At 67.3% G+C, this 48,606-nt stretch carries 47 protein-coding genes and 1 pseudogene; 27 read left to right on the top strand and 21 right to left on the bottom strand.

Going from position 1 to position 48,606, the window contains the following annotated elements:
* The first annotated feature begins 112 nt into the window (after positions 1–112).
* Entirely contained in the window at positions 113–748 is a 636-nt protein-coding gene (locus ACP7A5_RS14825) for an RHS repeat-associated core domain-containing protein (protein WP_426042632.1), read from the top strand.
* 1,358 nt (positions 749–2,106) lie between these two features.
* On the opposite strand, the pseudogene ACP7A5_RS14820 reads toward ACP7A5_RS14825, so the two are convergent.
* A pseudogene (locus tag ACP7A5_RS14820) lies at positions 2,107–2,323 on the bottom strand (transposase); the annotation flags it as partial.
* A 266-nt stretch (positions 2,324–2,589) separates the two neighbouring features.
* Between ACP7A5_RS14820 and ACP7A5_RS14815 the strand changes: the two are divergent.
* Complete coding sequence (locus ACP7A5_RS14815; RefSeq protein ID WP_426042631.1) at positions 2,590–3,843, top strand: UbiH/UbiF/VisC/COQ6 family ubiquinone biosynthesis hydroxylase; 1,254 nt, start codon at positions 2,590–2,592, stop codon at positions 3,841–3,843.
* A 171-nt stretch (positions 3,844–4,014) separates the two neighbouring features.
* Here ACP7A5_RS14815 and ACP7A5_RS14810 read toward each other — a convergent pair whose 3' ends face one another.
* From ACP7A5_RS14810 to ACP7A5_RS14795, 4 genes are all read right to left on the bottom strand, one after another.
* On the bottom strand, positions 4,015–4,209 hold the full coding sequence (locus ACP7A5_RS14810; RefSeq protein ID WP_426042630.1) for a Trm112 family protein: 195 nt from the start codon (positions 4,207–4,209) through the stop codon (positions 4,015–4,017).
* 79 nt (positions 4,210–4,288) lie between these two features.
* Positions 4,289–4,948 (bottom strand): LON peptidase substrate-binding domain-containing protein, encoded by a 660-nt coding sequence (locus tag ACP7A5_RS14805; RefSeq protein WP_303694768.1) that lies wholly within the window; start codon positions 4,946–4,948, stop codon positions 4,289–4,291.
* Between the two features lie 10 nt (positions 4,949–4,958).
* Positions 4,959–5,858: a thioredoxin gene (gene trxA / locus ACP7A5_RS14800; protein ID WP_426042629.1), complete on the bottom strand. Its 900-nt coding sequence runs from the start codon at positions 5,856–5,858 to the stop codon at positions 4,959–4,961.
* Positions 5,859–5,897: 39 nt separating this feature from the next.
* Entirely contained in the window at positions 5,898–6,446 is a 549-nt protein-coding gene (locus ACP7A5_RS14795; protein ID WP_426042628.1) for a prolyl-tRNA synthetase associated domain-containing protein, read from the bottom strand.
* A gap of 50 nt (positions 6,447–6,496) precedes the next feature.
* Here ACP7A5_RS14795 and ACP7A5_RS14790 point away from each other — a divergent pair, with 50 nt between their 5' ends.
* On the top strand, positions 6,497–7,237 hold the full coding sequence (locus ACP7A5_RS14790) for a DUF6065 family protein (RefSeq protein WP_425990487.1): 741 nt from the start codon (positions 6,497–6,499) through the stop codon (positions 7,235–7,237).
* A 162-nt stretch (positions 7,238–7,399) separates the two neighbouring features.
* Here ACP7A5_RS14790 and ACP7A5_RS14785 read toward each other — a convergent pair whose 3' ends face one another.
* The 4 genes from ACP7A5_RS14785 to glmS form a co-directional block, all read right to left on the bottom strand.
* Positions 7,400–8,263, bottom strand: a complete 864-nt coding sequence (locus tag ACP7A5_RS14785; protein ID WP_426042627.1) for an NAD-dependent epimerase/dehydratase family protein — start codon at positions 8,261–8,263, stop codon at positions 7,400–7,402.
* Between the two features lie 8 nt (positions 8,264–8,271).
* Positions 8,272–9,510, bottom strand: coding sequence for an NAD-dependent epimerase/dehydratase family protein (locus ACP7A5_RS14780; protein ID WP_426042626.1), 1,239 nt, complete (start codon positions 9,508–9,510; stop codon positions 8,272–8,274).
* A gap of 68 nt (positions 9,511–9,578) precedes the next feature.
* Positions 9,579–10,457 (bottom strand): UTP--glucose-1-phosphate uridylyltransferase, encoded by an 879-nt coding sequence (locus ACP7A5_RS14775; protein WP_426042625.1) that lies wholly within the window; start codon positions 10,455–10,457, stop codon positions 9,579–9,581.
* 72 nt (positions 10,458–10,529) lie between these two features.
* Positions 10,530–12,350 carry a glutamine--fructose-6-phosphate transaminase (isomerizing) gene (glmS, locus tag ACP7A5_RS14770; RefSeq protein ID WP_426042624.1) on the bottom strand — a complete coding sequence of 607 codons (1,821 nt, stop codon included), beginning with the start codon at positions 12,348–12,350 and terminating at the stop codon, positions 10,530–10,532.
* 127 nt (positions 12,351–12,477) lie between these two features.
* On the opposite strand from glmS, the gene glmM reads away from it, so the two are divergent.
* Positions 12,478–13,827 (top strand): phosphoglucosamine mutase, encoded by a 1,350-nt coding sequence (gene glmM / locus ACP7A5_RS14765; RefSeq protein ID WP_426042623.1) that lies wholly within the window; start codon positions 12,478–12,480, stop codon positions 13,825–13,827.
* A gap of 44 nt (positions 13,828–13,871) precedes the next feature.
* The gene (locus ACP7A5_RS14760) at positions 13,872–15,335 is read left to right on the top strand and encodes a response regulator (RefSeq protein WP_426042622.1); all 1,464 of its coding nucleotides are present in this window, start codon (positions 13,872–13,874) and stop codon (positions 15,333–15,335) included.
* Positions 15,336–15,463: 128 nt separating this feature from the next.
* Here the strand turns inward: ACP7A5_RS14760 and ACP7A5_RS14755 are convergent, their stop codons facing one another.
* Both ACP7A5_RS14755 and ACP7A5_RS14750 read right to left on the bottom strand, forming a co-directional pair.
* On the bottom strand, positions 15,464–16,765 hold the full coding sequence (locus tag ACP7A5_RS14755; RefSeq protein WP_426042621.1) for an FAD/NAD(P)-binding protein: 1,302 nt from the start codon (positions 16,763–16,765) through the stop codon (positions 15,464–15,466).
* A 221-nt stretch (positions 16,766–16,986) separates the two neighbouring features.
* Entirely contained in the window at positions 16,987–18,486 is a 1,500-nt protein-coding gene (locus ACP7A5_RS14750; RefSeq protein ID WP_426042620.1) for a phosphomannomutase/phosphoglucomutase, read from the bottom strand.
* A gap of 131 nt (positions 18,487–18,617) precedes the next feature.
* Between ACP7A5_RS14750 and ACP7A5_RS14745 the strand changes: the two genes are divergently transcribed.
* From ACP7A5_RS14745 to ACP7A5_RS14725, 5 genes are all read left to right on the top strand, one after another.
* The gene (locus ACP7A5_RS14745; RefSeq protein ID WP_426042619.1) at positions 18,618–19,661 is read left to right on the top strand and encodes a serine hydrolase domain-containing protein; all 1,044 of its coding nucleotides are present in this window, start codon (positions 18,618–18,620) and stop codon (positions 19,659–19,661) included.
* Between the two features lie 47 nt (positions 19,662–19,708).
* Entirely contained in the window at positions 19,709–20,422 is a 714-nt protein-coding gene (gene gpmA, locus ACP7A5_RS14740) for a 2,3-diphosphoglycerate-dependent phosphoglycerate mutase (protein WP_426042618.1), read from the top strand.
* On the top strand, positions 20,419–21,066 hold the full coding sequence (locus tag ACP7A5_RS14735; RefSeq protein ID WP_426042617.1) for a bifunctional diaminohydroxyphosphoribosylaminopyrimidine deaminase/5-amino-6-(5-phosphoribosylamino)uracil reductase RibD: 648 nt from the start codon (positions 20,419–20,421) through the stop codon (positions 21,064–21,066). Before gpmA ends, ACP7A5_RS14735 begins: the two co-directional genes overlap by 4 nt.
* Positions 21,067–21,468: 402 nt before the next feature.
* Positions 21,469–22,740: a pentapeptide repeat-containing protein gene (locus ACP7A5_RS14730; RefSeq protein ID WP_426042616.1), complete on the top strand. Its 1,272-nt coding sequence runs from the start codon at positions 21,469–21,471 to the stop codon at positions 22,738–22,740.
* Positions 22,737–23,990: a pentapeptide repeat-containing protein gene (locus ACP7A5_RS14725; RefSeq protein ID WP_426042615.1), complete on the top strand. Its 1,254-nt coding sequence runs from the start codon at positions 22,737–22,739 to the stop codon at positions 23,988–23,990. The genes ACP7A5_RS14730 and ACP7A5_RS14725 overlap by 4 nt, the downstream gene beginning before the upstream one ends.
* Positions 23,991–24,045: 55 nt before the next feature.
* Here ACP7A5_RS14725 and ACP7A5_RS14720 read toward each other — a convergent pair whose 3' ends face one another.
* Positions 24,046–24,513 carry an Hsp20 family protein gene (locus ACP7A5_RS14720; protein WP_426042614.1) on the bottom strand — a complete coding sequence of 156 codons (468 nt, stop codon included), beginning with the start codon at positions 24,511–24,513 and terminating at the stop codon, positions 24,046–24,048.
* A 247-nt stretch (positions 24,514–24,760) separates the two neighbouring features.
* Here ACP7A5_RS14720 and ACP7A5_RS14715 point away from each other — a divergent pair, with 247 nt between their 5' ends.
* From ACP7A5_RS14715 to ACP7A5_RS14705, 3 genes are all read left to right on the top strand, one after another.
* Entirely contained in the window at positions 24,761–25,591 is an 831-nt protein-coding gene (locus ACP7A5_RS14715; RefSeq protein WP_426042613.1) for a class I SAM-dependent methyltransferase, read from the top strand.
* Positions 25,592–25,733: 142 nt separating this feature from the next.
* A complete protein-coding gene (locus ACP7A5_RS14710; RefSeq protein WP_426042612.1) occupies positions 25,734–26,597 on the top strand; it encodes a class I SAM-dependent methyltransferase in 864 nt (287 codons plus the stop codon).
* The gene (locus ACP7A5_RS14705; RefSeq protein WP_426042611.1) at positions 26,594–27,619 is read left to right on the top strand and encodes an alpha/beta hydrolase; all 1,026 of its coding nucleotides are present in this window, start codon (positions 26,594–26,596) and stop codon (positions 27,617–27,619) included. The genes ACP7A5_RS14710 and ACP7A5_RS14705 overlap by 4 nt, the downstream gene beginning before the upstream one ends.
* Before the next feature lie 22 nt (positions 27,620–27,641).
* Here ACP7A5_RS14705 and ACP7A5_RS14700 read toward each other — a convergent pair whose 3' ends face one another.
* The 4 genes from ACP7A5_RS14700 to ACP7A5_RS14685 form a co-directional block, all read right to left on the bottom strand.
* Positions 27,642–28,193 carry a CC0125/CC1285 family lipoprotein gene (locus ACP7A5_RS14700; protein ID WP_426042610.1) on the bottom strand — a complete coding sequence of 184 codons (552 nt, stop codon included), beginning with the start codon at positions 28,191–28,193 and terminating at the stop codon, positions 27,642–27,644.
* A gap of 85 nt (positions 28,194–28,278) precedes the next feature.
* The gene (locus tag ACP7A5_RS14695; protein ID WP_426042609.1) at positions 28,279–28,917 is read right to left on the bottom strand and encodes a LysE family translocator; all 639 of its coding nucleotides are present in this window, start codon (positions 28,915–28,917) and stop codon (positions 28,279–28,281) included.
* Entirely contained in the window at positions 28,914–29,744 is an 831-nt protein-coding gene (locus ACP7A5_RS14690) for a S1 family peptidase (RefSeq protein ID WP_426042608.1), read from the bottom strand. The genes ACP7A5_RS14695 and ACP7A5_RS14690 overlap by 4 nt, the downstream gene beginning before the upstream one ends.
* Before the next feature lie 10 nt (positions 29,745–29,754).
* Positions 29,755–30,198 carry a DUF350 domain-containing protein gene (locus ACP7A5_RS14685; protein ID WP_426042607.1) on the bottom strand — a complete coding sequence of 148 codons (444 nt, stop codon included), beginning with the start codon at positions 30,196–30,198 and terminating at the stop codon, positions 29,755–29,757.
* Positions 30,199–30,353: 155 nt separating this feature from the next.
* Here ACP7A5_RS14685 and ACP7A5_RS14680 point away from each other — a divergent pair, with 155 nt between their 5' ends.
* From ACP7A5_RS14680 to ACP7A5_RS14665, 4 genes are all read left to right on the top strand, one after another.
* On the top strand, positions 30,354–30,779 hold the full coding sequence (locus tag ACP7A5_RS14680; RefSeq protein ID WP_426042634.1) for a (deoxy)nucleoside triphosphate pyrophosphohydrolase: 426 nt from the start codon (positions 30,354–30,356) through the stop codon (positions 30,777–30,779).
* Between the two features lie 23 nt (positions 30,780–30,802).
* Positions 30,803–30,979, top strand: a complete 177-nt coding sequence (locus ACP7A5_RS14675) for a Flp family type IVb pilin (protein WP_425990280.1) — start codon at positions 30,803–30,805, stop codon at positions 30,977–30,979.
* A gap of 67 nt (positions 30,980–31,046) precedes the next feature.
* Entirely contained in the window at positions 31,047–33,224 is a 2,178-nt protein-coding gene (locus ACP7A5_RS14670; protein WP_426042606.1) for a protein-disulfide reductase DsbD family protein, read from the top strand.
* Positions 33,225–33,248: 24 nt separating this feature from the next.
* Positions 33,249–33,908, top strand: coding sequence for a redoxin domain-containing protein (locus ACP7A5_RS14665; protein ID WP_426042605.1), 660 nt, complete (start codon positions 33,249–33,251; stop codon positions 33,906–33,908).
* 242 nt (positions 33,909–34,150) lie between these two features.
* Here ACP7A5_RS14665 and ACP7A5_RS14660 read toward each other — a convergent pair whose 3' ends face one another.
* Complete coding sequence (locus ACP7A5_RS14660; RefSeq protein WP_426042604.1) at positions 34,151–34,618, bottom strand: hypothetical protein; 468 nt, start codon at positions 34,616–34,618, stop codon at positions 34,151–34,153.
* 85 nt (positions 34,619–34,703) lie between these two features.
* Between ACP7A5_RS14660 and pgi the strand changes: the two genes are divergently transcribed.
* Positions 34,704–36,299 (top strand): glucose-6-phosphate isomerase, encoded by a 1,596-nt coding sequence (pgi, locus tag ACP7A5_RS14655; RefSeq protein WP_426042603.1) that lies wholly within the window; start codon positions 34,704–34,706, stop codon positions 36,297–36,299.
* Positions 36,300–36,329: 30 nt separating this feature from the next.
* Here the strand turns inward: pgi and ACP7A5_RS14650 are convergent, their stop codons facing one another.
* Positions 36,330–36,899, bottom strand: a complete 570-nt coding sequence (locus ACP7A5_RS14650) for a hypothetical protein (protein ID WP_426042602.1) — start codon at positions 36,897–36,899, stop codon at positions 36,330–36,332.
* Between the two features lie 263 nt (positions 36,900–37,162).
* Here ACP7A5_RS14650 and groES point away from each other — a divergent pair, with 263 nt between their 5' ends.
* The 3 genes from groES to ACP7A5_RS14635 all read left to right on the top strand — a co-directional run bounded on the left by groES (position 37,163) and on the right by ACP7A5_RS14635 (position 40,036).
* On the top strand, positions 37,163–37,447 hold the full coding sequence (groES, locus tag ACP7A5_RS14645) for a co-chaperone GroES (protein WP_309627137.1): 285 nt from the start codon (positions 37,163–37,165) through the stop codon (positions 37,445–37,447).
* Between the two features lie 55 nt (positions 37,448–37,502).
* The gene (groL, locus tag ACP7A5_RS14640) at positions 37,503–39,155 is read left to right on the top strand and encodes a chaperonin GroEL (protein ID WP_426042601.1); all 1,653 of its coding nucleotides are present in this window, start codon (positions 37,503–37,505) and stop codon (positions 39,153–39,155) included.
* Positions 39,156–39,451: 296 nt separating this feature from the next.
* Positions 39,452–40,036, top strand: a complete 585-nt coding sequence (locus ACP7A5_RS14635) for a hypothetical protein (RefSeq protein WP_426042600.1) — start codon at positions 39,452–39,454, stop codon at positions 40,034–40,036.
* 22 nt (positions 40,037–40,058) lie between these two features.
* Here the strand turns inward: ACP7A5_RS14635 and ACP7A5_RS14630 are convergent, their stop codons facing one another.
* A complete protein-coding gene (locus ACP7A5_RS14630; protein WP_426042599.1) occupies positions 40,059–41,066 on the bottom strand; it encodes a DUF4209 domain-containing protein in 1,008 nt (335 codons plus the stop codon).
* A gap of 445 nt (positions 41,067–41,511) precedes the next feature.
* On the opposite strand from ACP7A5_RS14630, the gene ACP7A5_RS14625 reads away from it, so the two are divergent.
* The 6 genes from ACP7A5_RS14625 to ACP7A5_RS14600 all read left to right on the top strand — a co-directional run bounded on the left by ACP7A5_RS14625 (position 41,512) and on the right by ACP7A5_RS14600 (position 47,984).
* Positions 41,512–42,669 carry a terminase large subunit domain-containing protein gene (locus tag ACP7A5_RS14625; RefSeq protein ID WP_426042598.1) on the top strand — a complete coding sequence of 386 codons (1,158 nt, stop codon included), beginning with the start codon at positions 41,512–41,514 and terminating at the stop codon, positions 42,667–42,669.
* Positions 42,653–42,841: a hypothetical protein gene (locus tag ACP7A5_RS14620; RefSeq protein ID WP_426042597.1), complete on the top strand. Its 189-nt coding sequence runs from the start codon at positions 42,653–42,655 to the stop codon at positions 42,839–42,841. Before ACP7A5_RS14625 ends, ACP7A5_RS14620 begins: the two co-directional genes overlap by 17 nt.
* Positions 42,842–42,929: 88 nt before the next feature.
* The gene (locus tag ACP7A5_RS14615; RefSeq protein WP_426042596.1) at positions 42,930–45,770 is read left to right on the top strand and encodes a M16 family metallopeptidase; all 2,841 of its coding nucleotides are present in this window, start codon (positions 42,930–42,932) and stop codon (positions 45,768–45,770) included.
* A gap of 533 nt (positions 45,771–46,303) precedes the next feature.
* Positions 46,304–46,546, top strand: a complete 243-nt coding sequence (locus ACP7A5_RS14610) for a hypothetical protein (RefSeq protein WP_426042595.1) — start codon at positions 46,304–46,306, stop codon at positions 46,544–46,546.
* A gap of 12 nt (positions 46,547–46,558) precedes the next feature.
* A complete protein-coding gene (locus ACP7A5_RS14605) occupies positions 46,559–46,729 on the top strand; it encodes a hypothetical protein (protein ID WP_426042594.1) in 171 nt (56 codons plus the stop codon).
* A 241-nt stretch (positions 46,730–46,970) separates the two neighbouring features.
* Positions 46,971–47,984, top strand: coding sequence for a sensor histidine kinase (locus ACP7A5_RS14600; protein ID WP_426042593.1), 1,014 nt, complete (start codon positions 46,971–46,973; stop codon positions 47,982–47,984).
* Positions 47,985–48,080: 96 nt separating this feature from the next.
* Here the strand turns inward: ACP7A5_RS14600 and ACP7A5_RS14595 are convergent, their stop codons facing one another.
* Together ACP7A5_RS14595 and ACP7A5_RS14590 are read right to left on the bottom strand one after the other, a co-directional pair.
* Complete coding sequence (locus ACP7A5_RS14595; RefSeq protein ID WP_426042592.1) at positions 48,081–48,377, bottom strand: hypothetical protein; 297 nt, start codon at positions 48,375–48,377, stop codon at positions 48,081–48,083.
* A gap of 50 nt (positions 48,378–48,427) precedes the next feature.
* Positions 48,428–48,606: transposase (locus ACP7A5_RS14590; RefSeq protein ID WP_426042633.1), on the bottom strand; the 179-nt coding region annotated here is incomplete at its 5' end.

The following is a 48,606-nucleotide window of genomic DNA, read 5'->3' as shown; positions in this document are numbered from 1 at the left end:
CCCCGAAACCAACTTCAACGGTTTTCCAGCGCCGTCTCCCCAGCGGTGTCGTCGGATCGACTGCTAAACCTCAGCGCCGTCTAGAGAAAAGCTGTGTGGGCGTGTCGGCTGTGTGTCGGGGGTCCTGTTCCTGCAGACCGACCCGGTGGGGTATGCGCAGGGGCTGAACCTGTATGCGTATGTCGCAAACGATCCGGTCAACCGGACGGACCCCACGGGCAAGCAGAGCGTGTCGGACCTAATCATAGGCACCCTTCATGGATTGCGTGCCACGGCTCAGGTGCAGGCGACTGGGAACTCAGCGCTCGCTGAAGTCGGTGTCGGAGCATATATTGGTCGAGGACCGGAAGCTGATCTTCGGGTTGGCGTGAACCTTACGTCCGGTCCCCAAGTGGGCAATGACATTTCAGCTAATGCCGGTGTTACGGTCTACGCAGGCGACACCAGCAGTGTCCGTGGGTACGCGACGGAAGCGAGCGCTGGCACGACGGTTGGGGGCGTCACGGCGGGATACACCACTTCTCGCTTCGATCAGGCGGGGCCGGACAGTTCGAGTGTCCCGTTTGCGGGCGTCGCGGTCGGCCCCAGCCTGGCGCCGGTTTCGGGCCACGTCTCCAAGCAGGTCACCGTCGCGAATGATATGCGAGTCCCGATGTCGCCTGGTGCACAAGTGGTATCAGCGACCGTCAGCGCAGGCCGGGTCGTGGTGCAGTCATGGGTCGATAATCTGTTCGGGCGACGTGAGTGAGGTTAGATTGAATGTATAGAACTCTCCCTTATGTCGCTGTTGCCATGGTCTCGGTCTTGGTTGGTGTTGCGACGATCGAGTCTAATCTAAGCGTTGCAATTCCTGCGTTTGTTGTTGCGACTGTCTTCGCTTTGACGGCGCTGAAATTCAAATGCCCAAGGTGCAGGCTGGGCATAGACAGCAAACAGAGGCCCGGCTACCGCGTGGGATATATCCCTGGCGCGGACTGCCCTCGTTGCGGCCGTACCAGAAAAGGCGTTTGGCCATTCCAATACCTGCTGAGACCGGAACCGTGGGATGGACGGGCGGACGCGGAATAGGTCGGAGGGCAAGATAAAAGGGGTGTCGTAACCTCTTGCTTATACGACCCGCGCCTTGAGCCTCCGCCATGATCAGGGCTCTGATCCGAACAGCGAAAGGCCCGCCCGCTCCCTTTTAGGGAGCGGGCGGGCCGGTTCATTCGTTGGCACGTTTGAACAGCGTCGGCGTCGCCGATCACTGTCGGGTTAACCAAGGCATCGGGCAACTGTTCCTGTGTGCGGTGGCAGACATCGACCCGGAAGCGACGAAAGCCCGCCCCGGCGAACCGGAGCGGGCTTCATAGCCGAACGTGTCTACAGGTCAGTCGATCGGCGTGAAGTCGACGTAGTAGCTCTTGCCCGGCTCGAACTGACCGATCAGCGCCGGGTTCCCTCCCACGCCGTGTCCATGTGGCCCGCAGCGCGCTGGATGATCCACTGGGGGAAGCTGTCGTCGATGCAGACGCGGTGCACCTCCTGACGCTGTTCGGCGGTCATTGCGGCATTCGCGGACTGCCATAGCCGGGTCGCGTCCTTCGCCCGCTCGTCGGCAGAGGCCTTGCGCTGGCCGTCGTCATCGAAGACCGCATCCCAGAGGGCAGCGACCTCAGCGTGAGGCAGCCCAGCGAAGAATGATTTCGCGTCCGTGGTTACGCGGAGGGAACGGCGCTCCTTCGAAAGCCCGGTTAACGACGTCATGCAGCAGACGGTAAGAAACTCTTGGGCGACGGACTTTTGGCCTGCGGGATCAGACCCATGCCTTCAGGTCGCCGACTACTGTGCGTGGGCGATCCAGAGAAAATGGGAACTCGGGGACACTCGGTCATATGATCTGATCAAAGACCGGATCACATATGAGTACGACCTGTGGGGCCGGGGTCAGAAACACTACTATTGAAAGTTAGGCACGGCCCGCGAAATCCGCAATCTTGGCTATCCGAAGAAGCGCCCGGGGGCACTTATCACCAAGCAAGGGCCGTGCTCGACGCAAGGTAGGCGCCGTTCGGATAAACGTCCAGTTAAGATTTTGCGTTCCATTTGCGGCGGCGGTGCCGACCGTTAGGCTGCGGCTTGGGGCCTGAGACCAGTTCCCCCTCGGTAGCTCAGGCGCTTGCCGTTGACGCCGACCAGCGCGCTCCTGATCCTCGCAACCCAGAGCCGACCGGTTCGAATAGCGGAAATCGAACTCGGCCAGATAGCGATGCAGGTGCTTCTTGGCGCAGTGCTGATAGGTGCCCTTCATGGCGCGCTTGAAGACGGAGAAGTAGTTCTCGACAGGTGGTCGTGAGGACCGGATCCGCATGTGCAGCTTTGAACAGACCGCGAACCCAAGTCGGACGTCCGACTTCGAAAAAGTCGGATGAGGCAGCGAAAGTCGGACGGGCCTTAGTGGTGGCCTGCGTTTGCAAGCGTCTGGTAAAGTTCCATGCATATGGGGCTGTTTACCTCGACAGATCGCCTCCTCCCCCTTCGCCAAGCGGCGAACAGGGAGGAGACATTACGCCCACTGGACGCGCCCGCCGGACGGGGCGACAAGCGGCCATGGCCTCACCCCACACTCACGATGTCATCGTCGCCGGCGCAGGCATGGCAGGGGCGACGTTCGCCCTGGCCGCGTCGCGGGGCGGGCTGAAGGTCGTCCTGATCGATCCTCAACCCTTCCCGGCCCAGCTGGCCCCGACCTTCGACGGCCGATCGACGGCGATTGCGTTCTCGACGTTCCGCATGCTGGACGCGCTGGGTCTCGGCGACGGTCTCCGGCCCCATGCCTGTCGCATGGACCGGATTCTCGTGACCGACGGACGCCGTCCGGGCGCGGCGTCAAAGGCCGCGTCGCCGGCCTTCCTGCGCTTTGATGCCGACGAGATCGGCGACGCCAACGGCGGCGAGCCCCTGGGCTATATGGTCGAGAACCGCCGTATCCGTGCGGCCCTGGCCGAGGCGGTGACGGCGAGCGACATCGATCTGCGCACGCCCGGTTCCGTGGTCGGGGGCGAACAGACGAACCCTGCCGCGCGCGTGACGCTCGCCGACGGCTCGGTCGTCAGCGCCCCGGTCGTGGTCGGCGCCGAGGGGCGAGGGTCGAAGGTGCGCAAGGCGGCCGGGATCGAGACGGTCGGCTGGGGCTATGGCCAGTCCGGGGTGGTGGCGACGGTCCGGCTGGGCCGCGACCACGGCAATGTCGCCCACGAATATTTCCTGCCCGGCGGCCCGTTCGCCATCCTGCCCCTGACCGAACAGCGCGCCAGCCTGGTCTGGACCGAAGGCACCCGCGCCGCCGAGGCGCTGAAGGCCTGTTCGGACGAGGCCTTCCAGGCGCATCTGATCCGGCGGTTCGGCGATTTCCTCGACGGCGCGATGCCGGAGGGTCCGCGCTTCGTTTATCCGCTGGGGCTGGAGCTGGCGACGACACTGACCGCGCCGCGCACGGCGATCATCGGCGACGCGGCCCACGGGGTTCACCCGGTCGCGGGTCAGGGCCTCAACATGGGGCTGAAGGACGCCGCCGCCCTCGCCGAGGTGCTGATCGAGGCGATGCGGCTGGGCGAGGACATCGGCTCGCCAGTGACGCTGGACCGCTACGCCCGCTGGCGCCGGTTCGACAATGTGGCGCTGGCCGCCGGTTTCGACGGCTTCGTGCGGCTGTTCTCCAACGATCTGCCGCCGGTGCGCCTGGCGCGAGATCTCGGCATGGCGGCGGTGAACCGTATCGGTCCCCTCCGCCGCGCCTTCATGCGCGAGGCCGGCGGTGCGACGGGGGATCTGCCGAAGCTGCTCAGGGGCGAGCTGGTCTGAGGAACACGTCTCCTCCCTGTCGCGCAGCGATGGGGAGGTGGCTCGGAGCGGAGCGGAGAGACGGAGGGGTTCCTGTCTCGCTTGCGCGGAGAACCCCTCCGTCAGCTCGCGAAGAGGCTCGCTGCCACCTCCCCATTCGCCAGGCGGCGAACAGGGAGGAGACCGGTTGATCTAATCGAGCGACCGCGCCTCTTCCGGCAGCATGATTGGAACGCCGTCGCGGATCGGGAAGGCCAGTTTGGCGCCCCTGGAGATCAGCTCGTTGGCCTCGCGGTCGTAGTCGAGCCGTCCGCGCGTGACCGGGCAGACGAGGACTTCCAGCAGGCGCGGGTCGACCGATGACGGCGTGTGAAAAGCATCGCTCATTTTTTGTAGAGGGCTACCGCTTGCGCCGCGGGCGCTCGCTGCTTGAGCCCGGTCCTTCTGTGGATCGAGGGGGTTCTGCTTACTGCATCGACGTGGGCGTGTCGCCGTCGCCGGTCTCGGCCGCGTCGATGCGCATCAGGGTGGTCAGGACCTCGACGCGGTCTGCGAGCGCCGGAGATTCCAGCAGGGCCTGTTTCTCGGCCGGTTCGAACGGCAGGGCCATGGACAGGCTGTTGATCAGGGCCTCCTGCGGCGCGGCCTCGGCCGTCTCCCAGTCGATCTCCAGCTGACGCCGCTCCAGATAGTGTTTCAGCCCGGCGAGGAAGGCCTCGCGGTCGAACGCCTCGCCGCCGTGGGGGGCGGACAGGTCGGCCTCGAACGGAGCGAAGGCGGCGCGGACCTGGCGATAGGGGGTCTGGGTCGGCAGTTCCGACGCCACCCGGAACCGCGCCACCCCGGTCAGGGTGACCAGATAGCGGCCGTCGGACGTCTCCGCGAAGCTGGTGATCCGTCCGGCGCACCCCACCGCCGAAAGGCTGGGCAACCGCGCCGGCCCGCCGGACGGCTGGATCAGGCCCAGAACCCGGTCGCCCGCCATCGCGTCGTCGATCATGTTCAGGTAGCGCGGCTCGAAGATGTTCAGCGGCAGCTGACCGCGCGGCAGCAGGATGGCCCCCGGCAGCGGAAACACCGGGATCACCTGGGGCAGGTCAACGGCCTTCACATAGCCCTGGGCCATCGAACGTCCTTCAGGAAAACAGAATGGAAGACAGGCGGCGGCGGCCGTCTTTTGCAATGTCGGACGACAGGCCGGCGGCCTCGAACACGACCAGAAGATGCTTCCTGGCCGCCTGGTCGTTCCAATCGCGATCGGCCGACACGATGTCGAGCAAACTGGTCGCTGCGCCCTTCAGGTCGCCTTCGGCCGCCTGGGCCAAGGCCAGGTCGTAGCGGGCCTGATGATCGTTGGGATCGGCCTTCACCCTGGCCTCGAGCGCGGCGGTCTCGCCGGTCGGGGCGCTCGACGACAGGGCCAGCTGGGCCCGGACCGTGACGACCGAGGGTTCGGTGGAATCCTGCGGGGCCATGGCGATGGTCTGGCGCGCCTGATCCGCGTCGCCGCCTGCCAGATAGACCCGCGCCATGCCGGCGATGGCCTTCTGGTTTTCCGGCTCCATGGTCAGGACGTGGGCGAAGGCCTGGGCCGCGCCGCCGAAATCATTGAGGCCCAGCGATTCCTCGCCGAGCGACAGCAGCTGTTCGACATCGGTGTTGACGCCCGCGCCGCCCGACAGCTTTTCGATGAAGGCCTTGATCTGGCTTTCCGGGACCGCGCCCTGGAAGCCGTCGACCGGCTGGCCGTCGACGAAGGCGTAGACGGTCGGGATCGACTGGACCTTCAGCTGGCCGGCGTAGGCGGGGTTCTTGTCGACATCGATCTTGACCAGTTTGACCGCGCCGGCGGCCGCCCGGACCTGTTTTTCCAGGGCGGGGGTCAGGGTGCGGCACGGGCCGCACCAGGTGGCCCAGAAGTCGACAATGACGGGCTGAACCTTCGACTGGGCGATCACGTCGTCCATGAAGCCGGCGTCGGAGCCGTCCTTGATTAGGTCGTCGGTTCCGGAGGGCTGGGGATCGGCAAGGGTCATCGGATCTCTTTGAAGCTCGGGGCTGTAACGCGGTAGGGCTCAGATGGTCGCGGAGGCCGCCTGCGGCAAGTCGCCGGAGGCGTTGCCTGAAAAGTCCTTCACCAACGGTTCCCGCCCGATCTCGGCCAGCACGCGCCGGAACGCGGCCTGGCTCAGAGCCGTGGTCGCCGTATTCGTCAGGGGGTGGAAGTTGACGATATCGGCCTCCCACAGCCGCCGGTCGATGACGAAGGTCACCCGTCGGTCGACGTCGTTGATGAGCCCCAGCGCCGTGACCGAGCCCGGCCGCACGCCGAGGGTCTCGTGCATCAGGACCTCATTGCCGAACGACACCCGGTCCGAGCCGATGGTCCGGGGCGCGGCCTTCAGGTCGATGACCGTGTCCTGGCGCGCCGAGATCAGCCACAGCCGGCCCTTCTTGTCCTTGAGGAACAGGTTCTTGGTGTGGGCGCCGGGCATGGCGGCCTTGATCTCGTGGCCCTCGTCGACGGTGAAGACGGCGGGGTGGTCGTGGGTCGTCTGCTCGATGCCCCGCTCGGCCATCCAGGCGATCAGACTGTCTCGATCATGCAGTGGTTGAGCGGTCATGCTTGGCCGGGCTAGGAGTGATGCACCTCGATACCGCCCGGAGCGTCGCCTTGGAACTGGAATGCTACCCCATGTCGGCCCGGCCGCCGGATCTGGTGCCCGGGCGCCAGTCGCGGAACTGGATGGACGCCTTCGTCAGCCGGCATCCGTATCGCTGCCTGCCCCTGACCATGGCCAACACCACGGGGTGGGAGATCCTGTGCCCCTTCACCTTCACGGCGGAGTGGAACGGCGGGCCGTCGCAGGCCGACATCACTATCACGCCCGAACGGCCCCAGCCCGAGCTGGACCATTTCGTCACCTCGCACTTCTCGCGCGGGGTCCTGACCATGCACCCCCAGTATCTGTTCCGCACGCCGCCGGGCTGGGGGATGATCTGCGGGGGCTCGCCCAACCATATGAAGGACGGCATCCAGCCGCTGGTCGGCCTGATCGAGACGGACTGGCTGCCCTTCCCCTTCACCATGAACTGGCTGTTCACGCGCCCGGGCCGGGTGAAGTTCGAGCGCGGCGAGCCCTTCTGCTTCATCCACCTGGTCGAGCACCGCAAGATGGAGGCGGTCCAGCCGGTCATCCGGACGCTGGAGTCCAATCCCGTGATGAAGGGCCAGTTCGAGGCCTGGAACCGCCAGCGCACCGACTTCAATACGAGGCTCGCCAGCGGCGATCCCGATGCGGCGAAAGAGGCGTGGCAGCGGTTCTACTTCAAGGGCGAGATCCCCGAGGCCCTGGGCACGGCGCCGGACACCCATGCCAACAAGCGCAGGCTGAAGACCCCGCGGGTGGGCTAGGCAGCATGTCTCCTCCCTGTCGGCGTAGCCGATGGGGAGGTGGCAGCGAGCCCTTGCGAGCTGACGGAGGGGTTCTGGCCGCATGCAGAAAGAACCCCTCCGTCTCCTCCGCTTCGCTCCGGATCCACCTCCCCCCGCCTGCGGCGCGGGGAAGAGACACGATCACACTGCCAAGATCGCCTCCAGCCCCTCGCGCCAGGTCGGATGGGCCGGTCGCCAGCCCAGTTCAGCCTTGGCGCGGGCGTTCGAGATACGTTTGCTGTCGAGATAGAAGCGCCGCATCGCGTCCGACACCGATGGATCGGTCCAGTCGACCTCGGGCGGCTGCGGCAGTCCCATGCGCCGCGCGGCGTCGGCCATGACGACATCGACCGGCGAGGGCGCATCGTCGGCCAGATTGTAGGCCGCGCCCGGCCTGGGCCGGGCCATTGAGGCGAACAGACCGGCGACGGCGTCGTCGACATAGATGCGGTTGAAGACCTGGCCGGGCTTGCGCACGATCCTCGCCGAGCCATCGCGAAGCCGGTCGACCACCGACCGGCCGGGGCCGTAGATGGCCGGCAGGCGGAACACCTGCACCGTCAGCCCCATGCCGCGGCCGGCATCCAGCCAATCTGCCTCGGCCCGGACGCGACGCGCGCCCTCGAGGCTGGACGCGTTCAGGGCGTCGTCCTCGAACACCCAGCCGCCGTCGCGATCGCCATAGACGGCGGTCGAGGAGACGTAGCCGATCCAGTCGGGATAGGCCTGCGCCTCGGTCAGGGCGGGCAACAGGGCTTTCGCCCCGGGACAGCCGTGGCCCTCCGGCGGAGCGGTAATCAGGATGGCGGAAGCCTGGCTGACCGCCGTGGCCAGCGCCGCCTTGTCCGCAGGATCGACGGCCGCGACGCCGTCGGCCGTCAGCGCAGCCCGGCGTTCCGGGTCGCGCGAGGTCGCCGCCGTTGACAGGCCGCGTTTCGCCGCCTCGGCCAGCACCGCCTGACCGAGATAGCCGGCGCCGAAAATCAGCAGAGACCCGTGCGCCATTCCTGGGCTCAGCCGACCCGCGCCTTGGCGGGAGTGGGAACGGGCGCCGGCGCGGGTTCCGGCGCGGCGCGCAAGGCTTCGGCCCGCTTGCCGTTCCAGGCGGAGACGCAGGGAATCTTGGTCCGGTCGGCCCGGTCGGCATAGCGGCGCGCGATGTCGGTGACGTCGGCCATCAGCCCCTCGGCCAGGGTGATCGGCTTCAGCCCCAGGTCGCGGAACTGGTCGTTGGCGACGACCAGCTCGTTCTCGTCGGCCTCAAGACGGGGATTGGCGACGTTCTGGACCTCGGCGCCCGTCATCCCGGCGACCATGGCGGCGAGGTCGCGGACCCGGCGGCTCTCGGTCATCTGGTTCAAGATCTTGACCCGTTCGCCCTTCTTCGGCGGGTTCTTCAGGGCCAGTTCGACGCAGCGCACCGTGTCCTGGATGTGGATGAAGGCCCGCGTCTGGCCGCCCGTGCCGTGCACCGTCAGCGGATAGCCGAGCGCGCCCTGCATGAGGAAGCGATTCAGGACGGTGCCGTAGTCGCCGTCATAGTCGAACCGGTTGATCAGCCGCTCGTCCTGACGGGTTTCCTCGGTCTGGGCGCCCCAGACGATGCCCTGGTGCAGGTCGGTGATCCGGACGCCGTCGTTCTTGGCGTAGAACTGGAACAGCAGGGCGTCCTGGGTCTTGGTCATATGGTAGATCGAGCCGGGGTTCGGCGGGAACAGGATCTCCTGTTCGGTCGGGCCGAAGTCGGTCTGGACCGTGACCTTCAGATAGCCTTCCGGGATGCGCAGCCCGGCGGTGGTGTAGCCATAGACCCCCATGGTCCCCAGGTGGGCCAGGTGGACGTCCAGCCCGCTCTCGACGATGGCGGCCAGCAGGTGGTTGGTGGCGTTGATGTTGTTGTCGACCGTGTAGAGCTTGTGCCGCGCCGACTTCATCGAATAGGGGGCGGCCCGCTGTTCGGCGAAATGGACGACGCTGTCGGGCTTTTCGTCCCTGATCAGGGCGACGAGGCGGTCGAATTCCTTGCCGACGGTCATGTTGACGAAGCCGATCTCGCGGCCGCTGACGTCCTTCCATGCGGCGATCCGCTCGCCCATGGTCCGGATGGGGGTCAGGGACTGGACCTCCAGCTCGTTGTCGATGTTCCGGCGGCTGAGGTTGTCGACGACGATCACGTCCCAGCCGCGGGCCGACAGATGCAGCGCCGTGGGCCAGCCGCAGAAGCCATCCCCGCCCAGAACCAGTACCTTCATCGCGTCTTTTCCTCCGCCCCAACCTTGCCTAGCCGAAGGCGGGGATTGGAGCAAAGCGGAGCTGTTGCCTAAAGCAGGGGCGCGATCGCCGCACGCGCCGCCTGGCCGAGGCCCGCATGCTTCAGCCCATAGGCGACATTGGCCCTGAGCAGCCCCACAGGATCGCCGCAGTCGAAGGTCGTCCCCTCGTATTCCAGCGCGTGGAAATCCTTGACCTTCATCAGCCGGGCCATGGCGTCGGTCAGCTGGATTTCGCCGCCCGCGCCCGACTGCTGGTCGGCCAGCAGGGGGAAGATGTCGGGCGTCAGCACATAGCGGCCGGAGATGAACAGGTTCGACGGCTCGGTCCCCAGCGGCGGCTTCTCGACCATGCCGGTCATCCGGTTCAGGCGCCCGTCCTGCCCATCCAGCGCGACGATGCCGTATTTGTGGGTCTCTCCTTCGGGCGCCTGCTCGACCACGACGATGTTTCCGCCGGTCTGGTCGTGGGCTTCGATCGCCTGTTTCAGGGCCGGGGTCTCCGCCATCATCAGCATGTCGGGCAGGATGACGGCAAACGGCTCGTCGCCGATCAGGTCGCGCGCGCAGAAGACCGCGTGGCCCAGACCCAGGGGCGCCATCTGACGCACGAAGCTCATTTCGCCGGGACGTGGCAGGTCGGCCAGGATCTGGGCCAGGATGTCGTCCTTGCCCTTGGCCTTGAGGATCGCCTCAACCTCGTAGCCGTGGTCGAAATAATCCTCGATCGAGGTCTGACCGCGGCCCACCACGAAGATCATGTGCTCAATGCCGGAGGCGCGCGCCTCTTCCACGATGTGAGACAGCAGGGGCCGGTCGAACACATTGAGCATGTTCTTGGGCGTCGTCTTGGCGGCAGGCAGCACCCGCGTGCCCAGACCGGCGACGGGAAGGACGGCCTTGCGGACGCGGGACGACGACGAACTCATGAAAGCTCCCAGACAGCGACGGCGAGCGTAACGCGCGTCGCCCGGTTTCGTAGCCCCGTCCGCGCGATTTCGCTATTCGACCGTCACCGACTTGGCCAGGTTTCGCGGCTGATCCACGTCGGCGCCCTTCACCACGGCCACGTGATAGGCCAGCAGCTGGATCGGGGCGGCCATCACCAGGGCCGAGATCAGCGGATCGCAGGCCGGAGCCGTGACGACCACCCTGGCGCCCGCCGGAGCGTGTTTCGCCCCTTCCGGGTCGGTGATGAAGACCACCTGACCGCCGCGCGCCATGACCTCGCTCATGTTCGAGGCCGATTTCTCGAACCAGCTGTCGTAGGGGGCGAGGATGATGATCGGGGTCGCCTCGTCGACCAGGGCGATCGGGCCGTGCTTCAGCTCGCCCGCGGCATAGCCCTCGGCGTGGATATAGCTGATCTCCTTGAGCTTCAGCGCGCCCTCCAGCGCCAGGGCCGACATCGGGCCGCGGCCGAGGTAGAGGACGTCCCGCGCCTTGGCGATCTCGACGGCGATGTCCTTCAGCGCGTCCTCCAGCCCGATGGCCTCGGCGATCAGGCGCGGCGCCTCCAGCAGGACGCGGATCAGACGCTGTTCCTCGACCTCGTCGATCCGGCCGCGCGCCCTGGCCGCAGCGATAGCGATGGCGATCATGACCGAGACCTGGGCGGTGAAGGCCTTGGTCGAGGCGACGCCGATCTCGGGACCGCAATGGATCGGCCAGACGACGTCGGCCTCGCGGGCAATCGTTGATTCCGTGGCGTTGACGATGGCCGCCGTCTTCATCCCTGCCTGCGCGCAATGACGGAAGGCGGCCAGGGTGTCGGCGGTCTCGCCCGACTGCGACATGGCGATGGCCAAGGCATTGGGCCGCAGCGACGGGTTCCGGTAGCGGAACTCCGAGGCAATCTCGACGTCCACAGGCAGGTCAGCCAGCTGTTCGATCAGGTACCGGCCGATCATTCCGGCGATGTACGACGTGCCGCAGGCGACGATCTGGATCCGGTCGAGGCTCGCGAAGTCGACGTCGCCGGCGATTTTCGTGCGGCCCGTCAGGGTGTCGACATAGGCGGCGATGGTGCGCTGGCACCCCTCCGGCTGGTCATGGATCTCCTTTTCCATGAAGTGCCGGTAGTTGCCCTTCTCCATCAGGACAGCGGAGGCGGGCACGATCTTGATCGGCCGCGCGACCTCCGACCCCGAGGCGTCGAAGATACGGGCCCCGCCATGGGTGGCGATGACGTAGTCGCCGTCTTCCAGATAGGTGATCCGGTTGGTGAACGGCCCCAGGGCCAGGCCGTCCGAGCCGATGAACATCTCCCCGTCGCCGTGACCCACGGCCAGGGGCGGGCCGTTGCGCGCCGCCAGGATCACCTCGTCCTCGCCCGAGATCAGCACGCAAAGGGCGAACGCGCCCGACAGCCGGTCCAGCGTCGCCTTGAAGGCATCGAGCGGGGACAGGCCTGTGGCCAGCTCCGAATCCAGCAGATGGGCGACCACCTCGGTGTCCGTCTCGGACGAGAAGACGCGGCCGGCGGCGATCAGCTCGGCCTTCAGCTCGGCGAAATTCTCGATGATGCCGTTGTGGACGACGGCGACGCGGCCGGCGATGTGCGGGTGGGCGTTGGCCTCGGTCGGGGCGCCGTGGGTGGCCCAGCGGGTGTGGCCGATGCCGGTCGTGGCCACCAGCGGATTCGCCGCCAGCACCTTTTCCAGCGCCTTCAGCTTGCCGGGCGCGCGACGGCGCTCCAGCACCCCGTTGACCTGGGCGGCGATCCCGGCCGAGTCATAGCCGCGGTACTCGAGCCGCTTCAGGCTTTCGATCAGGCGATCCGAGACCGGCTGGATTCCGACGATGCCGATGATGCCGCACATTCCAGGTCGCTCCAGCCGCAAAGTCGTCTACGGCCGAGGATGACGGCCGGGATGGTCTGCTCTAGGACGGCCTTAGGACGCCGACACCTAAAAAGGCGTTTCGGCAGGTTTCGGCGGAGGGCCGCACATGGGCGAGCGCAAATATTTCGGTACGGACGGCATTCGCGGCAAGGCGAACACCAGTCCGATGACGGCCGAGGTCGCCCTTCGCGTCGGTCTGGCGGCGGGCAAGCTTTTCATGTCGGGCGACGACCGCCGCCATCTGGTGGTGATCGGCAAGGACACCCGCCTGTCGGGCTATATGATCGAGCCGGCCCTGGTGGCGGGGTTCGCGTCGGTGGGCATGGACGTCCTGACCTTCGGTCCGCTGCCGACGCCGGGCGTGGCGATGATGACCCGGTCGATGCGGGCCGATCTGGGCGTGATGATTTCCGCCTCGCACAACGACTATGCGGACAACGGCATCAAGCTGTTCGGCCCCGACGGCTACAAGCTGTCGGACGAGACGGAGCTCAGGATCGAATCCATGATGGACGACGGCCTCAACGAGGGGCTCGCGGTCTCCGACCGGTTGGGCCGGGTCAAGCGCATCGACGACGCCCAGGCCCGTTATATCGAGATCGCCAAGGCGGCCTTCCCGCGTCACCTGTCGCTGTCGGGTCTGCGCATCGCCATCGATTGCGCCAACGGCGCCGGCTACAAGGTCGCGCCCACCACCCTCTATGAACTGGGCGCCGAGGTCTGTTCGGTCGGGGTCTCGCCCAACGGGACCAATATCAACGCCGACTGCGGCTCGACCCATCCGGCGACGCTGGCGGCCGTGGTCAAGGAGAAGCGGGCCGACATCGGCATCGCCCTCGACGGCGACGCCGACCGGCTGATCATCTGCGACGAGAACGGCAGGGTCGTCGACGGCGACCAGATCATGGCCCTGATCGGCCGCGACTGGGCCCGGCGCGGCGTCCTCAAGGGCGGCGGCGTGGTCGCCACCGTCATGTCCAACCTCGGCCTCGAGCGCGTCCTGACCGGCGACGGCCTGACGCTGGAGCGGACCAGGGTCGGCGACCGCTACGTCATGGAGCGGATGCGCGAGGGCGGCTTCAACCTGGGCGGCGAACAGTCCGGCCACCTGATCCTGCACGATCACGCCACCACCGGCGACGGCCTGATGGCGGCGCTGCAGGTGCTGGCCGTGCTGGTCGAAAGCGGCAAGCCGATGAGCGAACTCGCCCGCCAGTTCGACCCCGTCCCCCAGCTGCTCCAGAACGTCCGCTTCACCGGCGGCAAGCCGCTCGAGGACGCGAAGGTCAAGGCCGCCATCGCCGAGGCCGAGGCGGCCCTCGCCGGTCAGGGTCGCCTGCTCGTCCGCCCGTCCGGCACCGAGAAACTGATCCGCGTCATGGCCGAGGGCGACGACGCAGCCTTGGTCAAACGCGTCGTGGCTGACGTGGCGGCGGCGGTGAAGGCGGCAGGCTAACCCGATATCACCGGGACTTAAGTGAAAATTCAGGTCGCTCTGGCATGGCAGATTTCATGCACAGCGCGGCCCCTGCCCTGGATGACTCGTCCCTGTTCCTGGCCTGGGACCGGCTGCGTCGGCCGATCTGGATGTTCGACCCGGCGGCCAGCAAGGGCGTGTACGCCAATATACCCGCCCTGGCCCTTTGGGGATCGGATACGCTCGAGGCCCTGCTTGCCCGGGACTTCTCCGACCTGTCGCCCGCCGTCAAGGCGCGGACCGCCCGACTGGTGCAGGCCACGGCGGACGGCGAAACGGTCAGCGAGCGCTGGACCTTCTATCCAAACGGGCAGCCGGTCACGGTGAAGGCGACCATCTCGACCTTCGTGCTCGACGACGATCGGCCCGTCCTGCTGTTCGAGGCAGCGCCGATCGAGGTCGGGCCGGCTGAGCGGCGCGCTGTCGAGGCGCTGCGCTATGCACCCACCCTCATTTCCCTGTTTGACCAGGAGGGCGGGGCCCTGTTCTGCAACCCCGCCGCCTTCAGCGCCTACGGCAGCGAAACCCTTGCCTATGCGGAGCGGTTTGTCAGGCCCGAGGCCGTGGAAAGTCTGCGTACGCGCGCCCTGGAAGGCCATAGCGCCTTCGATGTGTGCGAGATCCGCACCGCACAGGGGATCCGCTGGCACCATCTGGTCCTGACCGCTGTGCCAGACCCTGTGACGGGCGAAATCGGCCTGCTGCTCAGCGAACAGGACGTCACCGCCCGGGTCGAGGCCGAACAGGCCCGCGCCGCTGCCGAACAGAAGGCCGCCATGGCCGAGGCGCGCCAGCAGTTCTTGTCCGACATGTCGCACGAGCTGCGCACGCCGCTGAACGCGATCCTCGGCTTCGCCGAGGTGATGGCGCACGACGCCCTGCCGGAGCGGACGCTGCAACAGGCCGGACGGATCCATGAGGCGGGCCAGCGGCTGCTGACGCTGGTCAATGAGATGATCGTCGTGTCGGACCAGGACGTGATCGTCCCTGAAGGGCAAGGGAACGTCCTGCCGCCGACCGTCACACCGATGGCCGCAACGTCCGCTGTGCGCAACCCCGACAGTGGACCGGTGGTCCTCTATATCGACGACAATGAGAACAACCGCACCCTGGTGGCCACAATCCTGGCGACCCAGGGCATCCGGTGCGAGACCGCCGACGACGGTCTTCAGGGTCTGACGGCGGTCGAACAGGGTGACTTCGACCTGATCCTGATGGACATCGCCATGCCGGTCATGGACGGGGTGGAGGCGTCCCGGCGCATCCGGGCCCTGCCGAGCATCAGGGGTGCTGTCCCGATCATCGCGGTCACCGCCAACACCCTGCCTGAACAACTCGCCACCTATGCCGCCGTCGGCATCGACGACTGTCTGGCCAAGCCGATCAATATGGTCGGGCTGCTGACGGCGGTCTCGGTCTGGAGCGCGGGAAGACCGGACGCCGGCTCGGTAGAGGGCTCGAAGGGTGAGGGCGCCCGCCCGGTCTGACCGCGCCCTGCGATCCCGTCCGACCGGACTGAAGGCGTCCTATGGTAACGGCCTGGGCCGGTCCCGGACGCTCCCGGCGCTCAAGGCGAGTGTCGAATACGGGATCAACCTGCGGACGGGGTCTGCCGCTAGACGAGCGCCAGGACCACATCCTCGATCCGCTTCCTGATATCCGGCACGGCGATCGTCTCCCAGAAGGCGGCGCGGGCCGGCGGGCCGAGCACGAACAGTCGTGGATCGGCGTCTCCGTCGGCCGCCAGCACCCGGCCGGAGGCGTCCAGCTCCAGCCCCAGCCGCAACGGATCCAGCCGGGCCCGGCCGTCGATCAGCAGGGGGCCGGTCACGGGATCGGCCTCGGGCGCATGGCCGGGGCCGGTGCAGTCGATCAGCCAGCGGGCGGTCAGCGGTTCCCGGGCCGGGCCCTGACGGGGGCGCCACTCGAGACGGACGCCGTCCGCATCGGCGGTGATCGCCTTCACCCGGCCGGAGAAGACGGCGAGCCGACCCTCGGCTAGCAGCCGGTCGATCTGGGCGCCGATCTGCGGCGGCAGCCGGTGGCGGTGGACGTCCCACCACGGCCGCAGATGGCGCACGATCCGGCCGCGCGTGGCGATATCGGCTTCGCCCCACAGGTCGGCGGTGATCGGGCGCAGGCCCTCCATCATCTCGCGCCAGCCCGAGCGGGCGGAAACCTTTCGCGCCTCGGCCAGACGCGCGGACAGCGGACCGTTCAACAGGGCCGGCGATGCCCGCGCAGGCGGATCGGGAAGCTCGCCGTGCGCCCGGGGCAGCAGGCCGCGGCGGGACAGGGCCATCGCCCGTCCGCGCCAGCCGCGTCCCTCCAGCGACAGCAGCATATCTACCATGGTCAGGCCCGTGCCGACGATCAGGATGTCGTCTTCGGCGCCGACGGAATCGAGCGCGCCCGGCGCCCAGGGGTCGGAGAGGACCGCCCCCGCCTCGCCCGAGGCCGTACGCGGGGCCGGATTGCCGGTGGTCAGGACGACAGCGTCGGCGGCAATGCGGCGGCCGTCGGACAGGGCGACGCCGCCAGCCTCCAGGCCCGCGACCTCGCCGACCACCCGTTCGATCCGGCCGGGATGGGCGGCCTCGACCTCGGCCAGCCTCGCCTGGACATAGCGGCCGAAGATCATCCGCGGCGCGAACCCCTCCGGATCCTCATGTTCGGGCGCATTGGCCTCCAGCCAGCGAACGAAATGATCGGGCCGGTCGGCCAGGGCGCTCATCCTGGACGAGCGGACGTTGAGCAGATGCCCTTCGAACGGCGTCGAATAGGCGACGCCCAGCCCGAAGTCCGGCGTCCGGTTGATCAGGAGGGCGTTCGTCCCCCGTTCGGCCAGCCGCGCCGCGAGCATGGCCCCCGAGAAGCCGCCCCCGACTATGGCGACCCTGTCGATCCGTCCCGTCACGCCGCCTCCCGCCCGTTGCGGCGGTTCTGGACCGCGCCGCGCCGGGGGTCAAACTTCGCCGTCGGTCTCCTCTCTGTCGCGCAGCGATGGGGAGGTGGATCCGTAGCGAAGCGGAGGAGACGGAGGGGTTCTTGATGCACGGAGACCCCCTCCGTCAGCTCGCGAAGAGCTCGCCGCCACCTCCCTGTTCGCCAGGCGGCGAACAGGGAGGAGACGCTCGGTCAGATTTCCTGGTTGTAGGCGCCGACCTCGGGGTGGGCGGCGAGCCGCGGCTTCACCTCCTTGTGGAACAGGGCGCGCATGTCGTCCTCGGAACGCATGGATTCGACGACTACGACCATCTCCGGCTTGTTCGAAGAGGCGCGGACCAGGACCCACGATCCGTCCTCCAGATGCACCCGCGCGCCGTTGACCGTGATGACCTCGACGATCTTGCGGCCCAGGATCGAGCCGCCTTCGGCCGCGAGCTTTTCGTATTCGGCCACGACCTTGGCCAGGACATCGTATTTCAGCTCGTCGTCGCAGTGGGGCGACATGGTCAGGCTGGTCCAGGCGTCCGGCAGGGACGACTTGAGATCGAACAGGGTCTTGCCCGGATTGCGATCCAGCATCTGCAGGACGGCGGCGGCGGCGACCAGGCCGTCATCGTAGCCACGCCCGATCGGGTTCGCGAGGAAGAAGTGGCCCGACTTCTCGAACCCGGCCAGGGCGCCCAGTTCGGCGGTCTTGCGCTTGATGTAGGAGTGGCCGGTCTTCCAGTAGACGGTGGTCGCGCCGTTGGCCTTCAGGACCTCGTCGGTCTTGTAGAGGCCGGTCGATTTCACATCGACGACGAAGGTGGCGTTGGCGTGCAGGGCCGACAGGTCGCGGGCCAACAGGAGGCCGATCTTGTCGGCGAAGATTTCCTCGCCGGTGTTGTCCACAACGCCGCAGCGGTCGCCGTCGCCGTCGAAGCCCAGGGCGAGGTCGGCGCCGGTCTCCTTCACCCGCGCCGCCATCTGCATCAGCATGGCGTGGTCTTCGGGGTTGGGATTGTATTTGGGGAAGGTGTAGTCGAGGTCGCAGTCCATCTCGATGACCTCGCAGCCCATGCGGCGCAGGGCCTCGGGGGCGAAGGCGCCGGCCGTGCCGTTGCCGCAGGCGCAGACCACCTTCAGCGGGCGGCTCAGCCTGATCGAACCGACCACCTCCTGAAGGTAGGGCTCGCGGAAATTCTGGACCCGCTCCAGACGCCCGCCGGGCCGCGCGACGCCGGTTCCCTCGAGGACGATCTCCTTGAGCCTGCCGATCTCCTCGGGGCCGAAGGTGACCGGCGGGTTGGTGCCCATCTTGACCCCGGTCCAGCCGTTCTCGTTGTGCGAGGCGGTGACCATGGCGACGCAGGGGGCCTCCAGCGCGAACTGACCGAAATAGGCCATCGGCGACAGGGCCAGACCGATGTCCAGCACCTCCATCCCGCCTTCCAGAAGGCCGATGATCAGGGCGTGCTTCACGGTCGAGGAATAGGAGCGGAAGTCGTGGCCGACGACGATGCGCGGCTGGATGCCACTCTCGTGAACATAGGTGGCGAGGGCCAGACCCAGGGCCTGGATGCCGAGGAGGTTGATCTCCTTCTCCAGAATCCAGCGGGCGTCGTACTCCCGGAAGCCTGTCGGCTTGACCAGGGGGATGGTTTCGAATTCGAAGGTGTTCGGAACCAGGTCCTGGCGGGGCTTCAGCATGCGATGTCCTTGAAGGCGGGGGAGGTCCAGACGACCGGCGGTATAGCCGCAGGCTTTCGGGCCCACAACAACGTGCGATCGGTGTTATGGCTGCGCGTGGAAGCGGCGATGATCGGTCCCTGGGGGCTCCAATGACGAAACGGCTGGCCTGCGTCGCAGCGGCGGCGCTGCTTTTGATCCTGCCCGCAGATGCGTCCGCGCAGACCGCACAGGACGGCCGCGACGCCGTCCAGGCCCGCCTGTCCGTCGAGCCGGGCTACGCCGGAGTTTTCGGCGTCGCGCGGGAAGGCCGAATGTCTACGGGTCTCCTGGGTCAGGCGGGGCCGGGTCGCCCCCACGATCCGTCGGCGGCGTTTCGCTGGGCCTCGGTTTCCAAGATGATCACGGCCATTCTGGTCTTCCAGCAGATCGATGACGGCGCCCTTTCCCTCGATGCGCCGGTTTCGTCCTATGTTCGGCTGCCGACCCTTCCCAACGCCGACCGCATCACCATCCGACAGCTTCTGGCGCACCGCTCGGGACTGGCCGGTCAGTCGGAACTGCTTAACGGTCCGCCGGGTGATCTGGCGCTGTACTGCACGACCGCCGCGGCCGAACCGGGATCGGTCTTCCTCTATAACAACTGCGACACCATCATCCTGGGCAAGGTGCTGGAGGCCGTGACCGCCTCGTCCTACCTCGACCTTGTGAATGTCCGCATCGGCGCCCCGCTCGGCGTTACACTCGCCCTGCCCGATGAAGCCCGGATCGAGGCGACGATGGAAGACGGCTCGGCCGAGGCCCCCGTCTGGCCGTCGGGTTACGGCCCCGCCGGCGGCCTTTATGGAAGGATCGAGGACCTGCTGACGATCGACGTCGCTCTGATGGAGGGGCGGCTGATGTCGGCCGGCTCGCTGGAGACTATGCTGACTGGTGATCCGGCGTCGGGCTACGCGGCGCTCAGCGTCTGGTCCTATTCGCCGGATCTGGGCGGGTGTATCGGCAAGACCCGGCTGGTCGAACGCTACGGCGAAATCGGCGGGGTCCAGGTCCGAAACTTTCTGCTTCCCGATCTGAAACTCGCCGTCGCGGTCTATTCGAACGATCACCGGACCGGCTTTGGTGAGGTCTGGCGGGGCCAGGGCCTGTCCATCGATCTGATCCGCGCCGCCGCCTGCGGTTCGCCCGGCGCTTGACCCTTCGGGTGGGTCGCCCTACCCCGACAGGCTGACCTGGAGAGCCTATGCCCCGCCTGATCCTGCTGCGCCACGGCCAGAGCCAATGGAATCTCGAGAACCGTTTCACGGGCTGGGTCGACGTCGACCTGACCGCCGAGGGCGAGGCCCAGGCGCGGCGTGGCGGCGAACTGATCGCTGAGGCGGGGTTCAAACCCGCCGTGATGTTCACCTCGGTCCTGACGCGGGCGAAACGCACCGGCGCCCTGGCCCTGTCGTCGGCCGGGTTGAAGGCTGTGCCGGTGATCGAGGACTGGCGGCTGAACGAGCGCCATTACGGCGGCCTGACCGGGCTGGACAAGGCCGAGACCGCCCTGAAGCACGGCGAGGACCAGGTGAAGATCTGGCGACGCAGCTACGACATCCCGCCGCCGCCGCTGGAGGCGGGCAGCGAGTGGGATTTCGCGGGCGATCCCCGCTATGCCGGCCAGGCCATTCCCGACACCGAGAGCCTGAAGACCACGCTCGACCGCGTCCTGCCCTACTGGAACGAAGCCATCGCGCCGCGTCTGAAGGCCGGCGAGGACGTGCTGATCGCCGCCCACGGCAATTCCCTGCGCGCCATCGTCAAACATCTGTTCGACGTGCCCGACGATCGTATCGTCGGTGTCGAGATCCCCACCGGAAATCCGCTGGACATCGACCTGGACGCCGACCTGAAGCCCGTTTCGGCCCGCTATCTGGACGCCGGCCGCGCCTCTGCACTCCCGGCGATTTCATGAGCGACGACCCCGCCCGTCGCGGCGTGAGCGACGATGATGTCTACATGCGCCGGGCCATCGACCTGGCGCTGGAACGGATGGGCGAGACCTGGCCCAATCCGGCGGTGGGTTGTGTCATCGTCAAGAACGGCAGGCTGCTGGCCGAGGCTGCGACCGCCGCGGGGGGACGCCCCCACGCCGAGGAACAGGCCGTGCCGGCTGCCGGCGCCGAGGTTGAGGGCGCGACCGCCTATGTGACGCTGGAGCCCTGCGGGGCCCGGTCGTCGGGTCGGGCGTCCTGCGCCCAGTTTCTGGCCGAGGCGAAGATCGCCCGCGTCGTGGTGGCGGCGCTGGATCCCTCGCCGTTCGCTTCGGGGCGAGGCACCGAGCGGCTGCGCCAGGCGGGCCTCGTGGTCGAGACCGGCCTGATGAAGGACGAGGCCGCCATCCTTTCGGAAGGCTTCCTGCACCGGCTCGAGACCGGACGGCCGATGGTTCGCATCAGCACCGACGGCCAGGGTTTCGACGCCCGGTTCGCCGCCTCGGCCCGCGCCGATCTTGTCACCGAACTGAAACGGCTGGGCGAGGCCGGATACACGCGGCTTTGGACGTCACCGGGCGAACTGGCTGACGCCCTGGCCGAGCAGGGGTTGCTTACAGTCTGAACCTGATCGGTGTCGAACCGGCGCACGGGCAAGCCACGGCGCGCCGAGCCGAGACGCCGTAGGATTTAATTCATCGTCAGGTCTTGTTTGGCCTTCCGGGCCTACCATCTGCTCAACCGGGTCTTTGACATCAGAACCGAAACACCCGCTGGTTCCCCGACTGCAGCGTGCAGCGTGCAGCGTGCAGCCTTCGGACAAGGACGGGAAATCCACGTCACTGTTTTCATTTAGCATCTCTCGGGTTTCGTCCGTTTCGTCCGTTTCGTCAGGGTATAATTTTCGTCCGCTTCGGACGAACCGCAGGTCAGACACGGGATCGCGGCGCAAATCTCCGGCAGAGGGCTGAAAGAAATCAGGGTTTCCGAAAACCTTCCTTAAGCGACCTTGTCCCATCATGGGATCATGTCAGCGGTCCAGGAAGGCGTCCTTCGACGCCGCATCACCCAGCAGGAAGTCGACGCCATGTGCGCGCGTCACGACCGCCTGTGGCAGGCGCGCCCCGGCGGCGCGCGGGCGGTCTTCGCCTGGTTGGATCTGTCTGGCCTCAGCCTGAAGGGCCGCAATCTCGCTGATGCCGACTTCTCCGCCGCCGCGATGATCGGCTGCGATCTGACGGACTGCAAGCTGGACAACGGATCCTTCTTCGGCGCGGACATGCAGGACGCGATCCTCGTTGAGGCGTCGATGCGCCGCGCGGACCTGCGCGGCGCCTGCCTGCGAGGCGCGGATCTGTCGGGAGCGGACCTGTTCGAGGCGGACCTGCGCGAAGGCACGATTGCCTCGGCGGACCGCAAGGTCGGCTTCCGCGTGCTGGAGGCCAAAGGCCGGGAGGTCACCCAGGCCCAGGGCGCCAGCCTGGTCGGCGCCAATCTGCAGCGGTCGCGTCTGTCGGGCATCGCAGCCCAGTCGGCGGACTTCTCCGACGCCATCATGAAGGACTGCAAGCTGGTCCGGGCGAACCTGAAACAGGCTAATTTCCGAGGCGCGGACCTGGCGGGCGCCGACATGTCCGGGGCCGACCTGACCGGCGCGGATCTGCGCGACGCCATTCTGGTCGGGGTGATCTCGTCCTTGTGGCGCACCGATGGCGCCAATCTGGACGGGGCCTTGACCGACAAGGGTTCGGCCGGCGAGCCGGTGGCCCAGTTGCCGGCGGCCGAGATGCTGCATGAACATGCCAACTGGTGCGAGACCGGTGGGGTCGAGGGCCAGCCCTCGGTATTCGACGACGTCGATCTGCGCGGCCTGGGGTCGATCACGGGCCTCAACCTGACCGCACTGTCGGCGAAGCGCGCCGTGTTCTACGGCCTGAACATGGAAGGGGTGCAGTTGCAGGGGGCGCATCTCGAGGGGGCAGACCTGAGGTCGGTCAACCTGCGCCGGGCCGACCTGCGCGGGGCGCGGCTCGTCGGGGCGCGGCTGAATGGGGCGGACCTGCGCGAAGCGCAACTGGGGCCGTTGATGCTCGGGCCCGAGCGGCTTCTGCCCGCCGACCTGACTGAAGCCGTGCTGCGCTCGGTCGATTTTTCCGGGGCGGATCTGCGACGCTGCCTTCTTGCGGGCGCGGATCTGACCCGGGCCGGCATGCATGGCGCCCAGACGCGCCATGCCGATTTCACTGACGCGGTTCTCGCCGGGGTCCGCGGACTTCAGCGGGACGGAGAACCGGCATGACCATGACCCGACGCCGCCTCGGACAGGGCGATTTCGACATGTTCGCCGCCGCCCACGAGCGGTTCGTCACCGGCAGGCCGGGCGGGCGAAAGCTTTCGCTGAAATTCATCGACCTGACCGGCGTCTCGATGGCGCATCGGATACTGGACGACGCCGACTTCTCCGGTTCGAGCCTGGAGAACTGCAACATGGCCGGGGCGCGGCTGGAACGCGCGATCCTGTTCGGATGCGACCTGCGCGGCGCCGATCTGACCCGGGCCTGCCTGAGGCGGGCGGATATCCGGGGAACCTGTCTGCAGGGCGCCGACCTGTCCGAGGCGGACCTGACCCAGGCCGATTTCCGGGAAGGCGTGATCGCCGTCCCGCACGAAACCAGGGGTCTCGCCTCGGCCCGCCATGAAACCCGCCAGGGGCTGGCTGATGGAGCCCGGTTCGCGGGGGCCACTCTGGACGGCTCCCGTTTCGACGGCGTCAGCGCCTGCAAGGCCGATTTCACCGACTGCTCGATGCGCGGCGCACGGCTGAACGGCGCCAACCTGAAGGACGCGGACCTGTCCGGCGCCCTGCTGGAAGGCGCCGATGTCGGTGGGGCCAATCTGGCGGGCGCGCGCCTGTGCGGCGCCATCCTGACCGGCGTGGCCATGGATCGGGCCAGGCTGGACCGAACCGACACAACCGGCTCGCTCCGTGAGCCGGACGCGGCGACCATCGCCCGGGCCGAAGAACTCTATCAGATGGCGCTGGACGCCAACGCCTGGGCCGAAAGCGGCGGTGTTCTGGGCGGGCCGGCGGTTCTGGACGGCGAGGATCTTCGCCCGCTCGGCGATCGGCTGAAGGGGCTGAAACTCTCGGCCATGAGCGCCAAGGGCGCCTGTCTTGCGGGTCTCGACCTGTGCGGCGCGCAGCTCCAGGGAGCCAATTTCGAGAAGGCCGATCTGCGCGGCGCACTGCTCGGCAAGGCGGACCTGCGCGGCGCCCGCTTCGGCGAGGCCCTGATGACCAAGGTCGATCTGACAGCCGCCGACATCAGCCCGCTGCCCCTGGGTCCGACCCGCTGCGTGCCGTCGAACTTCGTCGGCGCGCGCATGCGCTATGCCGAACTGTTCCGTGCAGACCTGTCGAAGGCCAATCTGACGGGCGCGGACCTGTCCGGCTCCAACGCCACGGGGGCGAAGCTGGACGGTGCGACCCTGACCGACGCCTGTCTCGACCGCGTCACAGGCCTCGGCCAAACGGCGGTCGCCGCCTGACTAGAAAAGGGCGGCCCGAGGACCGCCCTTTCCATTCATTCGCGAAGGCCGAGGCTTACGCCGCTTCGCCTTCGATCAGAGCCGCCGTCGGCGTACCCGTCGCGATCTCGATGCGCCGGGGCTTGAGGGCCTCAGGCAGTTCGCGCTTCAGGCTGACGGCCAGGAGGCCGTTATCGAGCGAAGCTTCGGTCACCACCACATAGTCAGCCAGCTGGAAGCGGCGCTCGAAGTCGCGCTCGGCCAGGCCGCGATGCAGATAGGTGCGGTTCGCCGACGCATCGTCATTGGCAGTCTTGCGGCCGGTGACGGTGAGCAGGTTTTCCTTGACCTCGATGTTCAGCTCGTCGGGCCTGAAGCCGGCGACGGCGATCTCGATCCGATAGGCGTTCTCGCCCGTCGTCTCGATATTGTAGGGCGGCCAGCCGGTCTCCGGGCCAGTGCGCGCGGCGCTTTCGAGAAGGCCGGCCAGGCGGTCGAAGCCTACGGCGGAGCGATAGAGGGGGGTGAAGTCGATGGTACGCATGTCGATCTCCTGATCATTAGCAAGATTGAGCCGCTCCGCGTTGCCCGGAGCGGCGGTGGGAATCAGCCCGAGCGGTCCCTGTTGGGCCCCGTCCGGTCTGCGAGAGCCCGGGATCGGCGCTCTCGGATGAAGAGGTGGGATGCCTGAGTGCGACGTCAAGGGCAGGCCCGTTGCGGGATCATCACTTGCCCGCGTGCAACCTGTCCGTAAGGTGCCGCCCAACCCGCCCTCTGTTTCGGAGCTGACCATGCGCGCGTCCAGACTCGTCCTCGTCACCACCCTCGCTCTGATCTCGGCAGGAGCCGCCGCCGCCCAGACCGCACCTTCCTCTGGAGAGACCCCAGCCCAGCGCGAGGCGCGACGCGAGGCCATGCCGCCGCCGGTGCTGCAGGAGGATGAGGCGCTCCAGGCCGCGATCGGCTCGGATGCGCGCCCGGCCGCAGACGTCGCGCGTGACGCCTTCCGCCATCCGTTCGAGACCCTGACCTTCTGGGGGCTGACGCCTGGGTCGACTGTGGTCGAGATCGAACCCGGCCGGGGCGGCTGGTGGAGCGCGATCCTCCAGCCCTATGCCCAGGCGACCGGCGGCGCCTATGTCCCCGTCAATCGTCCGCTGGAAGGGATGGTCGTGGCTGACGGCACGGCGGACATGGTCGTAGTCGCCCGCGCCTTCCACAACTGGCACCGCTCGAACCCGCAGCGCACCGGCCCCTACCTGGCGGCCTTCTTCAAAGCCCTGAAACCGGGCGGCATCCTGGCCGTGGAACAGCATCGCGCCCTTGAGGGGCTGAACGCGGATGTCACTGCGCCCACCGGCTATGTCCCGGAAAGCTATGTCATTCATGCCGCGCAGGCGGCCGGTTTCGTGCTGGAGGCACGCAGCGAGCTGAACGCCAATCCCAGGGACGATCGCGACCACCCGTTCGGCGTCTGGACCCTGCCGCCGGTAAGGACCAGCGCCGCGCGCGAAGGCAACGCCACCGACCGGGCGACGCCCCTGACCGAGGCCGAACGGACCGAATATGACGCTATCGGCGAGAGCGATCGGATGACCCTGCGATTCCGCAAGCCCGCCTGAGTTTCAAGCCTTTGACGGCATTGGCGAACCCCTCTATCCCAACCCGTTCCGGGACGGCGTCGCCCTCCCGGCGACGGCCGGCGGGGAAGAGTTGATGCGGCATCAGGCGCGGATAGGGCGAACGGGACCATCGCGTCGGGCAATGCTGTCCGGCGTCGGTCTCGTACTGATCGCCGGCGTCGCGGCCTGTGGCCGAAAGGAAGAGAAGACCGCCGACCCCGAGGCTCCCGCCGGGCCGCCCGAAGGCTCACTCGAATGGGCCATCCAGGGGCCATGGCGCGCCGCAGACCGGCCGCGCGACATCTATCGCCACCCACTGGAGACGCTGCGCTTCTTCGGCCTGCAACCGTCGATGCATGTGGTCGAGTTTTGGCCGGGCAGCGGCTGGTATACCGAGATTCTGGCCCCCTATCTCGCCAAGGGCGACGGCGAATACTACGGCGCGGGCTTCGCGACCGGACCGGGGACAGACCCTGCCCAGGCGGCTCTGATGGCCAATTTCGAGCGCCGGTTCGGTTCGGACCGCAGGCTCTACGGCGACGTGAAGTTCAGCGCCTTCGGGTCCGGCACCGGACCGGTGGCGCCGGCCGGGACCGCCGACATGGCTCTGTTCATGCGTAACATCCACGCCTGGATGGCGGCGGGCATCGCCGAAAAAGCTTTCGCGGACGCCTATGCCGCCGTGAAGCCCGGCGGCGTCCTTGGCGTGGAGCAGCACCGGCTGGCTCCCGACGAGGATCAGGATCCGGCCGCCTCCAACGGCTATGTCCAGGAGGCATTCGTCAAACAGCTGGCGGCCGAGGCCGGGTTCATCTTCGTCGCCGCGTCCGAGATCAACGCCAACCCGGAAGACACAAAGGACCACCCCTTCGGCGTCGAGACCCTGCCGCCGCGCCTCTTGACGGCGGCCCAGGGTGAGGCGCCCGATCCGGCGTTTGATTCCGCCAAATACCGCGCGATCGGCGAAAGCGATCGCATGACCTTGAAGTTCAGGAAGCCCGAGTGAACCGCGCCGCCGCCTTCGCTGCCAATGCTCCGCTGATGGGCGTGCCCGGAGCCGCCGCCCCGCCCGGAGGGGTCGGCGAATGGTTTCGGGGCGCCGGGGGGCTGCGACTGCGCGCTGCTCTCTGGACCCCGTCCGCCCTGGTCGCGCCGAAGCCGCGGGGCACTGTGGTGCTGTCGCCGGGCCGGACCGAACCGATAGAGAAGTATTTCGAGGTCATCGGCAACTTCCTCGCGCGCGGGTGGTGCGTCCTGGCCCACGACTGGCGCGGCCAGGGCCTGTCGGCGCGACTGCTGCCGGACCGGTTGAAGGGTCACGCCCGCGCGGTGGAGGAGTTCCAGGACGACTATGCCCGGCTTCTGGACGCGTTCGAGACGCGCGCGCCCAAGCCTTGGATCATGGTCGGCCACTCGATGGGCGGGGTGCTGAACCTGCTCTGCCTGGAGGCCGGGGAGACCCGGTTCGCCGGGGCTGTCCTGTCCAGTCCGATGCTGCGCATCAAGACCGGAAAACGGTCGATGTGGTCGGTCAAGCTGGCGGTGCGCTGGAACGTGCGCCACGGCAAGGCCGGCGACTTCGTGCTGGACGACGCCGACGATCCCTTTGACCATACGTTCGAGAAGGACGCACTGACGTCCGACGAGACCCGCTACGAACTGTGGCGTCAGCAGCTGTACGCCTGTCCGCACTTGGCGGTCGGCGGCCCCACCTGGGGCTGGCTGGCGTTCGGCATCGACGCGGGCGAACGATCGCTGAAGCCCAAGGCGCTGAAGTCGGTCCAGATTCCCTGCACCATCGTGCAGGCAGGCGACGACGACCGCGTCTGGAAACACACCAACCGCTGGGCCGCCAAGCGGCTTGGCCGGGGTCGCTATGTCGAGATCGATCACGCCAAGCACGAGGTCATCATGGAGACCGATGACCTTCGGGCGATCTTCTTGAACGAGTTCGACGCGATGGCGGACTATGTCGCGCCGATCGCCGACCTGGAGCCGCCAAGGGCGGAATCCGAAGCGGTGGCCTGAGCCGCTGCTTCGGATGCCTTGATTACATCGGGCGAGTGACGCTGCCGCCGATGTTGGCGATCACTTCGCGGGCGTCGAAGGCGTTGGCGTCGCCGGAGGGCTTGGCGCCGCGACCCATCACGATTTCGGTAGTTGCCTCGTAACGGTCGATCTGGCGAACGTCGAAGTCGTCGCGGCCCCAGAACGGGTCGTTCCACCGGCTCCAGCCGCGCGGGCCGTAGTAGCGCCACGACGGGCCCCAGAACGGGCTGTAACGGTTGAAGAACGGATCGCCGATCGTCTGGTAGCGGGTGTCGCGATCGGTGGCGCGATTGACCGTTGAGAACCAGTCGTAGCCGTTCTCGACTGTCAATTCGGCCGAGCGCAGCAAGAGGCCCATCTCGACCTGGTCGCGCGCGGTGACAGAGTTGCCCGAGAAGCTGACGCGATAACGGTCATTCTCCAGACGCTGCTCGGCATAGCCCCCGCGCTGGCCGTTGTAGCCGGCAGGGGCGTAGGCGGTGGAGGTGGCGCAGGCGGCCAACGTCAGGGCCGAGGCCGCCACCACGAGAAGGGATTTGATCGAGGACGTCATTTGGGAGCTCCTGAACTTGAGCAGAAAATCCGTCATTTCACCTGAACGGCGCATGAACAGAGACGTTCCGCCAACCCACAAACCTCTATAATCGCAAGACAATCAGGACTGCGGCAATCAGAAGCAGGGAGCCGACGAAGACACCGAAGCCGCGCCGGAAACGAGGCTCGCCCATCCGCCGCGCCAGAACGGCGCCGCTGAGACCGTAGGCGCTCATGGTCAGGACGTCCATGCCGATGACCGCGACCGCGAACAGGGCCAGTTGGGGTGCGGCGGGACGGTCGATATCGAGGAAGGGCGGCAGGACGGCGGTGAAGAAAAGCACCGCCTTCGGATTGGCGATCTGCACCAGGAAACCATCGACGAAGGCGGGTCGGCGCAGGTGGGTTCGGCCCTCGGTCGAGACCTCGCCCGGGGCAGGTTTGAACGCGGATTGGATCGAGGACGCGCCCAGCCAGGCCACATAGAGGGCGCCGGCGACCGCGACCCAGCGAAACACCTCGGGAAAAGCCGTCACCAAGGCGCCGAGTCCAAGCGCGGCCGCGCCGAACCAGACCAGGGTCGCCACATTCATGCCGGCCACCGCGATCAGCACCGCCCGCTTGCCGCGCTCCATGCCGGTGGCGATGGAGAAAAGGTTTGCGGGTCCGGGCGTCACCGCCATGACCATCATCACGCCCAGGAAGACGACATAGAGATGCGGATCGACGGGCAGGGCGCTCACCTCGACAGACAGACCACCTGGGCGACCCGCAGATCGCGACGCAGGTCGTCGGAGACCCGGCCATAATTATCGACGGTGACGGGCTCGCCCAGCAACTGTTCGTCCGCCTGCTGTTCCCCCCGGATGGCGGGGCCCAGGGTGTCGGGCGCGGTGGTGTAGAGCCGTCCCCGGCGCGGCGCCTCGGCGATGGTCAGGGCGACGACGCGTCCCCGCCTGTCCAGCACGGGCGCACCGGACAGGCCCGCGAGCGTGCCCTCCAGCCCGGAGGTTCGCCCGACCTCGGCCCAGGCCAGCACCGGCTCGTCATAGGCGCCGCGTCCCCGGACCTTTAGCGTCTCGCGGCCGAGCAGGCGCGAGGTGACCTCGCCCGGCCTGCCCTGAGGGAAACCGGGATGGAAGGCCCGCTGGCCGACGTACAGGGGCGCATGGGTCGTGACCGGCAGGGCGGGCGGACCGCCGGCGGTGATCAGCAGGGCGATGTCGGCCCGGGGCGACAGCCGCACATCGGCCGCCACGGCGCGACCGCCGCCGACGACCAGCGCCGGCCGACGACAGCCCTCGACGACATGGCGCGCGGTCAGCCAGCGCCCGCGCCCGGCGATCGAGAAGGCGGTTCCGGCGACAGGCTGGAAGGGCGCGTCCGGCGCGGTCACCGTCACTGAAGGATCAAAGGGAGTGACGGGCCCCAGCAGGGCGCCCTCGATCTCGTCGGGCGGCGGGGGCGCGGGCGGGGCATCGGCGTTCTCGCGCCGACTGAGCGAACCCAGCACCAGGGCGAAGACCACGCTGGAATAGATCAGCCAGTCCGGCGGACGGGGAAAACGCATCCGCGCGAGCTCAGCCCGTCAGGGCGGCGGCGAGGATCAGCGCGGTCGCCAGCTTGGCCGACACCAGGAGCACGGCGGCGGAGATTTCGCCCTCCTGAATGCGTTGGGGCAGGCCGGTCAGGACCAGATCGACGATGCGGAAGGCGAGAAGCTGCAACACCAGGGTCGCCACGCCCCACAGGACGATATCCGCCACTGAGGTGGACACCGACATCGACACCGCAAGAGGAACGGCGAGGCCGAGCAGGACCCCGCCGAAGGCGACGCCGGCCGCGGCGTTGCCTTCCCGGATCAGGCTGATCTCCTTCCACGGCGTCAGGAGGGCGTAGATGACCGCTCCCGCGCCCAACAGCCCGAAGGTGACCATGAGGTGGACGACCAGCACCGGGAATCCGCTGGCGAAGGCCTGGACCTCGGGGCTCGACAATGTGTCTGACAGGGAGGAGGCGACCATGGCGGGCGGTAACGATCTCACGGTGAAGCCGTCGGACGCCGACGGAACGAAAGCAAAACTGCTTGCCTGATTGCCGCCCCAATCCGCAAGGACGTGGCGGACACACTGGATGACCAATGATTGCAGTCGCGTTACGCCAGACGGTATTGGGCGGCATGACCGAAGCCGCCCTCCCCCACGTACTACCCACCGTCCTTGTCGTCGCCGTCGCCCTGATCGATGTGGACAGCCGGGTGTTGATCGCCCAGCGGCCCGAGGGCAAGGCGCTGGCGGGCCTGTGGGAGTTCCCGGGCGGCAAGGTCGAAGCCGGCGAACGGCCCGAGGCGGCCCTGATCCGCGAACTGCACGAGGAGTTGGGCATCGACGTCAACGAGGCCTGTCTGGCCCCGTTCGTCTTCGCGAGCCACGCTTATGAATCGTTTCACCTCTTGATGCCACTCTACCTGTGCCGGCGCTGGTCCGGCGTGGTCGTCAAGCGCGAGCACGCCGCCCTGGCTTGGGTGAAGCCGGACAAGCTGTCGGACTATCCCATGCCGCCCGCCGACGCCCCGCTGGTCGCCTGGTTGCGCGATCTTCTTTAAGGTTTCGCCCAACGGAGGGCCGAATGATGCGCCTGATCCGCCGGTTCCTGAAAAGCGACAGCGGCGCCACCGCCATCGAATACGGACTGATCGTGGCGATGATCTTTCTGGTGATCGTCGGGGCCGTCTCCCTGTTCGCCGGCAAGGCCACCGGCACGTTCGACAAGGTCTCGACCGCCGTGAGCGCCGCCACCAGCTAGGCGACGGCGTTCCTGTGACGGATTGGGCCGTGGCGGTGACGACCGCAGGCCGCTAAGGCTGCAGGCGATGTTGCGCCTCTTCGCCCTCCTCTTTTCGCTACTGCTGTCGACAGCGCCGGCGCTGGCCCAGACGCCGGCGATCAGCCGCGCGCCCCCCTTCGCCCAGCCCGGCCCCCAACGCACGGTACGGATCGAGGCCGAACTGGTCCCGATGAGCCAGTGGGCCGCCCCCGGCTCCACCGCCATCGTCGCCGTCCGCCAGACGATAGAGCCCGGCTGGCACACCTATTGGCGCAATCCCGGTGATTCCGGCGGCGCGACCACTCTTGACTGGACCCTGCCCGCGGGCGTGGTAGCCGGGGACATCGTGTGGCCGACGCCCGAACGCCAGCGTCTGCAGCACCTGATGAACTTCGGCTACTCCGGCGAGGTGCTTCTGCCGGCGCCGATCGAGGTTCCGGCCGACGCCCGTCCCGGCTCTACCCTGCCCCTCATCGTCCGCGCCCTGTTCCTGGTGTGCAGCGACGAGATGTGCGTGCCGGATGAGCTGACGCTCAGGCTCGACCTCCCGATCCGCCAGGGCGCAGCGCCGCTGGATGCCCGCTACGGCGCCGCGATCCAGGCCGTGGTCGAGACCGCCCCCCGTCCCGCCGGCATCGCCGCCCGGGCCGTGCTGGAGGGCCGGACGCTGCGCCTCTCCGCGACCGGCGGACCGCTCGCGGGCCTTGAGCCCCAACGCGCCTGGTTCTTCCCGTTCGAGAGCGGCCTGATCGATCATTCAGCGCCCCAGCCGGGCGAGCGGGGGCCGGACGGGGTGACCCTGAACCTGTCCGTCGGCGGCAAGCTGGCGGCCGAGGGGCTGACCGGGCCGATCGGGGGACTCCTCGTCACCGACGACGGCGCCTGGGAGATCGCGGCCGTTCCCGGCCCGGCCCTGCCCGGGGCGGGCGGCGGTGGTGCGCTCGACCTGTCAGAGCGGCCCGCAGGCGGCGCGCCGTCATCCTGGACGGGCTTCCTGCAGGCGGCGCTCCTGGCCCTGCTGGGCGGGTTGATCCTGAACCTGATGCCCTGCGTCTTCCCGATCCTGGCCATGAAGGCCGCCGCCCTGACCGCCGGCGCCCACGCGCCCGCAGGGGCGCGGCGAGACGGCCTGGCCTTTCTCGCAGGCGTGCTGACGACCTTCCTCGTCCTGGCCGGGATCCTGCTCGCCTTGCGGGCTGGCGGGCAGGCGGTGGGCTGGGGCTTCCAGCTTCAGTCGCCGGGCGTCGTGGCCGTCCTCGCCCTTCTGATGCTCGCCGTGGGCCTGAACCTGTCGGGCGTCTTCCATGTCGGCGCCGGTTTGCAGGCCGCGGGTTCCGGGCCCCTGTCACGGCTCTCCGGCGGGGTTGGCGCCTTCTTCACTGGCGTGCTGGCGGTGGTGGTGGCGGCGCCCTGCACCGCCCCCTTCATGGCCTTCGCCCTCGGGGCCGCCCTGCTGATGCCCTGGCCGATGGCGCTGGTCGTCTTCCTGATGCTGGGTCTGGGTCTGGCCCTGCCCTATGTGATCGTCAGCCTGTCGCCGCGTCTGCTGGCGAAACTGCCTCGTCCCGGCCCCTGGATGGATCGGCTCAAGGGCCTGCTGGCCTTCCCCATGTACGGCGCGGGCCTGTGGTTGGCCTGGGTCTTCGCGCGGCAGGCGGGGGCAGACGCGCTGGGCGTCCTCTTCCTCGCGATCCTCTTCCTGGGTCTCGGCCTGTGGCTGGCGGGGATCAATCAGACGCGTCGCGCGCAAGGCGGGACAGCCGTGATCAGCGCCGTGACAGCGACCCTGTCCATCGTCGCCGCCATCGCCCTGACCGGCGTCGCCATCGGTCAGGCACGTGCGGAAGGCGGAGACGTCACGGCTGCGTCTGGTCCGCTGGCCTCGCAACCCTGGTCAGTGGAGGCCGTGGCGGCGGCCCAGGCCGAAGGTCGGCCGGTGCTGGTCAACTTCACCGCCGACTGGTGCGTCACCTGTAAGATCAACGAGCGGACCTCGCTGAGCTCTCCCAGGGTCGCCAAGGTCATGGCGGCGTCGAACGCGGTCTATCTCGTGGGCGACTGGACGCGACGAGATGACGCGATCACCCGCGAGCTGGAGCGCCGCCGACGCTCCGGCGTTCCGCTATATCTTTTCTACGCGCCCGGCTCGCCCGAGCCCCGCATCCTGCCCCAGCTCTTGACCGAAGGAGTCGTGATCGACGCCCTGGAGAGCGGCCGTCCCTGAGCCGACCTGAAGGAGACCGCCGCCTTGGCCCGTCTGCCCATCCTCGCCGCCGCCCTTCTGACCCTTGCCGCCTGCCAGCAGGCCGAGGCGCCCGCCACCGCCCCGGCGACCGGGGCGACCCCCGCCGTCGCGACGACCGGTCGGGCCCAGCTCGCCCCCGCCTTCACCCTGATCGACAGCGAAGGGGTCGCGCGTTCCCTCGCCGACTTCCGGGCCAAGACTGTCGTCATCGAATGGACCAACGAGGGCTGCCCCTATGTCCAGAAACACTCTTCCTCAGGGGCCATGCAGGCCCTGCGGCGCGAGGCCGTCGCCGACGGCGTGATCTGGCTGACCGTCATCTCGTCCGCGCCGGGCAAACAGGGCCATGTCGAGGGCGAAGGGGCCCGCGCCTGGCGGACCCGTAACAACGCCGCCTCGACCCATCTGCTGCTCGATCCCGAGGAAACGGTCGGCAAGGCTTACGGCGCGATGACGACGCCCGACATGCGGGTGATCGACGGCGAGGGCCGCATCCTGTTCGCGGGCGGCATCGACGACCGCCCGACCAACACGGTCGAGGATCTGGAAGGCGCGAACAATTTCGTGCGCGCGGCGCTCGATGACGTGGAAGCCGGCCGCGGCGTTCGCACGGCCTATGCCCCGCCCTACGGCTGTTCGATCAAATACCCGGAAGAGGCCTGATCGCCGTCAGTCCCGGATTTTGTCCGTTGAAAACACCCTGACCAAACGGACGAAGCGGACGACCTGCGGCGGTTTGTGGGCAAACACAACGACCTGGAAGGAAGCTGATTTGTCCGCCAGTGCGTCGTTCGTCCGCGCGTGAAGTTGTCAAAGACCCGGACGGGATGTGGGCACCGGGCCCACGTCCTGCAAGGGCGGTGTAGGACTATTTTCCAGTTTCGTCGTCCCGGCGTCGAGACGCGCTACTCCGCCGCCAGGCCGCTCTGCGCGCCGGGCTGCGGCGGGGCCGTGATGACCTCGACATTGTCGTTCAGCAGATAGGACAGTTCCGACAGGGCGGTGGCGCGGGCCTCGTCCGTGGCGGCGGCTTCCACAGCCCCCAATTTCAGCGGGATGTCCTCGGAAATGCCGCGCAGGATGCATTTCAGGTCGCCGTCCGTGCCGCGCTCCTTGAGGATCAGGTGCGCCTGCATGTCGAGAGCGGCGAGTTCCTGCGCCTGAATCTTGAAGGCGTCGAAGTCGGTCAGCGCGCCGTTCCAGCCCTCGACGACGGTCTTCAGGGCGCCGGCGCGGCTGACGATGTCGATGAACAGGGGCTCGGACGCGACCGAGACCGGCGCTCCGGCCACCGCGGCCGGCTCGGCGGCGGCCAGGACCACATTGGGGTCGCTCAGCAGAAGGGCGGCGGCGATGGCGATGCCACAGGACATGGTGAACGACCTTTTCGCGAATCTACGATTGAACCGGTCTACGCCCCACCCGTAAACGAGACCTTGATTAAGGGGATATGTTCGCATGACCGACTGGACCGCCTTCGATGTCGCCGCGGCGCTGGATGCCGACGCCCGCATCGTCGAACAGTTCGCGGCTGACCCGGATCGGCTGGCCCGGATGACGGTCGAGGCGGCGGGTCTCTATATCGACCTGTCCAAGCAGAGCTGGACAGAAGCCGCCTTCGAGACCTGTCTGGACCTGGCCCGCTCGGCCGGGGTCGAGGCGGCCCGGACACGGCTGTTCGACGGCGAGGCGATCAACTTCACCGAGGGCCGCGCCGTCCTGCACCCCGCCCTGCGCGCGGCGACGGGCGCCGACTTCCATGCCCTCGGCGAAGCCGTCTCCGCCGGGGTCGACGCCGTCCGGGCCGACATGGCCGCCTATGCGACCGCCGTCCGCTCAGGCGCCGAGACGGGCGCGACCGGCAAGCCCTTCAAGGCCATCGTCCACATCGGCATCGGCGGTTCGGACCTCGGTCCCCGCGTCGTCTGGGACGGGCTTCGTCCTGTCGACCCGCAGATCGACCTGCGCTTCGTCGCCAACATCGATCCGCGTGACATGGCCGAGGCCCTGACCGGCCTCGATCCCGAGACGACTCTGGTCGTCGTCGTCTCCAAGACCTTCACCACCCAGGAAACCCTCGCCAATGCCGAGGCTGCCAGGGCCTGGCTGGCGGCTGGCCTGCCCGAGGCCGGCCGCGACAGGCATTTCATCGGCGTGACCGCCGCGCCGGACAAGGCCAAGGCCTTCGGCTGCGCCCGCACCTTCGCCTTCCGGGACTGGGTCGGCGGTCGTTATTCCCTGTGGTCAGCGGTCAGCCTGAGCTGCGTCATCGCCCTGGGGGCGGACGTGTTCGACGCCATGCTGGCCGGCGCTGCGGCCATGGACGACCATTTCGTTTCGGCTCCGCTTGAGAAGAACGCCCCCGTCCTGATGGCCCTGGCCCAGATCTGGAACGTTGACGGCCTGAACCGGCCCGCCCGCACGGTCGCCCCCTACGCACACGCCCTGCGTCGTCTGCCCTCTTTCCTGCAGCAACTGGAGATGGAGTCGAACGGCAAGAGGGTGCATCGCGACGGCTCGACCGTGACGCGCCAGACCTGCCCCGTCGTCTTCGGCGAGCCCGGCACCAACGGCCAGCACGCCTTCTTTCAGCAGATTCACCAGGGGCCGCAGGTCGTCCCGGCCGAGTTCGTCATCGTGGCGAAGACGCACGCCGAGCCGCCTGAAAGCCCGCTGTGGTCGAATGCCCTGGCCCAGGGTCAGGCGCTGATGCTGGGCAAGACGACGGAGGAGGCGCGTGCTGAACTGCTCGCCTCCGGCGCGGATGCGGCCGAGGCCGACCGGCTGGCGACGCACAAGACCTTCCCTGGCAATCGACCCTCGACCGCCATCGCCATGGAGCATCTGACGCCCGGGACGCTGGGCGCCCTTCTGGCCCTCTACGAGCACAAGACCTTCGTCGAAGGGGTGATCTGGGACATCAACTCCTTCGACCAGTGGGGGGTGGAGCTGGGCAAGGTGTTGGCCAGGGCGATCCTGAAGGATGTCTCGGCCGGCGGACCGTCGGCGACGCTCGATCCCTCGACCGCGTCCCTGCTCACGCGCCTGATGTAGAATCGGGCCCCGAAGGGCCCGATTCAGGTCTCAGTAGTTACGCCAGCGGCGTTCGTCGCGCCGGTCGTCCCGGCGATCGTCTCGCCGATCCGAACGCCAGTCGCGGCGATCATCCCTGCGGTCGTCGCGGCGATTCCAGCCCCGCTCGCGGCTGTTGATGTCGTGCTCGCGCTCCCAGTGGCCGCGATTGCGCCAGCAGCGCCCGTCCCGCCAGTAGTCACAGTCGGAGCGGTATCCACTGTTGCCGTAACCGTACCCGTAGCCCGAACCGTAGCTGTAGCCGTAACTGCTCCCGCCATAGGAGCGATAGCCGCGACGGTCGTCGTCGCTGGCGGCCGCCGCGCCCAGAGCCGCCCCGGCCAGGGCACCCCCGGCGACATAGCGATCGTCGCCGTCGCCGAGCACCGCGCCGGCGATCCCGCCGACGACCGCGCCGACCAGAAGTCCCGCGACCACATCGCCGTCGTCATTCCGATCGTGCCGGTCATGGTTGCGACCGTAGTTCTGGGCGGCGGCGGCGGCGGCGGCGGCGGCCGGCATGGCGACGGCGCTCAGGGTCAGGGCGGCCGCGCCGACAGCGATCATCCGAAACATCTTCATTCTCTGGCCCTCCAAGGCGGTCAGTGAAGCCTGCTCTCCCACCTGGGCGAACGGTGACCGACGAAATCCATTGCTGCGCTCGTGAACCTGAACGGCTGAATTGAATTCCCGTTCATCTGGCGTTCATCGAGCGCGCACGTCTTGACGCTGCTGGGCCGCGACCCTACTTCCGCTGCGCGTTAGCATTCGTGGGGCCCGGCTGCCAAAAGCCGCCCCCGAGCCGCGACGATGAACTTTTGAAGTCTTCACTGGAGAATACACAGATGGCGTTTCGTCCTCTCGGCGACCGCGTGCTCGTCAAGCGCGTGGAAGAAGAATCCAAGACCAAGGGCGGGATCATCATCCCCGACACTGCCAAGGAAAAGCCGCAGGAAGGCGAAGTCGTCTCCGTCGGCCCCGGCGTTCGTGACGAGCGCGGCACGGTCAACGCCCTGGAACTGAAGGCCGGCGACCGCATCCTGTTCGGCAAATGGTCGGGCACCGAGGTCAAGCTTGAAGGCGAAGACTTGATCATCATGAAGGAATCCGACGTCCTGGGCGTGCTGTAAGCACGCCGATCGTCCGACCTTCTTCAACGAATTCAATATTTAGGAGCTGCCCTCAATGGCTGCCAAGATCGTACAGTTCAACACCGACGCGCGCGACAAGATGCTGCGCGGCGTCAACGTCCTCGCCAACGCCGTCAAGGTGACCCTGGGTCCCAAGGGCCGCAACGTCGTGATCCAGAAGTCCTTCGGCGCCCCGCGCTCGACCAAGGACGGCGTCTCGGTCGCCAAAGAGATCGAGCTGGAAGACGCCTTCGAGAACATGGGCGCGCAGATGATCCGCGAAGTCGCTTCGAAGACGAACGACAAGGCGGGCGACGGCACCACCACCGCGACCGTCCTGGCGCAATCGATCGTGCAGGAAGGCCTCAAGGCCGTCGCCGCCGGCATGAACCCGATGGATCTGAAGCGCGGCATCGACAAGGCCGTCACGGCCGTCCTCGCCGACATCAAGGCCTCGGCCAAGAAGGTCTCGAACAACTCCGAGATCGCCCAGGTCGGCACCATCTCCGCCAACGGCGACGTTGAAGTCGGCGAGATGATCGCCAAGGCCATGGAAAAGGTCGGCAACGAGGGCGTCATCACGGTTGAAGAGGCCAAGACGGCCGAGACCGAGCTGGACGTCGTCGAGGGCATGCAGTTCGACCGCGGCTATCTGTCGCCCTACTTCATCACCAACGCCGACAAGATGGAGGTTCAGCTCGAAGAGCCCCTGATCCTGCTGTTCGAGAAGAAGCTGTCCAGCCTCCAGGCCATGCTGCCGATCCTGGAAGCCGTGGTCCAGTCGGGCCGTCCGCTGCTCATCATCGCCGAGGACATCGAGGGCGAGGCCCTGGCCACGCTCGTCGTCAACAAGCTGCGCGGCGGCCTGCGCGTCGCCGCCGTCAAGGCTCCGGGCTTCGGCGACCGCCGCAAGGCCATGCTGGAGGACATCGCCGTCCTGACCGGCGGCCAGGTCATCTCGGAAGACCTGGGCATCAAGCTCGAGAACGTCACCCTCGACATGCTCGGCAAGGCCAAGAAGGTCACCATCACCAAGGACGACACCACCATCGTGGACGGCACCGGTGAGAAGGAAACCATCGAGGCCCGCATCGGCCAGATCAAGAAGCAGATCGAGGACACCTCCTCGGACTACGACAAGGAAAAACTGCAGGAACGTCTGGCCAAACTGGCCGGCGGCGTCGCGGTCATCCGCGTCGGCGGTTCGACCGAGGTCGAGGTCAAGGAAAAGAAGGACCGCGTCGACGACGCCCTGAACGCCACGCGGGCCGCCGTTGAAGAAGGCATCGTCCCCGGCGGCGGCATCGCCCTGCTGAAGGCGACCAAGGCGCTGGAAGGTCTGAAAGGCGACAACCCCGACCAGACCGCCGGCATCGCCATCATCCGTCGCGCCATCCAGGCCCCGATCCGTCAGATCGTCGAGAACGCCGGCGTCGAAGGCTCGATCGTGGTCGGCAAGGTGCTCGAGAACCCCTCGCTCACCTTCGGCTTCAACGCCCAGACGGAAGAGTACGGCGACCTGGTCGCCATGGGCGTGATCGACCCGGCCAAGGTCGTCCGCACGGCCCTGCAGGACGCGGCCTCGGTCGCCGGCATCCTGATCACCACCGAGGCCGCTGTGGCCGATGCTCCCAAAAAGGGCTCGGGCGGCGGTTCCGGCGGCATGGGCGGCGGCGGCATGGGCGGCATGGGCGACATGGACTTCTAGTCCACGACGCTCGGCTCAGGCTGAACGAACAGGGAGGGCGGGTCCGGAAACGGGCCCGCCCTTTTTCTTGTCAGTGCGGCTGGCGATCCAGCATCTCCTGGACGGCCCGGCGGCCAGCCTTGTCGTCGCCGCAGACCATCTCGACGGTGCACCACTCGCTGCTCCAGAGCGACACGTGCGACATGGACTTCCAAGTCCGGTCGACTAGTTAGGTGATCGACAAGGCGGAGTTGCAGGGCTCCGCCCGATCTTGTTCTGGGGTGCGAATGCGTTGCGGACCGACAAACGCGCGTCGAATGAGTTGCACAGCAGCGAAAGTTGGCGGGCAGGACTGGACGCTTGGAGGTCTGCTCGACGCCTACGAGGCGGAGTATGCAAACGACCGAGCAAAGGGCGACCAATGGTGGACGAGCGCACCTAACCCTGAGGAGGCGCTGGTGCGGGCTTTTTATGATTGGGAGGATGGAGCGGGGCCGTCTCGCCGAGCCCTGAATAGTCACCAACACAGGATTGGTTACGACGCGATCCGGACCGCTGCCGCGTCTGCCTCCCATTACCTGTCCGACCTGATGTTAGCTGAGGATTTCGATCTGCTTCAGGCCGCATTTCAACGCATCTGGAGGACGGAAAACCTGTTCGTGGATACGGAGCTTCTCACCTATGACGTGGCGGAGCGATTTGGTCGCTACCGAGGCAAATATCCGCAGAAGGTGTACCTGCACGCGGGTGCGAAAGCGGGTGCACAAACGCTGGGTGTTCATGGCAAAATCGTTGAAGCGGAAAGGTTTGGGCCGCTCATCGGTCGATTGTCCCCTTCCGAGATCGAGAACTTCCTATGCGTCTGCAAAGCCAGCCTGACACGCAAGATGTTGGTGGCCTGAAGCAAACAAAGGCTTGTTTGGCCTAAAACTCGGCAGTCTCAATTTGCTCAACGATTTTCGACCATTGAGACAAGAGCGGCAGGCATGTGATGCGATAGATCAGCCAGCAAGCATATCGAACGTCAGTGTCACGACAGTCGTTGGTGCTCACCTTGCCGTGGGCCATGTCGTGCCTCAACGCAGGTCCTAGGCGAGAGTTGAACAGCAGGTCGAGTTCGAGAGTCAGGTCGTGGCCAAAAATGCCCTCGAGCTGGTCACGATTATTGTCCAGCATTGAGGAAAGAGAACGATCCTCCTGTCGCATGTCCGATTGGATGATCGATGGGTCGTTTCCCGCCTTCGATAGAAGTTCCCTTATCGAGTTTTCCAGTTGCGGAAGTAGCAGGTAGGCCGCTGAGAGCTGGTCGCCTTGCATCATGCGCGCAAAGCCAAGTGCGAACAGGCTTTCATATCCGAGCGGGACAAACGGGCTGTTCGCGACAATTGACGCGAAGTGCCGATCCGTGAACGAAAATCTTGCCGCAAGATGCTGCCTAACGGGCTCGAACTGACCAGCGATGAAGATCCGCCGCCTCAGGGCGTCGCTCTGGGCGTAATTGTGAAGCAACCAGTCCTCATTTGGCTCTCCGCGTAGCTCGGCACCCGGTACGACAGCGATAGTCTTCCCGTCGCGGTCCATACGGGTGATGCCGAAAATCGACGCAAGTGGTGACTCTTTTAGGCTGTCTAACGCTGCCGTGCGTCGATCATCTATGGCCGGAGGCCGAGAGAGAACGGCGAGTTGACCGAGGGCGGTCGGCAACGACATTGGCTCGAAGACCTCGATCGTCCCCTGTGCGATATCCGACAGATCGATCGGGCCGGATGAAAAGGCGGTCATCTCATCCGAGATGTTTTCTTGGGTTTCGCGTAAGCGCGCCTCCAATTCCTGGCGACGAGGTTTCGTCCCCTTAAGCGGACGCAGCGATTTGATCGCATCTGCGAGCCAGCTTGCTGAGGCCATTGGAGAGCTGGCCATCGCGTCAGCCATGAATACGAATTCTTCGGCCGCAGCTACTGAACAGCGCAGCTCGTCCTCCGGCCTGTCTAGGTCGTGATAACAAGATGCAGCTTGTTCCCAGATCGCCTTGCGGCTGATGGGATCGGTTTCGTCTGCAACGATATGCCTATGGGCGGCTGGCGGCGCTGATGCTGAGGCTGGATCGGGCGTTGGATGACGGCGGCGCGGCAGGGGCGAGCGGGCGGACGCAGCAGCAGGAGGCGGCGCTGGCGGCGATCCTGGCGCGGCTGGGGGTGGAGGGGTGAGTCAGGTGCGGGGGGAAGGCTCCCTCCGTCCCTCCGCTTCGCTGCGGGCCACCTCCCCCATGAAGGGGGAGGAGACAGGAGGGACGGTGTCCGGATCGCCTTGCCGCCCCCACCCGGTCTCGCTGCGCTCGACCTCCCTCCCCCCGTGGGGGAGGGAGACGATCGAGGCGATGCATCCGGATGATCAGGCGGCCTTGGCCTGGGACGGCGCCGCCCATGAGGGTCAGCGGGCGCCGTCTGGCCTCTGGCGGACCTGGGTGTTTCTGGGCGGACGGGGGGCGGGGAAGACGCGGGCGGGGGCGGAGTGGGTCTCGGATGTGGCGGCAAGGCTGGGGGCCGGGGGGCGGATCGCCCTGGTGGGGGCGACGCTGCACGATGTGCGCGCGGTCATGGTCGAGGGGCCAAGCGGGCTGATGAACCTGCCGTTCCGGACGCCTCCGGTGATGGAGAGCTCGCTGAGGCGGCTGGTGTTTCCGGGCGGGGCGGTCGGGGTGATGCTGTCGGCGGCCGAGCCGGAACGGCTGAGGGGGCCGCAGTTCCATGCCGCCTGGGGGGATGAGTTCTGCGCGTGGGAGAGGGCGGAGGAGGTGCTGCCCATGCTGCGCATGGGTTTAAGATTGGGCGCTACCGCTCGGCTCGCGGAGCCTCGCTGCTTGAGCGCAGACGGCGTGTGCGACGACGAGGCGCCGTGGGTTCCCCGGTTGCTGCTGACCTCGACGCCGAAGCCCTTGGCGGTGTTGCGGCGGGTGCTGGCGGAAGACACCTGCGTCAGGACGCATGCGGCGACGGGGGCCAATGCGGAGAACCTGGCCGAGGGGTTTCTGGAGGCGATGCAGGACCTGTACGGCGGGACGCGACGGGCGGCGCAGGAGCTGGACGGGGTGGTGCTGGAGGCCGAGGGGGCGCTGTTCACCTCGGTCGAGATGGCGCGGGCGCGGATGTTGGGCCGGTCGTGGATGCTCGGCGGGGCGAGGGAGGGATACGAAAGGGCGGTGGTGGCGGTGGATCCGCCGGTCGGGACCCTGTCGGGAGAGGGCGGGGATGCGTGCGGCATCGTGGTGGTGGCGCGGGCGGCGGGGACGGCCTGGGTGCTGGACGACCGCTCGGTGCGGGGGCTGTCGCCGGCGGGGTGGGCGGCGCGGGTGGCGCGGACGGCGAAGGACTGGGAGGCGGCGCTGGGCTGTCCGGTGCGGGTGGTGGCCGAGGGCAACCAGGGCGGGGACATGGTCGAAACGGTGCTCAAGGGGCGGGGTGACCCAGGTCGTGCGGCGGGTGCAGGCCCGTGTGGGCAAGCGCGCCCGGGCCGAGCCGGTGGCGGCCCTGTATGAACAGGGGCGGGTCGGCCATGTCGGGGAACTGACGATGCTGGAGGAGGAGCTGCTGGGGATGGGGGAGGCGGGCGGAGGGTCTCCCGACCGGGCGGATGCCCTGGTCTGGGCGGTGACGGACCTGCTGATCGACGGGGGCGGGGTGGTGGCGCCGAGGGCCCGGGCATTGTGACTCTTTGTCCATGTTCGGGCGCGGGCGATTGCAGACCGGCGTGCGCTCGTTAATGTCTGCGCGCTTCTGGAAAAGGACTGTTTCTCGCATGCGTCTTCGCTCCGTCTCCCTCGCCGCCCTTCTGGCCGTGATCGCTCCCGCTGCACCGGTTCTGGCGCAGACCTTCGTCGCCCCGATGGCTGCGACCTCGCCGCAGGCCGCCGAACTGCGCGCGGCGCCGGTCGCCGAACTGGTCTCCGAGGTCAATATTCCGTGGACGCGGTTCGTGCTCGACAACGGGCTGACGGTCATCGTGCACGAGGATCGCAAGGCGCCGGTGGTGGCGGTGTCGGTCTGGTACAATGTCGGGTCCAAGGACGAGCCGGCGGGGTCGACCGGCTTCGCCCACCTGTTCGAACACCTGATGTTCGGCGGGTCGGAGAATGCGCCGGGCTCCTATCTGGGCCGGATGCGCAACCTCGGGCCGTCGAACCTGAACGGCACGACCTGGTTCGACCGCACCAACTATTTCGAGACCGTCCCGACCCCGGCGCTGGAACAGGCCCTGTTCCTCGAGAGCGACCGCATGGGCTATCTGCTCGGCGAGATCGGCCAGCCCGTGCTCGATCTGCAGCGCGGCGTGGTCCAGAACGAGAAGCGCCAGGGCGACAACCAGCCCTACGGCATGTTCGAATACGCCCAGCTGGAAGCCCTCTTCCCCGAAGGCCACCCCTATCGCCACTCGACCATCGGCTCGATGGCCGATCTGGACGCCGCCAGCCTGGAGACGGTGCGCAACTGGTTCCGCGAGAACTACGGCCCGAACAACGCCATCGTGGTCCTGTCGGGCGACATCGACGAGGCCACGGCGCGCCCGCTGATGGAGCGCTATTTCGGCGCGATCGCACGCGGCCCGGTCAACACCCCGGCCGAGGCCGACGTGCCGACCCTGGCCGCCCCGATCATTGCGACGATGACTGACCGGGTGGCCACGACACGCCTGACGCGCAGCTGGGCCGTGCCCGGCCTGCTCAGTGACGACGCCGTGCCCCTGTCGGTCGGCGCCCAGGTGCTGGGCGGGCTGGCCTCCTCGCGCCTCGACAACCTGCTGGTCCGCGACGAGCAGACGGCGGTGCAGGTGTCGTCGTCCCTGTCGGACTTCCACCGCATCGGCATCTTCGACATCTCGGTGAATGTGAAGCCGGGCGTGGACGCCGCCGAGGTGGGCCGTCGCCTCGACGCCATCGTTGCCGACTTCATCGCCAACGGCCCGACTGCGGAAGAGGTCGCCCGCGTCGCCACCCAGTATGTCGCGGGCCGGATCCAGAGCCTGGAACAGGTCAACGGCAAGGCCAACGTCCTGGCCGAGGGCCAGCTCTATGCGGGCGATCCCGACCACTACAAGAAGGACCTGGCCGCCTATGCCTCGGTCACCCCGGCCCAGGTGACGGCCGCCATGCAGCGCTGGCTGACCCGCCCGGTGTTCGACATGACCATCGCGCCCGGCGAGCGCGAAGCCTATGTCGAGGCCGCCGCCAGCCCGGCGGGCGCCGCCCCGGCTCCGGCCGCCGAGATCCAGCGCGTCGCCCGTGATCCGATGCCGGCCATCGGCCAGGTGCCGGATCTGGAGTTCCCCGCCGTCGAGCGCGCCGCCCTGTCGAACGGCATCAAGGTGGTCTACGCCCACGTCGATACCGTGCCCGTGACCCGCGTGGCCGTGGAGTTCGACGCCGGCTACGCCGCCGACCGGGCCGACCGGCTCGGCGCCCACGCCATGATGCTGGACCTGCTGGACGAGGGCACGACGACCCGCGACGCCAACCAGCTGGCCGAGGAAGAGGAACGTCTGGGCGCCTCGGTCAATGTCGCGGCCTCGATGGACCGGACCTCGGCCGAGCTGTCCACCGTGACCGCCAACCTGGCGCCGTCCCTGACCCTGTTGTCGGACGTGGTGCGCAATCCGGCCTTCGCCCCGGCGGAGATCGAGCGCATCCGCGCCTCGCGCCTGTCGGGCCTGGCCAGCGAACGCACCAACCCCGGCGCAATCGCCGCCCGCGCCCTGCCGCCGCTGATCTATGGCGCGGACAGCCCCTATGGCCGGTCCTTCACCGGGTCGGGCGACGAGGCGACCCTGACGGCCCTGACGCGCGCCGACCTGACCGCCGAGCATGACGCCTGGGTGCGTCCGGACAATGCGACGATCTTCGTCGTCTCGGACCTGCCGCTGGCGCAGGTGACCGCGCAGCTGGAAGCCGCCTTCGGCGACTGGCGCGCGCCCTCGACAGCCCCGGGGACCAAGGACTTCGCCGACGCCGCCGTGCCCGCGCCGACCAACCGCATCGTCCTGATCGACCGTCCGCAGTCGCCGCAGTCGCTGATCTACGGCGGCGCCGTCCTGCCCGTCTCGGGCACCGACGACCTGCTGGCCCTGAACGCGGCGAACGTGACCCTGGGCTCGGACTTCCTGTCGCGGATCAACTCGGACCTGCGCGAGACCAAGGGCTGGTCCTATGGCGTGCGCGGCGGGGTCAACGCCCTGGAATACCGCGTGCCCTATATCGTCAACGCCCCGGTCCAGGCCAACCGCACCGGGGACTCGGTCGCGGCCCTGATCGCCCAGTACGACCGCTTCCTGCAGACCGACGGCGTCCAGCCGACCGAGCTGGAGCGGACGATCAACGGCAACACCCGGTCGCTGGCCGGCGGGTTCGAGACCTCGGGCCAGATCCTGGGCGCCCTGCGCTCCAACGCCCTGTACGGTCGCCCCGACGACTATCAGGCGACGCTGGCCAGCCGCACCCGCGCCCTGACGGCCGCCCAGATGGACGAGGCCGCACGCGAGGTCATCAAGCCCGACCAGTTCGTCTGGGTCGTGGTCGGCGATGCCTCGGTGGTGCGTCCGCAGCTGGAGGCCCTCGGCCTGCCGCTGGAAGTGCGTCCGGCGCAGTAGCGACCGGCTTCGGTCGGACATGAAGGGGGCGGCGAGCGATCGCCGCCCCTTTTTCCAGTGACCCGCACAGCCGGGGAGGGCCGTCGGTCGCGCGCCGGGCGGTCCCGGACCGACCCGGGCGGACACGCCGAACCTCCGCGAGGGGGTGGCAAGCTGACCCTGGCTCTTGTCGCGGTCGATGGCCGATTTGTGCTGCACGCGGCGATCATGCCGCACCGCGGAGTTTGTCTACCGAGAACGCCCTGATTCTCCGACCGGTCGCCATTCGACCCTGTCTCTCCCCGCCGGACGGACTTCGAAAGCGCAGCTCTATGCGATCGCTTCTTCGACGGCTCACGCCTCGGTCTGGCCCAGTCCTGCACAGCCTAAAGGGCGTCTGGCCGCTACGTCCCGACGACTGCCCCTGCGACCTGCATTTCGTCGAATGGATGGAACAGCGGCGGTCTCATAACGAGGTGGTCTTTCACTTCGGAACCGGCAGCCACCACCATGTTGGCGTCAAACCTGGCGAAAGCGACCGGGGGACCTCGGTCATGGGGATCACGGCGACCCGAAAGGAATACGACACCTACATCGACCTGGTGACCCACCGACCCGAACTGGCACGGACCTACTGCGTCTATTTCGGGGAAATTTACACCGCCAATGCCGCTCTCCTGCCCACCTTCGATGTCGTGACCCTGTGCCACCTCTGCGAGTTCCGAACCGAAGAGAATGACACCTATGGCGCCCTGACTGATCTGGAGCTGACACGGCTATTCACCGAGCGCACCTGACCGGGCGGTCACATGGTCTTCTACACAGGCTCCTACGCCTGTGCGCAGGCCGAGACGATCATCGCCGAATGGGCGACGTCCGGCTCGGTCGAAGAGATCGAAGGGTTCAAGAGCCTGAGGGTGTTCCGCAAGGTCGCGGCGGATGATCCGTCGGTTAACTTCGCCTGGCCGAGACGCCGTTAGGGGTCGGGTCCGGCCATTGGCCTGACACCCGATTTCGGACATTCGACGGACGCGCCGTAAGCGGACAGAGTGCAGGTCTGTTCGGGGTGGATTTCAGACCCTAGCTCGGAGCGATAACGAGTTGATCAAGACCAATCGCTGGCCGCAGGATTTGTCGTATCGGCGGGTTGCGGGAACGAATGGTCATCGACCACGGTTCAGCTTCTAGCCTGGCGAAAGAGCCATGGGCGAGCACCGATCCATGAAAACGATGAAGTCAGCGAACGCTCCGGACCGCCCGGTGTGGGATGATCAACACCTGCGACTGGGGGTGGAGGCCGCTGGCGTCGCTCTCTGGTCGTGGAACGTCGACACGGATCGCCTTACGATGGATCAGTCGGGATACGACCTTTGGGCCGTGCTCACGACCACCGAAGTCACCTTTGAAGACCTGTCCGCGCACATCCACCCGGCTGACCGGGATAGGGTCAGAGCCGGCTTCAATGCGACGCGGGGCATCGTAGGCGCTTACGAGATCGATTTCCGCATCCTGATCAAGGAGGAGGTCCGCTGGGTGTCTGCCCGGGGACGCGGCGATGATGAGGGCATCCGTAATCGGGTAATGTTCGGGATCTTTCTGGACGTCACGGGCCGGAAACAGGCCGAGGAAGCCAACGAGTTGTTGGCGGGCGAGATGAGCCACCGGGTCAAGAACCTCATCACGATCGCCGGGGCGCTCACGACTATGACGTCGCGGTCGACCGAGACCAAGGAGGAGATGGTCAGCGACCTCACGCACCGGCTCGCCGCGTTGGGACGCGCGCATGATCTCGTTCGACCTGTCCCTGGCCAGACTGAAAACGCAGCTCTTCTCGGTGATCTGCTCTCGGTCCTGCTGACCCCTTACGATGATCTGGGGGCGTTCAGTGGGCGCGTTCGGGTGGCCGTGCCCAGAATGGCGATTGGGGAAGTCTCGGCGACCAACCTCGCGTTGGTGCTGCATGAACTGGCGACCAACTCTGTCAAATACGGTGCGCTTTCGGTGCCGACTGGACTTCTCGATGTGGCCTGCCAGATCGATGAGGATGAGGCGGTCATCGTCTGGACCGAACGGGGCGGGCCTCCATGCATCGCTCCAACGTCCACGCGCGGCTTCGGGAGCAAGCTCTTGGACCGCATAATGACCCATCAGTTTGGCGGCTCGATAGCGTATGACTGGCCCAGCGAAGGAGCCATCGTGACGCTTCGCCTCAAGGCGACGCGGTTGGCCCTTTAGGACGTTCCTAGATCAGCAATCACCAGTCGGCGGATATCTGCTTCGGGTCGGAAACGGACCGTCCCCGGTGGGTGAAAGGCAGCCGTTTGCGGTGGGCTAGATACTTGGCATGGTCCTCGGCAGAAGCGACCTCGCCGCAATCAGGGTGCGGGCGACCAGGAAGCAACGGTTCCGGAACTTTGGTGCAATCATCGCGCAGCGTTCATGGCTGGCCGGGTCCTCGCTCACATAGATCACGAAGCCCTGTCGACTTGTCGCCGCGTTGAACGCCGTCGCGATCTGATCGATCTCCGATGTGGTCGCTTTCTGATGGGCGCACCTGACATCGATGATCCAATCCCAGCTCGCGACCTTGGGGCGCCGATCAAGGAGGTCAATTATGGTTGCAGCCACCGTGGCTCCGGGCTGAGCCGATGCGGCGACGACAACGCATCTCTCAGATTCTAGGTGGTGTGGACAAAGTGTCTGATCCACAGTCGGATGGATGCGACGACGACGAAGCTGAGGAAGCTGTCGGCGGTCTTGTCGTATCGGGTAGCCAGTCGTCGGCTGTGTTTGAGCTTTGAGAAACATCGCTCGACGAGGTTTCGCAGGCTGTAGATGTGGCCGTCGATGACCGGCT

It is taken from the genome of Brevundimonas sp. TWP2-3-4b1, from assembly GCF_049897665.1.
Lineage (GTDB): Bacteria > Pseudomonadota > Alphaproteobacteria > Caulobacterales > Caulobacteraceae > Brevundimonas > Brevundimonas subvibrioides_B.
Note: the sequence above shows the minus strand (reverse complement) of the source record. Positions and strands in the feature narration are given on the sequence as shown.

Coding starts and splice junctions, on each gene's coding strand:
- ACP7A5_RS14780 (WP_426042626.1), bottom strand. CDS start 9,510: ATGAAGGTACTGGTTCTGGGCGGGGATGGCTTCTGCGGCTGGCCCACG.
- ACP7A5_RS14625 (WP_426042598.1), top strand. CDS start 41,512: ATGCATCCGGATGATCAGGCGGCCTTGGCCTGGGACGGCGCCGCCCAT.
- ACP7A5_RS14610 (WP_426042595.1), top strand. CDS start 46,304: ATGGGGATCACGGCGACCCGAAAGGAATACGACACCTACATCGACCTG.
- ACP7A5_RS14660 (WP_426042604.1), bottom strand. CDS start 34,618: ATGTCCTGTGGCATCGCCATCGCCGCCGCCCTTCTGCTGAGCGACCCC.
- ACP7A5_RS14725 (WP_426042615.1), top strand. CDS start 22,737: ATGACCATGACCCGACGCCGCCTCGGACAGGGCGATTTCGACATGTTC.
- ACP7A5_RS14675 (WP_425990280.1), top strand. CDS start 30,803: ATGATGCGCCTGATCCGCCGGTTCCTGAAAAGCGACAGCGGCGCCACC.
- ACP7A5_RS14600 (WP_426042593.1), top strand. CDS start 46,971: ATGAAAACGATGAAGTCAGCGAACGCTCCGGACCGCCCGGTGTGGGAT.
- ACP7A5_RS14735 (WP_426042617.1), top strand. CDS start 20,419: ATGAGCGACGACCCCGCCCGTCGCGGCGTGAGCGACGATGATGTCTAC.
- ACP7A5_RS14680 (WP_426042634.1), top strand. CDS start 30,354: ATGACCGAAGCCGCCCTCCCCCACGTACTACCCACCGTCCTTGTCGTC.
- ACP7A5_RS14730 (WP_426042616.1), top strand. CDS start 21,469: ATGTCAGCGGTCCAGGAAGGCGTCCTTCGACGCCGCATCACCCAGCAG.
- glmM (WP_426042623.1), top strand. CDS start 12,478: ATGGGCGAGCGCAAATATTTCGGTACGGACGGCATTCGCGGCAAGGCG.
- ACP7A5_RS14750 (WP_426042620.1), bottom strand. CDS start 18,486: ATGCTGAAGCCCCGCCAGGACCTGGTTCCGAACACCTTCGAATTCGAA.
- ACP7A5_RS14700 (WP_426042610.1), bottom strand. CDS start 28,193: ATGACGTCCTCGATCAAATCCCTTCTCGTGGTGGCGGCCTCGGCCCTG.
- ACP7A5_RS14650 (WP_426042602.1), bottom strand. CDS start 36,899: ATGAAGATGTTTCGGATGATCGCTGTCGGCGCGGCCGCCCTGACCCTG.
- ACP7A5_RS14670 (WP_426042606.1), top strand. CDS start 31,047: ATGTTGCGCCTCTTCGCCCTCCTCTTTTCGCTACTGCTGTCGACAGCG.
- trxA (WP_426042629.1), bottom strand. CDS start 5,858: ATGACCCTTGCCGATCCCCAGCCCTCCGGAACCGACGACCTAATCAAG.
- ACP7A5_RS14805 (WP_303694768.1), bottom strand. CDS start 4,948: ATGGCCCAGGGCTATGTGAAGGCCGTTGACCTGCCCCAGGTGATCCCG.
- ACP7A5_RS14745 (WP_426042619.1), top strand. CDS start 18,618: ATGACGAAACGGCTGGCCTGCGTCGCAGCGGCGGCGCTGCTTTTGATC.
- ACP7A5_RS14685 (WP_426042607.1), bottom strand. CDS start 30,198: ATGGTCGCCTCCTCCCTGTCAGACACATTGTCGAGCCCCGAGGTCCAG.
- pgi (WP_426042603.1), top strand. CDS start 34,704: ATGACCGACTGGACCGCCTTCGATGTCGCCGCGGCGCTGGATGCCGAC.
- ACP7A5_RS14710 (WP_426042612.1), top strand. CDS start 25,734: ATGCTGTCCGGCGTCGGTCTCGTACTGATCGCCGGCGTCGCGGCCTGT.
- ACP7A5_RS14795 (WP_426042628.1), bottom strand. CDS start 6,446: ATGACCGCTCAACCACTGCATGATCGAGACAGTCTGATCGCCTGGATG.
- gpmA (WP_426042618.1), top strand. CDS start 19,709: ATGCCCCGCCTGATCCTGCTGCGCCACGGCCAGAGCCAATGGAATCTC.
- ACP7A5_RS14785 (WP_426042627.1), bottom strand. CDS start 8,263: ATGGCGCACGGGTCTCTGCTGATTTTCGGCGCCGGCTATCTCGGTCAG.
- ACP7A5_RS14720 (WP_426042614.1), bottom strand. CDS start 24,513: ATGCGTACCATCGACTTCACCCCCCTCTATCGCTCCGCCGTAGGCTTC.
- groES (WP_309627137.1), top strand. CDS start 37,163: ATGGCGTTTCGTCCTCTCGGCGACCGCGTGCTCGTCAAGCGCGTGGAA.
- ACP7A5_RS14635 (WP_426042600.1), top strand. CDS start 39,452: ATGAGTTGCACAGCAGCGAAAGTTGGCGGGCAGGACTGGACGCTTGGA.
- ACP7A5_RS14615 (WP_426042596.1), top strand. CDS start 42,930: ATGCGTCTTCGCTCCGTCTCCCTCGCCGCCCTTCTGGCCGTGATCGCT.
- ACP7A5_RS14630 (WP_426042599.1), bottom strand. CDS start 41,066: ATGGCTGACGCGATGGCCAGCTCTCCAATGGCCTCAGCAAGCTGGCTC.
- ACP7A5_RS14715 (WP_426042613.1), top strand. CDS start 24,761: ATGCGCGCGTCCAGACTCGTCCTCGTCACCACCCTCGCTCTGATCTCG.
- ACP7A5_RS14605 (WP_426042594.1), top strand. CDS start 46,559: ATGGTCTTCTACACAGGCTCCTACGCCTGTGCGCAGGCCGAGACGATC.
- glmS (WP_426042624.1), bottom strand. CDS start 12,350: ATGTGCGGCATCATCGGCATCGTCGGAATCCAGCCGGTCTCGGATCGC.
- ACP7A5_RS14810 (WP_426042630.1), bottom strand. CDS start 4,209: ATGAGCGATGCTTTTCACACGCCGTCATCGGTCGACCCGCGCCTGCTG.
- groL (WP_426042601.1), top strand. CDS start 37,503: ATGGCTGCCAAGATCGTACAGTTCAACACCGACGCGCGCGACAAGATG.
- ACP7A5_RS14760 (WP_426042622.1), top strand. CDS start 13,872: ATGGCAGATTTCATGCACAGCGCGGCCCCTGCCCTGGATGACTCGTCC.
- ACP7A5_RS14815 (WP_426042631.1), top strand. CDS start 2,590: ATGGCCTCACCCCACACTCACGATGTCATCGTCGCCGGCGCAGGCATG.
- ACP7A5_RS14775 (WP_426042625.1), bottom strand. CDS start 10,457: ATGAGTTCGTCGTCGTCCCGCGTCCGCAAGGCCGTCCTTCCCGTCGCC.
- ACP7A5_RS14690 (WP_426042608.1), bottom strand. CDS start 29,744: ATGCGTTTTCCCCGTCCGCCGGACTGGCTGATCTATTCCAGCGTGGTC.